Source organism: Phenylobacterium sp. (assembly GCF_004297125.1).
Classification (GTDB): domain Bacteria; phylum Pseudomonadota; class Alphaproteobacteria; order Caulobacterales; family Caulobacteraceae; genus Phenylobacterium.
Window position 1 is genome coordinate 1 of record NZ_SCVD01000020.1, and the last position, 55,134, is coordinate 55,134.

Consider the following 55,134-nt stretch of genomic DNA (forward strand, 5'->3'; position numbering starts at 1 on the left):
CCAGGTTGCTGAAGGTCAGCCCCGAGCAGTTCGACAGCTCGACACCCGCCACCGTCGCCGGATTGGCCGCGTCAGCCGAGGTGATCGTCACGCCCGAGCCAGAAAAGCTCACGCCCTGCAAGCCGATCGTCGAGTACGACCCTGGCGACAACAGGATGGTGTCTCCGCTCTGCGCTGTCCGCAGCGCTGAGATCAGGGATCCCGTGCTCGAAACTATGATTTCCACTTAAAGCCACCTGCGATTACGACGTCCGCAAGGTACGCGCGGTGAGTTAAGGAAACCCCAGCTACACTATAGCAAACAAGCGACGACGGATGCGTGGAAGTACGTTTTCGTCGCTCATCCGGATGTCAGCGGCCAGCTTTTGCCCCTTCGGCGAGCGCCCGCAGGTATTTGCCATACTCGCTCTTTCCCTGGAACTCAGCCGATTTCATCAGTTCTGAGGGATCGATCCAGCCGTTCTCGAACGCAATCTCTTCCAGGCAGCCGATGCGCAGGCCCTGGCGCTGCTCGAAGACGCGGATCAGCTCGCCCGCGCCGATCAAGCTGTCGTGGGTGCCCGCGTCTTCCCAGGCGAAGCCGCGGCCCAGCAGTTCCACATGCAGGGCGCCTTCCTGAAGATAGACATCGTTCAGGGCCGTGATCTCGAGCTCGCCACGCGCCGAGCGCGACAGGGTCTTGGCGATCTCACTGGCGCGGCCGTCATAGAAATAGAGGCCGGTCACGGCGTAGTTGGACTTCGGCTTCGTGGGCTTCTCTTCGATGGAAAGCGCCCGATTGTCGGCCGACAGTTCCACGACGCCATAGCGCTCTGGGTCATGCACCGGATAGCCGAACACGGTCGCGCCGTCCGTACGGGCGTCCGCCGTCTTCAGCATCTGCACGAAGTTCTGGCCGAAGAAGATGTTGTCGCCCAGGATCAAGGTGCTGGGCTCGCCGTTCACAAACTCCTCGCCGAGCAGATAGGCTTCCGCCAGGCCGCCCGGCGTGGGCTGGATGACATACTCGAACCTGACGCCGAAGCGCGAGCCGTCGCCCAGCAGGCGCTTGAAGCCGGCCTGGTCCTCGGCGGTGGTGATGATCAGGATCTCGCGGATGCCGGCCAGGAACAGCACCGACAGCGGATAGTAGATCATCGGCTTGTCGTAGACCGGCAGCAGCTGCTTGGAGACCGCGATGGTCAGCGGGTGCAGCCGGGTGCCGGCGCCGCCGGCCAGGACGATGCCGCGTCTCATGCCTTCACCAGGCCGAGGCGTTCGGAGTCGAACCCGCGCTGGCGGATGCCTTCCACCCAGGCGTAGTTGTCCACGTACCAGCGCACCGTATCCTCCAGCCCCGCGTCCAGCGGCATCCGCGCCGTCCAGCCCAGCTCGCGCTCCAGCTTGGAGGCGTCGATGGAATAGCGGAAGTCATGGCCCGGCCGGTCGGTGACGAAGGTGATCTTCTCGGCATGGCTGGTGTTGGCCGGCGCCATCTTGTCGAGATGGGCGCAGATGATCTTGATGACCTCTAGGTTCCGCTTCGTGGCGTCGCCGCCGATGCAGTAGGTCTCGCCCAGCTTTCCCTTCGACAGCACCAGAAGCAGCGCCTCGGCGTGGTCGTCCACGTGCAGCCAGTCGCGCACCTGGCGGCCGTCGCCGTAGACGGGGATGGTCTTGCCCTCGAGCGCCCGCGTGATCACCGTCGGGATCAGCTTCTCGGGGAATTGGTAGGGCCCGTAGTTGTTCGAGCAATTGGTGATCACCACCGGGAACTTGTAGGTGTGACCCCAGGCGCGGACCAGGTGGTCGGACGATGCCTTCGAGGCCGAGTAGGGCGAGCGGGGGTCGTAGGGCGTCTCCTCCGTGAAGTCGCCATCCTCGCCGAGCGCCCCGAACACCTCGTCGGTGGAGATGTGATGGAAGCGGAAGTCGTCCTTCTTGGCCCCCTCCAGCTTGAGCCAATAGGCGCGCGCGACCTCCAGGAGGATCGCCGTGCCCAGGATGTTGGACTTCACGAAGTCCAGCGGGCCTTCGATGGCGCGGTCGTTGTGGCTCTCGGCGGCCAAGTGCATCACCGCGTCGGGCTGGTGGGTCGCGAACACCCGCTCCACGGCGGCGCGGTCGCAGATGTCCACATGCTCGAACGCATAGCCCGGGTTCGACGCGACGCCCTCGACGTTCTCGAGATTGGCCGAGTAGGTCAGCGCATCCAGGTTCACCACCTGATGGCCGTCGGCGATGGCGCGGCGGACGACGGCGGATCCGATGAAGCCCGCTCCACCTGTGATCAGGATCTTCAAGTACGCCCCCAACGCTGAAAACGACGGGCCTCCCTTACTATGAAAGGAGACCCGTTCAAGACCATAGATTTTCGACGAGGAAGTTCTAACGCCCGGTGACCAAGCCCAGATCAAGCTTGGCCGGAGTCTCGTCGGCGGGCCGCCCATGCCGCCGTTCGATGTCCTTCTGCAGGGCGCGGGCGGCGAAGGCGTGGCCGGTGAACAGGGTGTCGACCGCCCAGCCGACCAGCGGCACGCCCGACGCCACGCTGTCCAAGCCCAGGTAGGCCGCCATCCGCAACAGGGTGGCGCGCGAGGCGCCGGACTGGACGGCTTCGGTCAGCAACACGGCCGCGGCGCCTACCGAATAGACAGTCCCAGCCACCGGAACCCAGGCCAGCACGCCGTCGACGCCGAGGCCCCACGGCCCGAAGCCGACCACCCGGTCGGACAGGAGCTTGATCCGCTCGGCCCGTCTCCAGGCCCGGTGCGCACGGTCGCGGTGGTCTTCCATGTCCATACGAACGCCGGACGCCTGCGGTACGGTTCCGCCGCTAGATCATGTCTCCGGCCGCCGCGTCGAGCAGCAGGAACACGCGGCCCGCCTCCGCGCCCAGCAGGCCCGCCAGCGCCATGCCGGAGGGATCGCGCGCCACGGCGTCGTCGACCAGCGTCTTGTAGCGGCGCACATAGACGCCGGTGCGGCGCTTGACATCGTCGTCGGTGAACAGCCGGCGGGCGATGCGCCGCGTGGCGGCCGGCGCCAGCTTGCGGACCACCTCGCGGCCGCCCTCCTGGTCACCGGTCTGCAGCGCGGCAGCGATCTCCTCGACCCGGCCCGAGGGCAGCAGCTTGGCGGGATCGACACCCATCCGCGCGAGTTCGGCGCCCAGGACGTCCTCCAGCCGTTCGCCCTCGCCGTCCGCGCCGTCCAGCGAGGCCAGCAGGTCCTTCCAGGTCCAGGTCTCGCCGCCCTCTTCAACTTCCTCGCCGTCGCCCGCAGGAGCGCTGGCGGCGGGCGCGCCGCCAGCGGCTTCGAACACCGCCGAGAACTCGCGGTCGGTCGCCGTGGGCGTCAGGCGTATGCGGTTGCGCAGCCCGATGCGGTCGGCGAGTTCCGCCCCCGCCGGCGGGGGGGCCGGCGTGGCCAGTTCCAGGGTCTCGGCGTCCTCGTCGTCGGGTTCGTCGAGAACCTCGGGCGGCGGCGCGGCCTTGGCCTTGCGGGCCGGAAGCGGCGGCTGGGGCGGCGGCGGGGTCGCGGCGGACACGGGCGAGGCCACCGCGGCGACGCCCATCAGCTTCACGGCCTCGGACAGCATCTCGAAGTTGCGGCGCACCCGGTCTTGGAAGGCGGCGTCGATGGCCTGGGCCTCCTCGGCCGTACGGCGAGCCTGCGCCATCAGCTCGTCCATGCCGTCGGCGACGGCGGCGCGCACACGGTCGGCCTGACTGGCGGCCGCGGCCGGCAGCTTGGCGGCGCGCTGCTCAAGCTCGTCCATCATCGCGGCCAGCTCGTCCAGCGTGGCCCGGGCGGCCCTGGCGCCATCCTCCAGCTTGCGCGCCGTCGCCTGGCCGGCGTCGTCGACCATCTTCGAGGACTGTTCGACCAGGGCCTTGGCCTCCTCCAGCCGGGCCTCGAACACCTGATTGGCCTTCTGGCCGGCGCTGAAGGCGGCCTCCGAAAGCTGGTCCACCTGCTCGCGGGCGGTGGAGGCGTGACGGGCGGCGGCGGCGCGGGTCTCCTCCGCGGCCTTCGCCAGGGCCTCGATGGCGGCGCGGGTCTGGGCTTCGAGCTGCGCCCGCTGATCGGCGGCGGCCGACGAGACGGCCTCCAGCGAATGCAGGGTCGACTGGCCGAACTCCTCGCGCTCGGCCTTGGCGGTCTCGGCGATGTCGCGGAACTGCAGGGCTGCGTCCGACATCAGCCGGCGAAGCTGCTCTCCGCCGGTCATGGCCCTCTCGCTCATCTCCGCGGCCGACTCCCGCGCCTCGGCGATGAATTCTCCCAGCGTCGCGGCATGGGCCTCGGCGTTGGCGGCGAAGGCCTCGTGATCGCCCTTCAGGGTCTGGCTCAGCGCCACCAGGGCGGCGCGCTGCTCGGTCAGGCCGGACTCCACCGCGCGGACTTGCTCGGCGACCCCCACCCCGGCGGTTTCGAGCCGGGCGATGTGGCGCGTCAGGTCCTCGCCGGCCGTCCGGGCGGCCCCGCTCGCCTCGCCGGCGGCGGCGGCCAGATCGGCCGCGCGGGCCGACAGCGCGCCCTCCGCCTCCCGGATCTGGGTCTCGGCGACGGTGGTCGCCTCGGTGATCATCCGCGCCTGCTGGGCGATGGCGTCCGTCACACGCGTCGCCTGGGCGTCCAGAGTCTGGGCCAGCCCCCCCATTTCCGTGCGTTCGCGGCCGAGCGTGGTGGCCAGCTCCTGGGCCGTGCGCACGGACTGGGCCGTGGCGCCGGTCAGCTTGTCGGTCTCAAAGGCCAGGGCATCGCGCATGGCGATCAGGGTTTCGCGGGCTTCCTCGGCGGCGGCGGCGGCGCGGCCGATCTCCTCGCGCACGGCCACGGTCACGTCCCCTGCCCGCGCGGCGGCCGCCAGCGCCGGCGACAGCATGTCTTCCGCCATGGCCTTGGCCCGGCGGGTCTCGAAGGCCAGCTTCTGGCCCTGGCGGATCAGATAGGCCGCGCCCAGGACGAAGAAGGCCGGGCCGATGGCCAGCAGGGCGAACACCGTCAGCGCGAAGGGGTCGCTCTGCAGCGGGGCCACGTTGTTGCGATAGCCCACGGCGAAGGCGATCGGCGCCAGCGCCCACAGCGCCGCCACGGCGACGGCGATCAGCCAGGTCGGCCAGCCGGACGGCGCCTCCTCGTCGGTGACGAAGGTCGGGGCGGGATCAACGCCGTGTTCCAGCGCCATGGCGCGGCGACGAGCGAGCACCGCCGGATGGCCGGAGCCAGCGATATCCGCCGCGTGAAGAGCCGTCGGGCGAGCGTCGTCGATATCTAGAGCCTCGGCCGCGTGGGGGTCCTCGGCCGGGCTCCCGAAATCCACCGGCTTCGGCCGCTTCGAGAACCTCATCGACGCCTGTTCCTTCCCGTTTCCGCGGCCAGCGCACGCTTGCTGGCCCCGCTTGGGTTTCAGGCGCTCACGATTACCCTTGGCGCGGGCCGACGCAAACAGGCGGAAGGACGATTCGGCCGCCGAATGGCGGAATGTCGCGGGACGTCAGGCCTTGAGCAGGCGGGCGCGCTGCGTCTCGGGGCAGACGGAGGCCTTCTCGACCTTCTCCGCGGGCTGGGCCTGGCGTGGCGAGCGGGCGACCGTGCGCTGGTCGGCGGCGACGCTCGCGCCGCGAGGCGCCTCGACCCGCGGCGTGTCGATGGTGACGCCGAAATGCGAGAAGGCGGCGGCGGACGAATGCACGACCACCGCGGCAACCATTTCCGTCAATGTCGCCATGGGAGCCTCCCAGCGATTCCGCCTACCGTTGCTATACGGCAGCCCCCGCCGGGTTGCAGCGGGGTCTCGAGCTTAAATTTTCGCAATGTTGCGGTGAGGCCGACGGAACCGCCAGCCTGCCGTGTCAGGCCGCAATCCGCTCCCGGAAGGTCGCGCCTTCATGCTCCAGCAGCCAGCGCTTGCGGTGCAGCCCGCCGCCGTAGCCGGTGAGCGAACCGTTGGACCCGATCACGCGATGACAGGGCACGACCAGGGCGACGGGGTTCGAGCCATTGGCGAGGCCGACGGCGCGGACGGCGGTGGGCCGGCCGATGTGGGCCGCGAGCTTGGCGTAGGTCCAGGTCTCGCCGGCCGGGATGGCGCACAGCGTCTCCCAGACCTGCTTCTGGAAAGCCGTGCCCGCGCCTTCCCAGGCGATGTCGTCGAAGGCGTCGGTCTGGCCCGCGAAATAGGCGTCGAACTTGGCGCGCAGCGGCCCTTGCCCTTCGACCAGCCTGGCCTTGGGATAGCGGCGGCCGATCCATTTCAGCATGGCCGGCTCGTAGTCGGTCCAGTTGAAGGCGCGAAGCACCCCGGCCTCGTCGGTGACCACGAGGGCCGTCCCGATCGGCGTCGGGACGCGGTCCAGGGTCAGGGTTTCAGGCAGCTTGGCGGTCATGGGTCTTGGTCCTTTTGGCCAAAGTCTTCTGGGGCTGGGCGAACGCCGGATCGGCGGCCCAGAGGTGTTGGGCGGCATAGGCGCGCCACGGCTTCCAGCCTTCGCTGCGGGCGAGGAGTTGGTCGGCGGTGGGACGGACCCCCGCCTCGTCGGCCATGGCCCGCATCAGGCCGATGTCGGCCTGCGGGAAGGCGTCCGGTTCCCGGAGTTCGCGAAGCGCGATGTACTGCGCCGTCCACTCGCCCACGCCGGGGAGGGCCTTGAGCGCGGCGATGGCGCTGTCCAGGTCGGCGCGCGGCGTGAAGATCGCAGGATCGGCGGCGACCGTGCGGGCCAGGCCCTCCAGCGCCGCACCTCGGGCCCGGGGCATGCCGAGGGCGGCGATATCCTCGCCGATCAGCCGCTCGGGCGTCGGGAAGACGCGGGTGAGGCCCAGGGCGGCCGCGGCGGGATCCTCCACCGGTTCGCCGTATTTCTCGACCAGCTTCGCCGCGAGGCCGCGGGCGGCGCCGACCGTGATCTGCTGGCCCAGGATGGCGCGGACCGCCAGCTCGAAGCCGTCCCAGGCGCCGGGCGCACGCAGGCCGGGGCGCGCCGCCACCAGCGGCGCCAGCGCCGGATCCTGGCTCAGGTGGGCGCCGATCAGGGTCGGGTCGGCCGAAAGGTCGAAGACCCGGCGGACCCGGGCGATCACCGCCGGCAGCGCCTGCAGCTTCGAGAAATGGATCTCCGCCTGCAGCGCGCCATCGTTGCGCGGGGTCACGATCACGACGCCGCACGCGCCGTCGACCTGCAGGGTGCGCGCATAGCGCCTGGCCTCCACCCGCTCCACCCCCGGGATCGCCCGGTCGGTGAGAAAGCGGACGATGGCGTCCCAGTCATAGGGCGGCTTGTACGGCAGGCGGACGATGATGCCGTCGGCGGCCGGGGTCTCGGCCTTGTGCGAGCGGCGCAGCTCGCCCGGCGGACGGCCGAACAACTGCTGGAAGGTCTCGTTGAAGCGACGCACGCTGCCGAAGCCGCTGGCCAGGGCCACCTCGCTCATCGGCAGGCGGGTTTCCTGGATAAGCTGCTTGGCCAGCAGGACCCGGCGGGTCTGGGCCACCGACACCGGCGAGGCGCCGAGGTGCTGGCGGAACAGGCGGCGGAGCTGGCGCTCGCCGACGCCCAGCCGGCCGGCCAGGGTGTCCACGTCGCCGTTGTCCATCGCCCCGCCCTCGATCAGGGCCAGGGCGCGCGAGACGGTGTTGGACGTGCCGCGCCAGGCTCCGAGGTCGGGCGAGGCTTCCGGCCGGCAGCGCAGGCAGGGGCGGTAGCCCGCCTCCTGCGCCGCCGCGGCGGTCGGATAGAACGTCATGTTCTGCGGCTTGGGCGTGCGCGCGGGGCAGATCGGCCGGCAGTAGATGCCGGTCGTCTTCACGGCGCCGAAGATGCGCCCGTCGAACCGCGCATCGCGGGTCTGGAAGGCGCGCCGGCAGGCTTCGAAATCCATGTCCATGCCCCGGAAGATGGGCGCTCAGCCGCGTGAAGTCTCGCGGTTTTCGGACACAGATGAATCGGGAATGGCGGCTTTCGGACGACCTAGCCCAGCGCCGCCGCCAACCGCTTGTCGCGGGCGATGGAGTAGGAGGCGGCGAGGTGCGCCACCACCGTCAGGACCACGAAGGGGATCACCGCGGCGTAGCCGTAGGCCAGGGCCTGGTCGCCGTGCGCCGGCTCCATCTTGTCGGCGATCCAGCCGACATAGACCGGCCCGACGCCCAGGCCGACCAGGTTCAGCACGAACAGCAGGATGGCGCCGGTCATGGTCCGCTGAGCGGGCGCCACGGCGTTCTGGGCGACCGTCAGGGCCGGCGCCAGGTAGGCCTGGTTCATCAGCATGGGACCCAGCAGGAACAGCATGGCGATCTGCCAGGTGGGCGCCCAGAGGATGCCGAACCAGAACGGTATCGACAGGGCGAAGGCGATGGCCGGGATCCAGGCGAACCAGCGGCGATCCTTCTGGCTCAATTTGTCCGCCAGCCAGCCCGAGACCACGGTGCCGACGATACCCGTCGCGCCCAGCGCCAGGGCGTAGTAGGTCGCCACGTCCGCCGCGGCCATGCCCTTCACGCCCTCGAGGAACTGCGGGTTCCAGACCAGGCCTGCGTAGCCGACGAAGGCCGACATGGCGCTGGAGACCGCCGTCAGCACCAGGGTGCGGTTGCCGAAGAAGCCGGCGAGGGCCGCGAACAGAGGGGGCGCCGGCGGATGCTCGTCCGAGCCGTCAAGGACGACGTCCAGGCCCCCGCGCTTGGGCTCGCGCACGAGCAGCAGCATGAGGATCGCCAGGATCACCCCCGGCGCGCCGACCACGAAGAAGGCGGTGCGCCAGCCGTAGGCCAGGGCCAGCTTGCCGCCCATGAACGCGCCCAGCATCGAGCCGACAGGCACGCCCAGCGAATAGATCGCCAGCGCCATGCCGCGGCGCTCGGCCGGGAAATAGTCGGAGATCAGCGAATAGGACGGCGGCGAACCGCCCGCTTCCCCGAAGCCCACGCCCATCCGGTAAAGCAGGATCTGCGTGAAGTTCTGCGCCGTGCCGCAGAGCGCGGTGAACAGGCTCCAGATCGCGCAGGCGAGCCCGATGATCCATTTGCGGCTGACCCGGTCGGCCAGATAGGCCACGCCGATGCCGCAGGTGGTGTAGAGCAACGCGAACGACGTCCCGCCCAGCAGGCCGAACTGCGTCTTCGTCAGGTGGAGTTCGGCGGAGATGTCCTTGCCCAGGATCGACACGATCTGCCGGTCCAGGAAGTTCAGGGTGTAGACGATCGCCAGGAACCAGACGACGAAATAGCTATAGCCGGCGGACGCCTTCGCCGGCGTCGAAGTCGCTACGCTCATTGGAAAACAGCCCCCAGACCTGCCCGCCGCGGCCGGTGTTCCGGCTCGAAAAACGGGTACGCGCTTCCGTTGGGTCCGCTTTTGGCACGAGCCAGCGGGACCCGCCAGCGGCATTGCATTTCAGACCTGCAAGCCGCCGGCCGCGCCCACTTCCGCTGTCGTCGCCCCAAGAATTCCTGCGGGCTCCTCGCCTTGCCTCGCCCCGACCCCGCCGCTAACTCAACGGCCGGGGCCGCCCCGCCCGCCTTTGCGCGCGGGTTTCATTCGCTTTGTTGTAAGGTCCGCCCATGGACGCCAGCGTCCTTCACCGCCCAGAAAACCTGGAAGGCGCCTTGTCCTCCAAGACCCTGACCCACCTGCAGCGGCTGGAAGCCGAGAGCATCCACATCATGCGCGAGGTGGTCGCCGAAGCCGAACGCCCGGTGATGCTCTATTCCATCGGCAAGGACTCAGCCGTGATGCTGCACCTGGCGGCCAAGGCCTTCTACCCGTCCAAGCCGCCCTTCCCGCTGCTGCACGTCGACACGACCTGGAAGTTCCGGGCGATGTACGAGATGCGCGAGCGCATGGCCAAGGAACTGGGCTTCGAGCTGCTGGTCCACAAGAACCCGGACGCGGTCGCCCAGGATATCAATCCCTTCACCCACGGCTCGGCCACCCACACCGACGTCTGGAAGACCGAGGGGCTGAAGCAGGCGCTGGACAAGTACGGCTTCGACGCCGCCTTCGGCGGAGCTCGCCGCGACGAGGAGAAGTCCCGCGCCAAGGAGCGCATCTTCTCGTTCCGCTCCGCCCAGCACCGCTGGGATCCCAAGAACCAGCGGCCGGAACTCTGGCGGCTCTACAACGCCCGCAAGAACCCCGGCGAGAGCATCCGGGTGTTCCCGATCTCCAACTGGACCGAGCTGGACATCTGGCAATACATCCACCTGGAGCAGATCCCGATCGTGCCGCTCTACTTCTCGGACGTTCGGCCGGTGGTCGAGCGTGACGGCACGCTGATCATGGTGGACGACGAGCGCATGCCGCTGCGCGAGGGCGAGACGCCGATGATGAAGTCGGTCCGCTTCCGCACCCTGGGCTGCTACCCATTGACCGGCGCCGTCGAGAGCACCGCGGCCACCCTGCCCGAGATCATCCAGGAGATGCTGCTGACCACCACCAGCGAGCGCCAGGGCCGGATGATCGACCACGACCAGGCCGCCTCGATGGAGAAGAAGAAGCAGGAAGGCTATTTCTGATGAGCCACCAGAGCGCGCTCATCGCCGAGGACATCGGCGCCTACCTGCACCAGCACGAGCACAAGAGCCTGCTGCGGTTCCTGACCTGCGGCTCGGTGGACGACGGCAAGTCCACCCTGATCGGCCGGCTGCTCTATGACTCCAAGATGATCTTCGAGGACCAGCTCGCGGCCCTCGAAGCCGACTCGAAGCGGGTCGGCACGCAAGGGGGCGACATCGACTTCGCCCTGCTGGTGGACGGCCTCGCCGCGGAGCGTGAGCAGGGCATCACCATCGACGTCGCCTACCGGTTCTTCTCGACCGACAAGCGCAAGTTCATCGTCGCCGACACTCCCGGCCACGAGCAGTACACCCGCAACATGGTCACCGGCGCCTCGACGGCGGACGCGGCCATCATCCTGATCGACGCGCGCAAGGGCGTGCTGACCCAGACGCGCCGGCACAGCTATCTGGTCAGCCTGCTGGGCATCCGCCACGTCGTGCTGGCGATCAACAAGATGGACCTGGTGGGCTGGTCCAAGGACGTGTTCGACCAGATCCTCGCCGACTATCACGACTTCGCCGCCCAGATCGGCATCAAGGACTTCACCGCCATCCCGATGTCGGCGCTGAAGGGCGACAACATCACCGAGCCGTCGGACAAGACGCCCTGGTACGACGGCCCACCGCTGATGCGCTGGCTGGAAGACGCGCCCATCGAGGACGATCTGCAGGCCAAGCCGTTCCGGATGCCCGTGCAGTGGGTGAACCGCCCCAACCTCGACTTCCGCGGCTTCTCGGGCCTGGTGGCCTCGGGCGTGATCCGCCCGGGCGACAAGGTGAAGGCCCTGCCGTCCGGGCGCGAGAGCACGGTCGATCGGATCGTGACGCTCCGCGGCGACCTGCCCGAGGCGGTGGCCGGCCAGTCGGTGACCGTCACACTCAAGGACGAGATCGACGTCAGCCGCGGCGACGTCCTGTCGGCCGCGGGCCATCCGCCCGAAGTGGCCGACCAGTTCGAGAGCACCGTCGTCTGGTTCGACGACGAGCCGCTGCTGCCCGGCCGTCCCTATCTGCTGAAGCTGGGCACGCGGACCGTCACGGCCCAGGTCGCCGAGCCCAAGTACAAGGTCAACGTCAACACACTGGAGCATCTGGCCGCGACGCGGCTCGAGCTGAACGAGATCGGGGTCTGCAACCTGTCGCTCTCGGCCCCGATCGCCTTCGATCCCTATGCGGACAACAAGGACCTCGGCGGTTTCATCCTGATCGACCGGCTGTCCAACCGGACCGTCGGCGCGGGCATGCTGCACTTCGCGCTCCGCCGCAGCCAGAACATCCACTGGCAGGCCACCGACGTCTCCAAAGCCGCCCGCTCGGCCGCCAAGGGCCAGAAGGCGCGAGTGGTCTGGTTCACCGGGCTGTCAGGCTCGGGCAAGTCGACGATCGCCAATCTGCTGGAAAAGCGCCTCGCCGCCGAGGGCCGCCATACCTACCTGCTGGACGGCGACAACGTCCGCCATGGCCTGAACCGGGACCTGGGGTTCACCGACGAGGACCGGGTCGAGAACATCCGCCGGGTGGCCGAGGTCTCCAAGCTGATGGTCGACGCCGGCCTGATCGTGCTGGTCTCGTTCATCTCGCCGTTCCGCGCGGAGCGGCAGATGGCGCGCGAACTGCTGGGCGAGCGCGAGTTCGTCGAGGTGTTCGTCGACACTCCGCTGGCGGAAGCCGAGAAGCGCGACGTGAAGGGGCTCTACAAGAAGGCCCGCGCCGGCGAGCTCAAGAACTTCACCGGCATCGACAGTCCCTACGAAGCCCCCGAGAACGCCGAGATCCGCATCGACACGACGGCGCTCGACCCCGAGAAGGCGGCCGAACTGATCTTCGCCTGGCTGGAAGGCGCCTTCGACCCGGGGATTTAGAATTCCAGCACGATCTTGCCGAAGTGCTCGCCGGCCCCCATCGCGGCGATGGCGGCCTTGGCCTCGGTCCAGGGGTAGACCTTGTCGACCACCGGGCGGATCTGGTGCAACTCGATGGCCCGGCACATGGCCTCGAACATGTCGCGGGAGCCGACGGACAGGCCCTGAAGCTTGGCCGAGTTGCCGATCAGGGACGCGGGATTGAACGGCTCGCCGGCGCCCGCCACGATCCCGATGACGGCGATGTGGCCGCCGATCTTGATGGCCTTCATGCTCTCCTGGATCGTTCCGCCGCCGCCGACCTCCATGATGAACTCGGCGCCCTTGCCACCGGTCGCTTCGCGCACGGCTTTCGACCACTCGGGCGTGGTCTTGTAGTTCACCACATGATCGGCCCCGAGCGCCTTCGCCCGCTCCAGCTTCGCGTCGGATGACGAGGTGATGATCGTCCGATAGCCCGCCGCCTTGGCGAACTGCAGACCGAAGATCGAGACCCCGCCGGTCCCTTGCAGCACCACCGTGTCCGCGGGCTCCAGCCGCGCATCCTCGAAGACGCCCCGCCACGCCGTCAGCGCGGCGCACGGCAGCGTGGCGACCTCGCGGTCGGTGAGGAAGTCCGGGACCTTCGACAGGCCCTCCTCACTGAAGACCTGCAGTTCCGCGCCCGCCCCGGGGATCGGAAAGCCCAGCGCGCTCATCAGTTTCTCCAGGTTCGGCGGGCCGGACACCCAGTTCTGGAAGAACAGCGTCGAGACCCGGTCGCCCACCTGGAAGCGCGTCACGCCAGGCCCGATCGCCTCCACATGGCCGCAGCCGTCCGAGAAGGGGGTGATGACATCCGTCGCCCTGGCCGCGGCCCGTCCGTACATGCCGTTGATCATCAGGAAGTCGCGATAGTTCAGGGAGCAGGCCTTCATCCGCACCAGCACCTGGCCGTGGCCGGGCGTGGGATCAGGCAGGTCCACGACCTGGATCGCGTCCGGCCCCCAAGGGGCGGTGATGTTCAGCGCGCGCATCTCGTTTCCTCCGATTGGAGGCATCATTGTGAGGCGGTCGGGGCGTCGGCAACCGTGTCGTCACGTCAGCCGCCCTTACGTCACGCCGCGGGGTGCTCGGCGCGGAAGACCCACAGGCGCATCAGGATGAAGAACGCGATGCTATAGCTGGCCATGGCGACGAGTTGGGCCAGCGCCCTTTGCCACTCAAGGTCCCCGATGACTCGGAGCGCGACCGCGAGCACGCCCTGATTGATCAGGAAGGCCAAGCCCGCGGCGATCGCATAGCTGACGACCGTCTGCCGATGGCCCCGCTGGCTGGCGAAGACGAACGAGCGCTGCAGGAAGTAGCTGAACACGATGCCGACCACGTAGCCCACCGCGTTGGCGAGGTGCGAGTCGACCCCGAGGCCCAGGTCGAGGCCCGCGATGACGGAATAGCCGACGATCGTGTTGAGGACGCCAACGATCCCGAAGCGAATGAGGAGCGCGATGCTGTGGCGCCATTTCTCCGCGCGCGACGTCGGCGGAAGCGGCGCGGAGGCCTCGCGGCTCATCAGGCGCGGCCCCGCGGCCCCGACGCCTTTGCGGCCGTCGCGGAAGGACGCGCCTGCTCCAGTTCCGCAAGCGAAGCACCGCCCACCACTTCGGAGATCAGGTAGGCCGGGCGCTGCTTGGTCTCCATGTAGAGACGCCCGATGTACTCGCCGATAAAGCCAAGCGAGAGAAGCTGCAGGCCGCCCAGCACCAGGACGGCGACCATCAGCGAGGCATAACCGGGCACGTCCACCCCGCCCACAACGGTGCGGAAGATCAGGAAGGCGGCGTAGGCGCACCCCAGGACCGCGACCCCCAGGCCGAGGTAGCTCCAGACCTTGAGCGGCGTCGCCGAAAAGCTGGTGATGCCCTCGATGGCGAAGTTCCAGAGGCGCCAGTAGTTCCACTTGGTGGACCCTGCCGCGCGCGCTTCGCGGACGAAGGGAATCCCGATCGAGCGGCCGCCCACCCAGGCGAATATCCCCTTCATGAAGCGATTGCGCTCATGCAGCAGCTTGATGTTCTCGACCACCTTGCGGTCCATCAGGCGATAGTCGCCGACGTTCGGCGGGATCTTCACGTCGGAGAGCTTGTTGAAGAGCTCGTAGAACGCACCGGCCGTCGTGCGCTTGCCTAGCGTGTCGGCATTCCGCTCTCCACGGATTCCGTAGACCACGTCGTAGCCTTCGCGCCATTTTGCGATGAATTGCGGAATGAGCTCGGGCGGATCCTGCAGATCGGCGTCGATCGGGATCACCGCATGTCCGTTCGCCTGATCCAGGGCCGCCGTCATCGCGGCTTCCTTGCCGAAGTTCCGCGTGAAGTTGACCACGATGACCCGAGGGTCGCGAGCCGCCCGGTCGAGCAGCATTTCCAGGGTCCGGTCCCGACTACCGTCGTTCACGCAGATGAACTCGATGCGGACGTCGAGGCCTTGCAGGACCTTGTCGACGCGATCAAAGAACAGGTCGATGACCTGCTCCTCGTTGTACATCGGCGCGAGGATGGAGATGAGCTCGCCGCTGCGGCCGGACGCAGGCGCTGCGGTCGCATCGTCCGGAACATGTAGATCGCTCATGTATGCTGGCCTGCCGACTAGGTTGCCTGGGGTCAGCGGCAGACCTCTGGCCCGCTCGCCGCACGACGTTTCATAACCTGGAAACGACCGTATTGCGCGACAGGTGTGAATACGTTCTTGATCATGCCCTCGAAGCGTTGAGCCGCAGAGAAGTCCGCGCCGGCGATCTCGGGGAAGGGCGTCTCCAGAAACTTCGGATCGGCCCACTGGGTGTCGTAAACGACCCAGTTCGCACGGCCTGCGACTTGGCGGCAAACGTCCAGGAACTGTTCGGTCGACGTATATCCCGGCGTCATCACGTCGAGATTGGCGACGTTCTCGCGCTGGGCCAACAGGGGCATCAGCGGCATGTAGGGATAGTAGAAGACCCCATCCTTCGCGGGGAGGGCGTGGACCGCGGTGGCGACCGCCGCGACATCGTCCTCCAAGAACATGCCAGCGCCCGCTGGGGTCTCTTCGACCGTCTCGTTCGCCATCAGCCGGACCATGCCAGTATAGCCCACGCTGCTCGGCAGCAGGATTACGACGCCGAGCACCGCCGTCGCCATGCGTAGGCGACCGCCGAGCCGCGACCAGAAGGCCGACAAGCCGTAGGCCAGCAGCGGAATGGCCAAGGGGGCGGCGAATACGATGTGCCAGACGTCGGGTCGGGGATACGCGCCCAGTAGGCCCGCCACGGCAAACGAGAAGCACACCCGCAACCGGTAGTCCCCACGCGCCTCGCGGCTCGTCAGGGCCAGCGCCACGCCCAGGGCCAGCGCGAGCGGAATGGACGCCACGATCGGGAAAGTGCGCAGCTTGACGGCCGCTCCATAGGGCACGCTTTGGATTCCGGCGTACTGTGTAAGCGTCCAGACGATGACATGGTCCCACGCCGCGATAAGCGTTCCCGTCGCCGCCAAATAGACCAGGCAGAGGACAGGGATCGCCGCGCAGCCCACCACGAAGAACCAAGTCCGGCGGTGAAGGCCGAGCGCGGCTATCGAGGCCAGGGCGGCCAGAGCGCCGCGGGTTTGCGTGACCATGCCGGCCGCGCCCGACGCCAAGCCAGCGATCAACGCGCCGCGGGCATCACCCCTGAGCGCCCCCACGAGCGCCAGCATGGAAAAGGCCGTCGCCAGATAGTGGTGGTTCACCTGGGTCACATGTCCCTGGGACATCTCCACCCAGGCCAGAGCCAGCACGGCGCTCAACAGTGGCCGGCGGGACGCCTGGCAACAGGCGACATAGGTCAGCGTCGTCACGGCCGCGATGATGACGATCGAAAACAGCCGGAAGGACAGAATGGATGCGCCGAAAGCCTTGAGCCACGCGGCCGTTACGATGAACCCCAGCGGCGGATAGAACTCGAAGAAGTCCGCGTAGAGGAACTTGCCATCCAGCATCTGGGCCGCGCCATGCAGCAGGATGCCCTCGTCGCCAATCCATTGGACGTAGATCGCGAACGGCGCGCACAGCAGCATGGACGCCACGAATACGCCGATCCCGATCATGAATTCCGGGGTCAGCCGCCGCATCGAAACGCCCACCTAGGTTCAACCCGCACTACGCCTCGCACCTTTTGATATCCCCCTCAAGTTTCCGGCCGCTCGCCTGCAAGAGCGGCGCCGCGCCGCCGTCGCGACAGGCGCTTAGGACGATCTGCGCGCGCCAGGCAGCACGGGCGCCGCCCCCCACTGCGCGGGATCATGGCCGAACACCATCACCGTCTCCGGCGCACGCAGCGCCAGCAACGCGTCCAGGGCTTGGTTCATCGCGATGTGGTCGGAATAGTCCGGGAACTGCCGGCTCTCGACCACGCCACAATGATAGCAGGCGTCGCCGACCAGAAGATGATCCCCCTGCCCGCTACGCACCCGCAGCGACTGGTGGCCCGGCGTGTGGCCATAGCTGGGAATGCACGTCACCGAGCCGTCGCCGAACAGGTCGTACTCGCCATCGACCAGTTTCACCGCATGGCCGAGATCGAAGTAGCGCTTGCGAAGGCCATAGTGGTTGGAGAGCTCGCGCTCGAACCCTGCCTCCCACTCGCGCCGCTGGGCCACCACCGTCGCGTTCGGAAGCTCGCGCAGGCCGCCCGCGTGGTCGAAGTGCAGGTGGGAGATCACGGCGTAGCGCACGCAGGCCGGATCGATGTCCAGACGCTCCAGGTGGGCGGTCAGCGTCTCCTCGGGCGTCAGGCTGACGTCCAGGTCCTGGGTCTGCAGCGCCTTGAGGTAGCTCTCTTCCCGGTCGCACATGGCGGCCGGAAGCCCGCAGTCGAACAGGGCCACGCCGTCCGGATGCTCGATCACATAGAACGGGATCGGCACGGTCACGCGGTCCCCAGCCATGCCCATGCCGGCGCCAGGGCTATGGAACTGGCCGCAGACGCAGCCGAACAGACGAAGAGTCATGGGTGCTCCTAGACAGGATCCAGCTTGCGCACGCCATAGAGCCGGAAAGCCCCGATCAAGCCCAGGGCGCACATCGCGGTCATCAGGAAATAGCCCTGCGCGCCGACCCGGTCGAACAGCGGCCCCGAGGCCATGGTGGCCACGCCCATGAGCAGGCCGCTGGACAAGGCGGAGTTCAGCGCCTGGGCGGCAGAGGCGGTGCGAGGCGTCGACAGCCGCTCGATGAGCTGCAGCGAGGCCAGGAAGGTCGCCGCGTAGCTGAGCACATGCAGCGCCTGCAAAGGGAACAGCAGCCAGAGCGGCGGCGCGAAGGCCAGGGCCGTCCAGCGCGCCATCGCCGCCACGCCGCCCAGCACCAGCAGGTTGCGCGGCCCCACCCGTCGCCGCCAAGGCTCCATGAACCACATGAAGGCGACCTCGGCGGCCACGCCCACGGCCCAGAGGATGCCCGTCATGCTCTCAGGCACCCCCTGCTGCTTCCAGACCAGGGTCGAGAAGCCGTAGTAGAAGGCGTGCGCCGACTGGATCAGCCCGGCCGCGATGGCCGCGGTCATGAAGGCTGGGTCGCGCAACAGGCCATTGACGCCGGCGAACCGGTCAGCCGCCTTGGCGACGTGGCCTTCCTCGTGCACCGGGTCGGGGGGCAGCAGGAAACCGGCCGCCAGGGCGGTCAGCGCCACGGCCGCCGTGATCCACACCAGCACCAGATCCGGCGAGCCCCAGGTGAGGATCGCGCCCATCACCACGTTGGTGATCATGAAGGCCACCGACCCGATGCCGCGCGGCCAGCCGTAGTTGAAGCCGTCCCGCCGGGCGCGGTTCAGCACGATCACGTCGGTGAGCGGCGAGATGGTCGAGAATGCCGAGGAGGCCGCGAACCAGACCACCGTCCAGCCCGCGAAGCCGAGCGGCAGGGCCATCAGGGCGTAGGCGACCGCCACGCCAAGGCTGAGGAAGCTGAGCGCCGTGCGACGGAGCTTGAAGCTGTCGGCCCAGACCGCCAACAGCGGCGCCGTGAAGGCCCGCGCCAGCATCGGCAGCGACAGGATCAGCCCGATCTGCGCGCCAGAGAGGCCATGATGGGCGAACCACACCGGCATGTAGGGCGAAGCCGCGCCGGTCCCGACGAAGATCGCCGAGTAGAACAGGCCGAGGCGAACGGGGAGCGACATGAGGCCGGCTTATACGGAGTCGGCGCAAGGCCGGTCGACAGCGGGCGTGGGCCGCGTAATGTCCTCCTGAACAACGATAAGGGAGGCCGCGATGGATCGGACGAACAGCCGTGACCGCGAACTGCGGGAGCGCGCCGCCGTCGTGATCCCGGGCGGGATGTACGGCCACCAGTCGGTGGGGCTGCTGCCCGACGACTATCCGCAGTTCTTCGAGCGTGGAGAAGGCGCCCATATCTGGGACGCCGACGGCCGGCGCTACCTGGACTACATGTGCGCCTACGGCCCCAACCTGTTCGGCTATGCGAACCCGGAGATCGACGCGGCCTATGTGCGCCAGCTTGGCCTGGGGGATACGCTGACGGGCCCCACCGGCCTGATGGTCGAGCTGGCCGAGACGCTGACCGGCATGGTCAGCCACGCCGACTGGGCGATCTTCTGCAAGAACGGCACGGACGCCACGACGATGGCGCTGACCACCGCGCGCGCCCACACCAGGCGGCGCGTGGTGATCCGGGCGAAGGGCGCCTATCACGGGGCGATCCCGTGGTGTACGCCCCGGCCGGCGGGCGTGATCGAGAGCGACCGGGCCCACCAGGTCTTCTGCGACTACAACGACGTGGCCAGCCTGGAGGCCGCCGTGGCTCAGGCCGGCGACGACCTGGCCGCGATCTTCGCCGCGCCCTTCAAGCACGACGCCTTCATCGACCAGGCCGAACCGGACCCCGCCTATGCGCGGCGCGCGCGCGAGCTCTGCGATCGGACCGGCGCCCTGCTGATCGTCGATGAGGTCCGCGCGGGCTTCCGCCTCTCCCGCGACTGCTCCTGGAGCCGGATCGGCGTGGAGCCGGACCTCTCCACCTGGGGCAAGTGCCTGGCCAACGGCCATCCATTGTCGGTGATGCTGGGCGCCGACAAGGCGCGCGCCGCCGCCGCCTCGATCTATGTGACGGGCTCGTTCTGGTTCCAGGCGGCGACCATGGCCGCGGCCCTGGAGACCCTGCGGCTGATCCGCGACACCGACTACCTGGAGCGCATCTCGGCCCTCGGCGACACCTTGCGCACGGGCCTGGCGGAGCGGGCCAAGGCGGCCGGCTTCGGCTTCCGTCAGACCGGCCCGAGCGTCATGCCGCTGTTCCTGTTCGACGACGATCCGGACTTGCGGAAGGGCTTCTGCTTCTCCTCCGAGATGCTGAGCCGGGGGGTCTACGTGCATCCCTGGCACAACATGTTCCTCTGCGCGGCCATGACCCCGGCGGACATCGCCCAGACCCTCGACGCCGCCGAGGGCGCGTTCGGCGCCTTGAAGCGCCAGGTGCGTGACCTGACGCCGGTCGAAAAGCTCGCCTTCCTTTCCGCCGGAGCCCGCTGATGGACGACTATTCCGAGTATGACGGGCTGGGCCTCGCGGACCTGGTGGCGAAGAAGCAGGTCACGCCTGCTGAACTGGTCGAGGCCGCGATCGCGCGCATCGAGAAGCACAACCCCGCCCTCAACGCCGTGGTCTACAAGGGCTATGACGACGCCCGCGCCTGGGCCGCCGGCGACCTGCCTGACGGGCCATTCAAGGGCGTTCCGTTCCTGATCAAGGACCTGGGCGCCCAGGTCAAAGGCTGGCCCCGCACCTCCGGCAGCCATTTCGCGCAGGTCGCCGCCGACGCCGACGACAGCGAGCTGGTGAAACGCTACCGCGCCGCCGGCGTCGTCATGCTGGGCAAGAGCAACACGCCGGAGTTCGGCATCCCCGGCGTCACCAATTCCGAGCGGCTGGGGTTCTGCCGCAACCCGTGGAACACCGACCACATCTCCGGCGGCTCCTCCGGCGGGGCGGCCTCGGCGACCGCCGCGGGCATCGTGCCTCTCGCCCACGCCAGCGACGGCCTGGGTTCGATAAGGATTCCGGCCGCCTGCTGCGGCCTGGTGGGCATGAAGATCACCCGCGACCGCACTCCGATCTGCGAGGTCCCCGACGGCGCCCTGGGCTTTTCCGTACATCACGTGGTCAGCCGCACGGTCCGCGACAGCGCCGCCATGCTGGACGCGACGGGCTACGCCCAGCCCGGCGACCCGTTCCAGGCGCCGGCCAAGGACGGGCCCTATCTGGCGGAGATCGAGAAACGGCCGGGCAAGCTGCGCATCGCCTGGTCGGCGGAGACCCCCAGCGGCCGGCCGATCCCCGATGAGATGCGCGAGGCCCTGGAACGCACCGCCCAGCTGCTGAAAGGCCTCGGCCACGAGGTCTTCGAACGAGGCCTCGGCATCGACTATCGCCTGCTCTACCGCGCCCAGGGGCTGGCCAGCGCCTCCAACTTCTCGGCCAACGTCCAACGCTGGGTCGAGGCGCTGGGCCGCGAGCCTGGCCCTGAGGAGTTGGGCCCCCTCGCCCGCCGCGGCTACGAGGCCGGCAAGCGGATCAACGGGCAGCAGGCCTTCTGGGGCTTCCAACAGCTTCGCCTGCTGAACCGCCAGATCCTCGCGGCTTTCGAGCACTTCGACGTTTATCTGACGCCGGTGATGGCCACGCCTGCACCGCGCTGCGACTGGCTCAATCCCCTGACCGACGACCTGAAGGAGTTCGACCGCCGGCAGAGCGCGACCTACGGCACGACCCCGCCCGCCAACTTCACCGGCCAGCCCTCGATGTCCTTGCCGCTGTGGCAATCCGCGGACGGCCTGCCGATCGGCATGATGTTCACCGGCCGCTTCGCCGACGAGGCGACGCTCTACCGCCTGGCCGGCCAGCTGGAGAAGGAAGCCCCCTGGAAGGATCGCCGACCTGCTGTATGGGGATGATCCTCAAGCAGCGGGGCAAAGGCCGATGGGTTTCTGGACACGGCGCAACTGGATGACCCTGGCCGCCATCGGCGGATTCGTCTCGGTGGCGGCGGGCGCCTTCGCGGCCCACGGCGTCCACGATCCCAAGGCGCAGGAGTGGCTGCGGACCGGGTCCACCTACGGCTTCCTGCACACCCTGGCGACCTTCGCCTGCGCCACGTTCATGACCATCGGCGCCCGCCGCGCGCGGCTCGCGCCGGCGTTCTTCCTGTCCGGAACGGTGCTGTTCTCCGGAAGCCTCTACGCCATGGCCCTGGGCGCGCCGCGCTGGTTCGGGGCCATCACGCCGATCGGGGGTCTGCTGTTCCTGATCGGATGGGGGATGCTGGCCTGGGCTGCGCGGGGGATTGATCCTCCCGCCTGATATCTGTGCGTCCGGCCGCCGGGCCGCATTTACGCTCTCTTGGCGCCTTGCCCCTAGGCTCGCAACCTGCGTTTGAGGCGTTCGGCCAAAGACCTGTCACAAAAGCCGTTGAACTTGGACGCCGTGATACCGCACCGACTGCCCCAGACTTCGGACGGCCCCGCCGATCCCCCGCGCATCGCCGTTGTGATGGTCAACTGGAACGGCTGGCAGGACACGCTCACCGGCTACGAGAGCCTGGCGAAATCCACTTATCCGGCCTGGGAACTGATCGTGGTCGAGAACGGATCGACCGACGATTCCGTCACTCGGCTGCGCGGCGACCGACCCCGGTTCCATCTGGTGGAGAGCCCCACGAACCTGGGCTTCGCCGGCGCCTGCAATGTCGCCGTACAGGCCGCCCGGGAACGGGGCGCCGACTACGTCTATTTCCTGAACAACGACGCTGCGGCCGAGGCCGGGACCCTCGACACCCTGGCCGCCACCTCGAAGTCGCTCGACGACGCGGCCGTGCTGGGCAGCGTCATCCGGTTTTCCGACGACCGCAGCCTGCAGTTCTGGGGCAGCCGCCAATCCAAGGACGGGCTGCCCATCTGGACCCCACCCTCCGAGGAACGGTTCGCGGAAGCCCCTGCCCTGATCGAAAGCGATTTCATCATGGGGGCTAGCCTGTTCGTCCCGATGCCGATCCTGGATAGCGTCGGCCCCTTCGATGATCGATTCTTCCTGAACTACGAAGAAACGGATTGGTGTTATCGCGCACGCGCGGCGGGCCACCGCTGCCTGGTCGTCAAGGACGCCCTCGTCGTCCACCAAGGCGGCGCGACAATCGGACCGCCGCAAGGCCCGATGCAAATCTACTTCATGCGCCGCAACGTGCTCCTGCTCGCCGAGAAGCACTGCACGCCGCGTCAGTACGCCCGGCTATATGTCCGTCAGGTCCTGAGCATATTTTCGCGCCTGCTGCGCTCAATGATCGGGCCGGGAAACGATCCGCGATACTCCAGGACGGCGAGCTGGGCGAACGCGGTCGCGACCCGCGATTACATGTTCCGCCGCTTCGGCGACTGTCCGCCGATCATCCGCGCGAGGGCCGCCAAGCACCGGGCGTCAATCTAGGTAGACGTCTCCGCCCGGCGCGGAAAGGCCAGCAGCCGCAGGGCCGCCACCGAGCCGAGCATCGCCGCCAGCATCACCAGCGCGACCGGCCGGGGCGTGCCGTCATGGAGCAGGGCCGCCAGGCTGGAGGCCAGCGCGCCCGCCCCGAACGACGCGGCGCCTAGAAGCGCCGAGGTGGCCCCCGCCCGCAGGGGGTCGACGCTGAGCGCGCCGGCGGTCGTGTTGCCGCCCATGAAGCCGTAGACGCCGAGCAACAGGAACAGCAGCGGCAGAACCGTCCAGGGGCCGCCGACGCCGGTCACCGCGGCCAACACCAACAGGAAGCCGATCACCAGCGAAACATTGCTGGCGCGCGACAGCACCTGGTCGGTCGTCAGGGTCCTCAGCGCGAAGCGGTTGAGCTGGCTGGACCCGATGATGGCCACCGCGTTCAGGCTGAACAGGAACGGGAACACGGCCACCGAGATGCCGTAGGTTCCCATCATCAGGTCCGGCGAAGACGAGACGTAGGTAAACAAGGTCGCGCCATTCAGCGCGCCGGCCACGACATAGCCGACCAGGCGTCTCTTCCTCAGAACCGCCAGGTAGGATTGCAGCGGGTTTTCCTGGCTGGCCTGGATCGCCGTGGCTTCCGACCGCGACTCCTTCAGGCGCAGGATGGCCGCCACGCCCAGGACGATCCCCGCCGCTGCCATGAACCAGAAGTTCCAGGACCAATCCCCCAGCGCCAGCAGCACGCCACCCAGCATGGGCGCGAGGATCGGCGCCAGCCCCATGATCAGCATCATCAGGCTGAGCATGCGGGCGGTGTCGGTATGGCTGAACTGATCGCGCACCACGGCGCGCACGACCACGCCGCCGGCGCAGGCGCCCAACGCCTGGACGAAGCGGCCGATCAGCAGCTGGTCGATGGTCTGGGCCAGGGCGCAGCCCACCGAGGCGAGGACGAAGACGGCCACGCCGAACAGGATCGGCCCGCGCCGTCCCAGCCGGTCGGATGCCGGGCCGTAGAACATCTGCCCCAGCGCCATGCCGGCCAGGAAGGTGGCCAGGGTCGCCTGGGTCTGGGAGGCGTCCGTCTTCAGCGCCGCGCCGATGGCCGGCAGGCTGGGCAGGTACATGTCGATCGCCAGCGGCCCGAGGGCCGTCAGGGATCCCAGCAGGATCACGAGGCCCCAAGGCGTGGGTGCGGGTGTGGGAGACGGGTTGGCGGACGTCACGGCGCCCATGCCCTAGTGGCCAAAGGGGTTCAGGGAAACCCGAAATGCGGCATGCTCGCCGCCAACGAACCGGGAGGACGATATGTCGGCGCTTGAGACCATGATGCCGCCGGTGAAACGCGCGGCGGTGAACGGCGTCGAGATCGCCTACTACGAGGCCGGCCCGCGCGAGGGGGTCCCCATCGTCCTGTGCCACGGATTCCCGGAACTGGCCTTCTCGTGGCGCCACCAGATCAAGGCGCTGGCCGACTCCGGCCGCTGGGTGATCGCACCGGACCAGCGGGGCTATGGCCTGTCGTCCAAGCCGGCGAACGTCACCGACTACGACCTCGAGCACCTGACCGGCGACCTGGTCGGCCTGCTGGATCACCTGGGCGTGGAAAAGGCGATCTTCTGCGGCCACGACTGGGGCGGCATCGTCACCTGGCAGATGCCGCTGATGCACCCCGAACGCGTCGCCGGCGTCATCGGCCTCAACACGCCCTTCCTGCCCCGCGCGCCCGCCGACCCGATCGCGATCATGCGCAACCGCTTCGGGCCGGACATGTACATCGTCTGGTTCCAGAACCCAGGCGAGCCCGAAGCCGTGCTCGGCGCCGACACCGCCAAGACGATGCGCTTCTTCATGCGCAAGCCGGCCGGCCCGGCGGCCGGCGCCGGCCTGTCGGGCGAGGGCGGCGGCTCGACCTTCGCCTTCCGCGACATGCTGCGCGGCTGGGACGGCCAGACCGGCCCGGAACAGCTGCTGACGCCCGAGGAGTTGGCGGTCTTCGCCGACTCCTTCCGCGACGGCGGCTTCTTCGGTCCGGTGAGCTGGTACCGGAACTTCACGCGCAACTGGGAACGGTCGGAAGACCTTGCGACCCGGATCGACAATCTGCCCTGCCTGATGATCACCGCAGAGCTCGACGCCGTGCTGTCGCCCGCGATGGCCGAGCCGATGCCCGCCTTCATCGGCGACCTCGAGACCCACATGGTGCGCGGATCGGGCCACTGGACACAGCAGGAGAAGCCGGCAGAAGTGAACGGCCTCATGCTGGACTGGCTGGACAGGCGCTTCCCGAAGTAGAAGGGCGCATGGAAAGAAATACCCCGGCCCCCGCGGTCGCCGCGAACGATCACCGCCGCGGCCTGTTCCCGGACAACGAGCCCTTCTCCAGCGGCTGGCTGTCGACCGGCGGCCCGCACGAGATCTTCTACGAGGAATGCGGCAATCCGAACGGCAAGCCGTGCGTGATCCTGCATGGGGGGCCCGGCGGGGCGATCAATCCGACCATGCGGAGGTTCTTCGACCCGGCGAAGTGGCGGATGGCGCTGTTCGACCAGCGCGGCTGCGGCAAGAGCCGTCCCAACGCCAGCCTGGACGACAACACCACCTGGTCGCTGATCGAGGACATCGAACGCCTGCGCGAGCACCTGGGCGTCGAGAAGTGGTGCGTGTTCGGCGGGTCCTGGGGCTCCACCCTGGCGCTGGCCTACGCGATCAAGCACCCCGAACGGGTGGGGAGCCTGGTCCTGCGCGGCATCTTCCTGCTGACCGAGCGCGAGCTGCGCTGGTTCTACCAAGACGGCGCCTCGATGATGTTCCCGGACGCCTGGGCCCGGTTCTGCGCGCCGATCCCCGAGGCCGAGCGCGGCGACATGATGGCCGCCTACCACAAGCGGCTGATCCACCCCGACCGCCGCGTGCAGGCCGAGGCCGCGGCCGCCTGGAGCCAATGGGAGGGCGACACCATCTCCATCCGCGGGCCCGAGGCCCGGCCGTCGAAGTTCAACGAGATCGACTTCGCCATCGCCTTCGCCCGGATCGAATGCCACTTCTTCGTCAACGGAGGCTTCTTCGACAGCCCCGACTGGCTGATCAAGAACGCCGGACGGCTGAAGGACATCCCCGGCTGGATCGTCCAGGGGCGCTTCGACGTGGTGACGCCGATGGAGAGCGCCTGGCGCCTCAGGACCGCCTGGCCGAACGCCCGGTTCGAGGTGGTCTGGGACGCCGGCCACGCCTCCACCGAGCCCGGCATCGTCGACGCCCTGGTCCGGGCCACGGACCAGGCCCTGAGGCTCTAGGCAGGCCGCGCGATGAGCCGCGCCGACATCGTCCGCGCCTATCTGAAGGCCATCGAGGATCACGGCGACTCGCTGGCCTTCTTCACCGAGGATGCGGTGCAGGAGGAATTCCCGAACGCCCTGGTCCCCACCGGGGCGCGGCGCACCATGGCCGAGCTGCGCGAGGCCAATGCGCGTGGGCGCAACGTGCTGACCTCGGAGACCTATGAGATCACCAACCTGATCGAGGCCGGCGACCGGGTGGCCTGCGAGGTGTTGTGGCGCGGCGTGCTGGCGGTCCCGCTGCGCTCGCTGAAGCCGGGGGACACCATGAAGGCGCGCTTCGGCGTGTTCTTCGAATTCCAGGGCGACCGCATCCGCCGCCAGCACAACTACGACTGCTTCGAACCGTTCTGAGCTAGGCTGTCGGCTCGGATCCCGAAGCCACCTCGGGCGGCACGATGGGCGCCACCCGCCGCCCGTACCCCGGCAGGCGCGACTTCAGCGCCATGGCCGGCTTTTCGATCGCGAACCAGCTTGCCGCCCCGCACAGCGCCGAACCGGCGATTGTCAGGAGGATCAGGGCCGGCAGCGGGACGTCGCGCCAGAACCAGATCAGCAGGAGCGAGATCGGCCAAGCGTAGAGATAGACGCCGTACGAGATGTCGTCCTTGGCGTTGATCGTCAGCAGCGGCTTCCACTTCACGGTCATCGCCAGCCAGAAGAGCGCATAGGCCCCCAGCGTCATGAGGGCCGGCTGGGCCAGCGCGGGCACGAACATGGCCGCGAACAACCCCAGCGCACATCCCGCCGCGATCCGGCCGTCGTAACGGACGCGGAACAGGCGGAAGCAGGCCCCGCACGCGAAGGTCGCGGTCAGGATCACGGTCTCGGGAAGCTGTCCGATAACCGCGTCGAGCGGCCGCGTCGCGCGGGCGAGCTGCTCGCCGAGAGGAACTTCGAACAGGAAGGTCGCCGCCACCAGCAGCGCCGTCATCGCCAGGTAGATCCGCGGGCGGGCATAGAGCCCCAGCCACCCCAGCGCCATCGCCAGGAGGTAGCAGCGGAACTCGTAGACGATGGTCCACATCGAGCCGTTCAGGGTCGAAAAGTGCAGGCCGGCGAACCCGCCATCCACCTCGGGCGGCTTCAGGAAGACCAGCCGCGCTAGGGCCGCAAGCCAGTCGCCGGCGCCCAGCGCGCCGAGAGCTACGCCGCCCAGCGGCGCCACGACGAACAGGCAGAGCAGGGAACAGACGACGAAGGCCGGATAGATCCTCAGCATCCGCTTGCCCAGATAGCCGCGCGGATCGGATATGTAGCTGCCGGTGATCAGGTAGCCGCTGATCAGGAAGAAGCCGAGTACGGAGAACCGGCCGAAGTCGATCGCGCCGCCGAACAGCTGCATCATCGGCTCACGGCCGGTGTCGCCGTCCAGCATCTGCGGCGCATGCGACAGGATCACGCCCGTCGCGAACAGTAGGCGCAGCGCCCCGAAGCCATTCCTGCGATCCGCCTGTCCCGACATGAACCCCGATCGCACTCCGGTCTCTTGGTCTCGCCTGCCCCTGCAAGCGCGAGGCCGCGCCGTCCGCCCGACTAGCACGAATACGCGCCGGGCGGGCCTGGGGACGCCGTCAGACGAACGAGCCCTTGCCGCTGGTGACTTCCGCGTAGCGGTGGACGCGCACGGACTGCACAAGCCCGAAGCCGATCATCACCGTCAGCATCACCGTGCCGCCATAGCTCAGCATCGGCATGGGCACGCCCACCACCGGCGCGAGGCCCATGACCATGGCGCCGTTGATCAAGACGTAGAGGGTGAAGGTGGCCGTGACGCCCGCCGCCGCCAGCCGGCCGAAGTGGCTGTGGCTGAGATAGGACGTCCGGAGCGCCATGAAGATGGCCGCCGCGTAGAGGACCAGCAGCGAGACGCAGCCGACGAACCCGAACTCCTCGGCCAGGGTGGCGAAGATGAAGTCGGTCTGCTTCTCGGGCAGGAAGTTGAGCTGGCTCTGCGAGCCCAGGCCGTAGCCCTTGCCCAGCAGCCCGCCGGAGCCCAGGGCGATCATCGACTGCAGGATGTGGTAGCCCGAGCCGGACGGATCGCTCTCGGGGTCCAGGAAGGTCAGCACCCGCTGGCGCTGGTACTCGTGCATGCCGAACATCACGAAGGGTGGGATCACCGCCAGCGCGCCCGCCAGCGCCGCGCCGATGACCTTCCACGACAGGCCCGCCAGCATGACGATGGCCCCGCCGGTGAGCGCGATCAGCATGGCCGTGCCTAGGTCCGGCTGGTGCGCCACCAGCAGCACCGGCACGCCGATCATCAGGGCCGGAACCAGCAGCCACCAGGAGAGCCTGGCGCGCTCGGCCGAGACCCCGTGGTAGAGCCGCGCCAGCGCCAGCACGATCCCCAGCTTCATCACCTCGGATGGCTGGAAGCTGAAGCTGCCGATCGAGAGCCAGCGCTGGGCGCCCAGGCGCACGTCGCCCACCGCCTCCACCGCCACCAGCAACAGGAGGCCCAGGCCATAGACCGGATAGGCCAGGGCGAACCACACCCGGATGTCGATCATGGCGAGCGCGATCATCAGCAGCAGGCAGATACCGAAGCGCGCCACATGAGCCGCTGCCCAGGGTGTCCAGGACGATCCGGCGATCGAGAACAGCATTAGGGCGCCGGCCCCTGCGATCAGGCTCAGCACCAGAACGAAGACCCAGTCCAGCTCGGCCAGCTTGACGATCAGCCGGTCGCGTTCGCCGGGACGGGTCAGGGCGGAGACGGTCATACTTTGGCTCCGGGGTCGGTGGGCGTGGCGGCGGGAGCCTCGTCAGGCGCGGGCGGCATGGGCGTGACGGTCTCCACGCGCTTCATCACCTCGGGGTCCTTCAGCAGGACCGTACGCATGATCTCGCGCGCCCGCGGGGCGGCGGCGCTGGCCCCGAACCCGCCGTGCTCGACCAGGACGCTGATCGCATAGCGCGGGTCGTCATAGGGGGCGAAGGCCACGAACCAGGCGTGGTCGCGCAGCTTCCAGGCTCCCGCGGTGCCATGCACGCCACGGCCGGCGCCGTAGGAATAGGCCTGCGCCGTCCCGGTCTTGCCGGCCATCTTGATCGGCCCCAGACCCAGATCGGAGACCCGCGCCGCGGTGCCGATGCCGGTGGTCACGGCCGCCATGGCCTCGCGCACGAAGTGCAGGTGCCCCTTGTCGACCGGCAAGTCGCCCCAGGCCGCGCCCGACTTCTGCTCCACGCCGCCGATCGAGCGGATCAGGCGCGGGTGCAACGCCTTTTCGCCGTTGGCGATACGGGACGTCATCACGCAGAGCTGCAGCGGGTTCAGGTTGGTGTAGCCCTGGCCAATGCCCATGCTGGGCGTCTCGCCGGGATGCCACTTGGGGTCCTTGGGGAACCGGCGAGCCTTGTAGGCAGTGTCGGGCACCAGGCCTTTCTTCTGGCCGGGGATGCCGATGTCGAAGATCTCGCCCAGGCCGAACTTGCGCGCCGTGTCGGCGATCTTGTCCGGGCCGATCGCCAGCGCGGTCTGGTAGAAATAGATGTCGCACGAGGTGGCGATGGCGTTGTGCATGTCCTGCGCGCCATGCACCTGGTCGCACTTCCAGGTGCGGCCGAAGAACCAGTGGCCGGTGCAGACGTGCACGGTCTTGGGGTCGTAGCCGTTCTCGAGCGCCGAGAGCGCCACCATGGTCTTGAAGGTCGAGCCCGGCGGATAGGTCGCGGTCAGCGCCTTGTTGAACAGCGGCTTGTGGTCGTAGCCGGACAGCGCCCGGTACTCGGCGCCCGTCAGGCCGCGCACGAATTTATTGGCATCGAAACTGGGCCCTGAGAACAGGCAGAGCAGGTCTCCGTTGCGAACGTCCATGACCACGGCCGCGCCGCTCTCGGCCCCGAACACCTCCTCGGCGCGGAGCTGCACGTCGATGTCGAGCGTAAGCTCGATCGTCTTGCCGGGCGTGGCGGGAATGTCGCCCTGGGGGTCCTCGCGCACCTGCCGGCCGTTGGCGTCCACCTCGACCTTTTGCGCGCCCGCCTTCCCGCGCAGTTCCGCATCGAACGCCTTTTCCACGCCCTGCTTCCCGATCCGGAAGCTGGGGTGGAGCATGATCGGATCGGGAGACGGGCCCGCATTGTCCACGTCCTCGCGGTTCACCTTGGCCACGTAGCCGATCACGTGGGCGAAGGCGCCGCCGTAGGGATAGACCCGCACCTCGCCCATGTCGGCGGTGACGCCGGGCAGCTCGGGCTCGCGGACGCTGATGGCGCTGAACTGCTCCCAGCTCATGTCCTCCATGACCTGGACCGGCGCGCGCTTCGGGGCGGAGTTTATATCCTTGAGCAGGCGGCGCTGGCGCGCCTCGTCCAGCGGCACGAACTCGGCCAGGGTGTGCAGCGTGGCCTCGGGATCCACGCCCTTGTCGCGGGCAACCATCAGCCGGAAGTTCGGCCGATTGGCCGCCAGCACAGCCCCGTTCCGGTCGACGATCATGCCGCGCGGCGCCGGCAGGAGCTTGAAGTTGAACTGGTTCGAGCTCGCCATCTTCTCGTAGCGCTGGGTCTCGAAGAGCTGGAGGTAGGCCAGCCGCGCGCAGAGCGCGCCGACGCCCAGGCCCGCGAACGCGCCCAGGATGACCGTCCGGCGGTGGAACGTCCCCTGCCGCTCGTTGACCTCTTCGAAGAAGATGGCGGGCTGCGTCATGGCGCGGCTCAGATCGTCCGTTCGACGTTCGAGACGGCGGGCACCGTGTCGAGCTCGGTATCCGGGATGATCTCCGGCATCGGCAGCGGCTTCTGGATGCCCGAGATCAGCTCGGGGTCCTTCAGCAGGGCGGTGCGCATGATCTCTCGCGCCCGCGGCGCCGCCGCCGTCGATCCGCCCATGCCATGCTGCACGATCACCGCGATGGCATAGCGCGGCTGGTCGATGGGGGCGAATGCGACAAAGAGGCCATGGTCGCGCAGGCCCCAGGTGCCGCCCTTCCCGCGCGAACCGCCGCTGTCGTAGTTGCGCACCTGGGCCGTGCCGGTCTTGCCCGCCATCAGGATGTTTCCCAGGCCGAGCTGGCTGGCCCGCCAGGCGGTGCCGCCCTGGCTCTGGTCGGTCACCGCGGCCATGCCGGCCCGCACCCGGTCGATGTGCTCCCGGGGGAACGGAAGGTCCGGTGCGTCCGAACCGCGCGGCCGCTCCTTTCCGCCGACCGACTTGATGAGCCGTGGATTCAGCGCCTTGTACTCACGGTTGGCCAGCCGGGCGGTCATCACGGCCAGCTGCAGGCAGTTCACCTGCAGATAGCCCTGGCCGATGGCGTAGGAGAGGTTCTCGCCCGGCCACCAGGGTTGTTGGGCCTCGTTCTTGGAGAAGTAGCGCTTCTTCCAGGCCGGATCCGGGACAATGCCCTTCTTCTGGCCGGGGATGCCGATGTCGAAGGTCTGCCCCAAGCCGAACGCCCGCGCCGCCTGGGCGATCCGGTCCGGACCGACCCTGAGCGACATCGAATAGAAATAGGTGTCGCAGGAGTTCTTGATCGCGTCGTGCAGGTTCTGCGAGCCGTGGCCGCCGCGCTTGTGGCAGTGGAAGTAGCGACCGCCGAAGTTCATCCCGCCGCCGCAGGAGACCCGCGCCTCGGGGTCGATGCCGGCCATCAGCACCGCCAGCGCGGTCATGGTCTTGAAGGTTGAGCCCGGCGGGTAGAGGCCGGTCAGGCACTTGTCCAGCAGTGGCTTGCGCTCGTAGCCGGACAGGGCCCGATACTCCGCCCCGGTCAGGCCGCGGACGAAGCGGTTGGCGTCGAAGCTGGGCGCGGAGCTCATGCAGAGGATGTCGCCGGTGCGACAGTCCATCATCACCGCCCCGCCGCTCTCCTCGCCGAACACCTCCAGCGCGCGGTTCTGGATATCGACGTCGAGGGTCAGTTGAACCTCGTCGCCGGGCACGGCGGGAATGTCGCCGTCCACGTCGTGGCCGACCTCGCGGCCATTGGCGTCGACCTCGACCTTGTGTGCGCCGGGACGGCCGCGCAGCTCGGCGTCCAGCGCCTTCTCGACCCCCTGCTTGCCGATCCGGAAGCCCGGATGGAGCATGATCGGGTCGGGGACGCCTCCCGCCTTGCCGATGGCGTCGATGTCGTCCTTGTTCACCTTGGCCACGTAGCCGATCACGTGGGCGAAGGCGCCGCCGTGGGGATAGACCCGCACCTCGCCCACGTCGGCGGTGACGCCGGGCAGCTCGGGCGCGCGGACGTTGATGGCCGAGAACTGCTCCCAGCTCATGTCCTCCATCACCGGGACCGGCGCGCGCTTGGGGGCGTTGTGGATGTCCTTCAGCAGGCGCCGCTGCCGGGCGTCGTCCAGCGGCACGAAGCTGGCGAGCGTCTTGAGCGTCGCCTCGGTGTCCATGCCCTTGTCGCGGGCCACCATCAGCCGGAAGTTCGGCCGGTTCGCCGCCAGGACCGCGCCGTTGCGGTCGACGATCACGCCGCGCGGCGCCGGGGCCAGCTTGAAGTTGAACTGGTTGGAGGTCGCCAGCTTCTCGTAGCGCTGGGTCTCGAAGAGCTGGAGATAGGCCAGTCGGGCGCCCAGGGCGGAGATGCCGATCCCGGCGAAGGCGCCCAGCAGGATCGCCCGGCGATGGAACAGGCCCTGCCGCTCGTTGACCTCCGCGAAGAAGATGGCCGGTTGCGTCATGGCCTTAGCGGAACCTCACATCGGCGTCTTCGAAGCGATCGATGAGCCGGTCGGCGAAGGGATAGAGAACGACCGTCGCGAGGAATTGCCAACCCACTGACGCCGGATAGGGCGCGTTCTGGGTGTCCAGCATGGTGAAAAGATAGCCCGCGCCGATCGCCAGCGCCGTCGACAGTCCGTACCAGACCCACATCATCACCTGGTTCTGGCCCGCCAGGATGCTGCGCGCGCCCAGAACGATGCCGTAGGGCAGCAGCAGGCACACCGCCCAGAAGCCGATCGGGCTGCCCCAGATCAGGTCCAGGAAGAAGCCCATGGTCATGACGCCCACCGGCGCCAGCATCGAGGGCCGGATCACCGCCCAGGCGAAAACCACGGGAAGGGCGAACACCGGCTCGGGCAGGCCCAGGCCCCAGAACCGCATCGGCACGGCGAAGACCATGGTCGCGGCGATCACGTACAGCATCGGCACGCCCAGCCAGCGCCAGGGCGCGAGGGGACGGGCCCCGCCGCTGCTCACGGCGGTCCTCCGGACGGTTGGGTGGTCTTGGGCGCGGGCGCTTTCGGCGCGGGCGTCGCCGTAGGCCTCGCTGGCGGGGTCGCTGTCTTCGCCGGGGGAACCGAAGCCTTCGCCGCAGGCTGGGCCGGCGTCGCAGCCTTCGGCGTAGGCGTGGTCGTCTTCGCTGCGGGCGTCGTCGCCCTGGCCACAGGCTGGGCCGGCGGCGTCGTTCTCGGCGCCGGGCTCGCGCCGCCAGCTGTCGCGCCGGCCGGCGCGGGCGTGGCGGGGATCGACGCCCCAGCCGCGGGCACGGTTGCGGGCACGGGCGGCGGCAGGGTCGTGGCGCCCGGGGTGGGCGGCGGCGGCGCCGTGTGCTGCAGCTTCCTGGTGTCGGCGACCTGGGTGAAATCCTCGAACAACAGGATGCGCACGAAGTCCACGGCCGCCTTGTCGGAGGCCAGCACCACCCGCCAGCGGCCATCCAGGCCCTTGACCGCCACGCCCACCGGGAGGCCGCGCGGGAAGACGCCGCCATCACCGGAAGTCAGAATGCGGTCGCCGCTCTTCACCGGGTCCTGGCCGCGCAGGTACTCCAGCTTCGGATTCGGCCCGCCGTCGCCGGTCAGGATGGCGCGGGAATTGGTCCGGTCGATCATCACCGGCGTGCGCGAGGCCGCATCGGTCAGCAGCAGCACGCGGCTGACCCCCTCGGTCACGCCGACGATCCGGCCCACCAGGCCGTTCTCGCTCATCACCGGATTGCCCGGCTTGATCCCCTTCTCCGAGCCGGCGTTGGCCAGGCGGGAGTTGGCGAAGGGCCCGCGGGAGTCGGTGACGATCCGCGCCGTCGCCATCGGGATCGGGGGGTCGGTCTTCAGGCCCAGCACCGTGCGGTAGCGCTCGTTCGTGTCGCGCAGTGCAATGGCCACGTCGCGCCACTGCCGCATGTTCTCGAGCTCGACGCGCAGGCGGCGGTTCTCCGAGACCGCGAAGAAGTAGCCGCGGATGCCATCGACGCCCTGCCCGGTCAGCCGGCCGGGGGTGGACAGCGCATCGCCCACCGGCGCCATGACCCTGTCCGCCATTGTGCGGGGATTGCCATAGGCGTCGGTGTCGAACGCCTCGCGGCGGTCGGACAGCAGGATCGCGACGGACGCGATCAGCACAACGATGAAGACGATGCCCGCCGTCCAGGTCAGCGGGACCTTCAGTTCGCCGAGCGGGTTGTCCCTCAAGGACATCTAGGCCTAGCCCCTACCCCCTCCGCCTGGTCGTCAGGCCAGCGTCGATTCCAGGACGCCCTTCATCCACTTGGGATGTTCGAGCACCTTGCCGCAGCCCAGGGCCACGCACGACAGCGGGTCGTCGGCCACGGTCACCGGCAGGCCGGTGTGGTCGCGGATCTCGGCGTCCAGGCCGCGGAGCAGCGCGCCGCCGCCGGTCAGCATGATGCCCTTGTCGGCGATGTCGGAGGCCAGTTCCGGAGGCGTGGCTTCCAGCGCCATCTTCACCGCATCGACGATCTGGCCGACCGGCTCGGAGAGGGCGTCGGACGCCTGCTTTTCCGAAATGCGCACTTCGCGCGGCACGCCCTGCATCAGGTCGCGACCCTTGACCTCGATGGAGAGGCCCTCGCCGTCGGCGGGCGCGCGAGCGGTGCCGATCTCCTTCTTGATCCGCTCGGCGGTGGTCTCGCCGATCAGGAGGTTATGGTTGCGGCGCATGTAGCTGATGATCGCCTCGTCCATCTTGTCGCCGCCGACGCGGACCGAGCGGGAATAGACGATGCCCGAGAGCGACAGCACGGCCACCTCGGTGGTGCCGCCGCCGATGTCGACCACCATCGAGCCGGTGGGTTCGTGGATGGGCAGGCCGGCCCCGATCGCAGCCGCCATGGGCTCGTCGATCAGGCCCACGCGACGGCCACCCGCATTGAGGCACGAGTCATTGATGGCGCGGCGTTCCACGGCGGTGGCGCCCGACGGCACGCACACGATCACCTTGGGGTTCACGAAGCCCTTGCGGTTGTGAACCTTGCGGATGAAGTATTTGATCATCTCCTCGGCGACTTCGAAGTCGGCGATCACGCCGTCGCGCATCGGACGGATGGCTTCCATGTGGCCCGGTGTGCGGCCCAGCATCTGCTTGGCCTCTATGCCCACCGCATGGACCACCTTGCGGCCGCCGACGTTGCGCAGCGCCACGACGGAGGGCTCGTTGAGCACGATGCCCTTGCCCTTCATGTAGATCAGCGTGTTGGCGGTGCCGAGGTCGATGGCGATGTCGTTCGAGATGGCGCCGAAGAGCGAAGAGATCATGCAGAGCCCTGAGGGATAGGGGCGAAAGTGACGAACCGGCCGAGGGTCCCAAAGGCGGCGCGGCTGACACATGAGGATGCGTCGAGTCGCTACGCTTTGTCTGGCGGGCTTTCACCCCCCTCTGCCCTGATGAATAGGGCATTTCAAGGCTTAATGAGCCGTATGCGCTTTCGCGTCGCGCGCGAAATGCTTCGCGACCCTTCGCCGCGGAATCGCCCGATTCCCGACGCAGGCCGCCGAACGGCGGTCTACCGCTCGTTGAGCGGGGGCGCCGCGACACGCCGCTCGAGCCTCAGCAGGGTCAGCACCACCGCAAAGCCGAACACCGCCAGGAGCGCCGCCATGGCGTGCGCCCGCCCCCATTCCAGCGCCTCCACCGACTTGTAGATCTCGATGGAGAGCACGTTGGTGGTCCCCGGAATGCCGCCGCCGATCATCAGCACCACGCCGAACTCGCCGATGGTGTGGGCGAAGGTGAGAATGGCGGCCACCACGTACCCCGGGACCGACAGCGGCGCCGCCACCCGCCAGAAGGTCTGCCAGCCCGAGGCGCCCAGCGTGGCGGCGGCGTCTAGGTTGTCCTCGCCGACGGCGCGGAAGGCGTTGCGCAGGGGCTGGACCGCGAAGGGCAGCGAATAGAGCACCGAGCCGATCACCAAGCCCTCGAACGTGAAGGCCAGCGTGCGAACCCCCAGCGCCTGGAACGGGATCATCAGCGGGCTGTTCGGCCCCAGCGCGATCAGCAGGTAGAAGCCCAGCACCGTGGGCGGCAACACGATGGGCAAGGCGACCAGGGCGCCGACGATCTCGGTGCGCCAGCCGCGGCCTCGCGCCAGCCACCAGGCGAGCGGCGTGGCCAGCACCAGCAGGATCGCGGTGGTGACGCCCGCCAGCCTGAGCGTCAGCCAGAGGACGTCGGCGAAGGCGTTCAAGGAACCTCGTAGCCGTATTTTCGGATGATCGCCCTGACCTCGGCGCTTCGCAGGAAGCTCATGAAAGCCCTGGCCGCGGGATCGCCCGCGGCGGTCTTCAACAGGACCGCCTGCTGGTCGATCGGTGTGTGGTTCGCCGCAGGCACGGTCCAGCGAGAGCCGCCCTTGACCGCGACGACCTGGGACAGGGCCACGAAGCCCAGCTCGGCGGCGCCCGTGTCGATGAACTGGTAAGCCTGGGTGATCGAGGTCCCCTGCACCAGCTTGGGCGAAAGCGCGTCGTAAACGCCCAGCTTCCGCATCGTCTCGACCGCCGCGACGCCGTAAGGCGCGGTCTTGGGGTCGGCGATCGCGATCTTGTTGAACTTCCCCGTCTTCAGGATCGCCCCCCTGCCGTCGACCAGCCCGGGCGTCTTCGAATAGAGCACCAGCCGGCCGACGGCGTAGGTGAACCGGCTGCCGGGCACGCCCAGTCCCTCGGCCTCGGCCTTCTCCGGCCGCTCCCGGTCGGCCGAGAGGAACACCCCGAACGGCGCCCCGTTGGCGATCTGAGCGTAGAACTGGCCCGACGAGCCGACGCTGAGGACGGCGTCATGGCCGGTGCGGGCCTTGAACCGTGCGGCGATCTCCCTGGCGGGCTCGGCGAAGTTGGCGGCGACCGCGACCTTCACCTCGGCGGCGAGCGCGGGACTCGCGAAGACGAGAGCCAGGACGACGGAAAGCAGTGCCGTGATGCGCATGGTGCGTTATGTAGCCGGACTACATAACGGAGTGAAGGGATGCTGAGCGCCACGGTGACCCTGGAGCGCGCGGGCCTGCCCCGGGTGGCCCTGGCGCGGATGGCGCTGGTCGAAGCCGTGGGCGAGCTGGGGTCAATCAGCGCAGCCGCCCGCAAGGTTGGCCTCTCCTACAAGGCCGCCTGGGACGCGGTTCAGGCTCTCAACAACCTGTTCGACGCGCCGCTGATCAGCGCTGCGCCCGGTGGCAAGGCCGGCGGAGCGGCCCAGGTCACGCCCCGTGGCCAGGCGGCGCTTGCTGCGTTCCGGCGTGTCCAGGCCGAGATGGACGCGGCTCTGGCCAAGCTGGACCAGGGTCTCGGCGCGGATGTTTTCTGGAGCCTCGGCATGAAGACCAGCGCCCGCAACGCCCTTCGGGGCCGCATCGTCCGCGTCACGACCGGCACGGTGAACACCGAGGTGACCCTCAGGCTGGCCGACGGCCTCGATATCGTCGCCATCGTCACCGCCCACAGCGTCGAAGAACTGGGGTTGGCGGAAGGCGCGCCCGCCATCGCGCTCATCAAGTCCAGCTTCGTGATCCTGGCCAAGGGCGAAGGCCTGCGCACCTCGGCCCGCAACCAGATCGCCGGGACCGTGGCGGCCCGCGAGGACGGCGCCGTCAACAGCGAGGTCCGGCTCGATATCGGCGCCGGCAAGACGCTGGTGGCGACGATCACGCTGGACAGCGCGCAGGCGCTGGACCTGGCGGTCGGCGATGCAGTCACCGCCTTGGTGAAGGCGCCGCACGTCATCCTGGCCATCGAGTAGGAACTACCCTTGAAGCACCCGATCTTCGCCATGGTCCTTGCGGCTCTCGCCGCCCCTGCCTCAGCCCAAAGCCTCGCTCTCAAGGGCCCCTCCGGCCAGGCCGTGACCGTAACCGCCGCAGAGGTCGCGAAGCTCCCGCGAGTAAGCTTCGTGTTCGATGCGCACGGGCAGAAGCATACCTACGAGGGCCCGTTGCTGATCGAGGTGCTGGCCAAGGCCGGCGTCCCGACGGGCAAGGCGCTGCGCGGGCCAGCGCTGGCCCATGCCGTCGTGGTGCGAGCCTCTGACGGCTATGCGGTGGTCTATGGCCTGGCCGAGCTCGATCCGGGCACCCGGCCGAACCGCATCATCCTGGCGGACAAGGCCGACGGCGCGGCGCTGGACGCCAAGGACGGGCCGTTCAAGGTGGTGGCCGAGGGCGACCTGCGGCCGGCGCGCGGGGCGCGGCTGATCACGTCGATCGAAGTCGTGAACCTGGGCGGCGGCGGCGCGCCGCTTTCGCACGACTAGAGCTTTGCTGGCGCCCACCCGCCGAACCCTCTAAGGCCTGCCCCACACCAGGGAGGACGGCATGAGCGAGGACGGCGACTTCGTCTACGACGAGGCCACGGGCGAGTGGATCAGCGCGGCCGATGCGGCCGAGCGCGCCAGGGCGGCCGGGACAGTCGAGGTCCGCGACGCGGTGGGCAACCTGCTGGCCGACGGGGACGCCGTCACCCTGATCAAGGACCTCAAGGTCAAGGGCGCGGGGGGGCAGACGCTGAAGCGCGGCACGGTGATCCGCTCGATCCGCTTGACGGGCGACGCCCAGGAGATCGACTGCCGGCACGAGAGCATCAAGGGCCTCGTCCTGCGGGCCGAATTCGTGAAGAAGAACTAGCCGAGGGCGCAGAGCAGCAGGCCCACCGCCGTCAGCCCGCCGCCGATCCACTGGCGTGGCCGCAGCTTCTCGCGGAACAGCTTGCGGCCCACGGCGGCGGCGATCGGCCCTTCGATCAGGCCCACCGCCCGCACCGGCGCGGCCGGCGCCAGCGCGAGCGCGCCGAACCAGCAGGCCGACGCCGCGGAGCCGAAGAACCCCGCCGCCAAGGAGGACTTCCAGCTCCCGGTCACCGACCTGAGCGCCTGCGGCCGCGTGATCGCCAGGATGGAGGTCAGCACCAGCGACTGCATAGCCTGGGCGACCACGAGGGCCGCGCTCGAGGAGAACAGCGGGTGTTGGGGATCGAGGGATTGCCCGGCCTCGCGGAAGCCGTTGAAGGCGACGGCGAACGCCGCGCCGGACGCGAGGCCCAGCAGCCCGCCGACCAGGTCGGCGCGGCCGTGCCCCCGCCGGGGCCAGGACAACACCAGCAGTCCCAGCGTCGCCACCGCCACGCCCGCCCAAACGCCGCCGCTCAGTCGGTCGCCCAGCACCAGCCAGCCCATGATCGCCGCCAGCGGGAGGGACGACTGCTGCAGCATGGTCGCCACGGCGAATCCCGACCGGCTCATGGCCATCAGCAGGATCGCAGTGGCTGTCACCTGGCTGATCGCGCCGATGATCGCGCCCGACCAGAACGGAGCGCCCCAGTGCGGTGTGGCGCCGGAGTTCAGCAGGGCGGCGACGGCGAAGATCGCGATCGAGAAGGGCAGGCCGAACAGGAAGCGCACCAGGGTGGCGCCCCAGGGGCCGGCGTCTTCCACCAGCCCGCGCTGCATGGCGTTGCGCGCCACCTGGAGCGGCGCGGCCACCAGGGTCAGGAGTATCCAGAGCATTCCGGTGTCATCCCGGTTTTCGCGCAGCGAAAGACCGGGACACACACGCACCTGACGGTACGCGCGAACCCACGACGATCGGGCGCTTATGGGTCCCGGACAAGCCGCCTATGCGGCTTTCCGGGATGACAAATTTTGTGAGTGGTTCGGGTTCTAGAACCCGCTGGCGACCTTGCCCGGCGCGCTCTTTTCCTTCCTCGCGAAGAGGTTGTTGAGCGCGTTGACATAGGCCTTGGCCGAGGCGGTGAGCGTGTCCGTGTCCGCCGCCGAGCCGGTGGCGATGCGGCCGTCGTCCTCGAGCCGGACCGAGACCTGGGCCTGGGCGTCGGTGCCCTCGGTCACCGCGTGCACCTGGAAGAGGCGCAGGATGGCGTCGTGCGGCACCACCGCGTGGATGGCGTTGAACACCGCGTCCACGGGGCCGTCGCCGGTGGCGTTGGCCGACTTCTCGACACCGTCGATGGTCACCGTCAGGAAGGCCTCCTGCGGCCCCTCGGTGCCGGCGATCACCCGCAGGTGCTTCACCTGGACCTTGTCGGCGCTGGAGGCCAGGGCGTCGTCCACCAGGGCGATGATGTCGTCGTCGAAGACGTGCTTCTTCTTGTCGGCCAGGTCCTTGAAGCGCTGGAACGCCTCGTTGAGCGCGTTCTGGCCCAGTTCGTAGCCCAGGTCCTTCAGCTTCTCGCGGAAGGCGTGGCGGCCCGAGTGCTTGCCCATGACCAGGTTCGAGGAGCCCTGCCCCACGTCCTCGGGCTGCATGATCTCGTAGGTGCCGCGGTCCTTCAGCATCCCGTCCTGGTGGATGCCGCTCTCGTGGGCGAAGGCGTTCTTGCCGACGATCGCCTTGTTGAACTGGACCGGGAAGCCGGTGATCGCCGAGACGTAGCGGCTGGCCCGGGTGATGTGCTGGGTCTCGATGCCGGTGAAGAACGGCAGGGTGTCGCCGCGGACCCGCAGGGCCATGACGATCTCTTCCAGCGCCGCGTTGCCGGCCCGCTCGCCGATGCCGTTGACCGCCACCTCGACCTGGCGCGCGCCGCCCTGGACCCCGGCCAGGCTGTTGGCGACCGCCAGGCCCAGGTCGTTGTGGCAGTGAGTGGAGAAGATGACGGTGTCGGCGCGGTCCACGTTGGCGATGATGTCGCGGAACATCTCGGCATACTCGGACGGATAGCTGTAGCCCACCGTGTCCGGCAGGTTGATGGTGGTGGCGCCGGCGCGGATCGCGGCATCGACGCAGCGGCGCAGGAAGTCCTGCTCCGTGCGCGTGGCGTCCTGGGCCGACCACTCCACGTCGCCGCACAGGTTGCGGGCATGGGTCACCGACTTGGTGATCATCTCCAGGATGTCTTCCTGGCTGGCGTGCAGGATGTGGTCGCGGTGGCTGGGGCTGGTGGACAGGAAGGTGTGGATCCGGCCACGCTTGGCCTTCCTTACCGCCTCGGCGCAGCGTTCGATATCGGCCATGCCGGCGCGGGCCAGGCCACATACGATGCTTTCCGTCACGATCTCGGAGATGGCGCGGACGGCCTCGAAGTCGCCGTTCGAGGCGATCGGGAAGCCGGCCTCGATCACGTCGACCTTCATGTCCTCGAGGATCTTCGCGAGTTCCAGCTTCTCGTCGTGCGACATGGAGGCGCCGGGCGACTGTTCGCCGTCGCGCATGGTGGTGTCGAAGACGATGACGCGGTCGCGCTCGGACGCGGTGGACGGGGCCGAAGCGGAATCGGTTACGGGAGCGGTCATTTCTCTGGGTCTCTTCGCGATGTTCAGTTCTGGGGACGGAGGTGTCAGACCCCTGGTCGCCCGGCCGCGAAGATGCGCGTGCCTAGAGAGGCGCCCAGGGGCGGCTAAGCCCCAGCGAGAGAAGAAGCAGGCTGTCGAGCCGCGTGCGCATGGCGCTGCATCTACAGAAACGACGACGCCGCCGCAAGCATCTTGCGCCCGACGCGGCTTTAAGCCGCCTCTTCGGCAAGAACCTTGCCGACCGCGGGCCGAGCCCGGATCCGCTCCCGGTGTTCGTAGACCTTGGGGAATTTCCGCGGATCGACCCCGTCGCCCTCGAGCCAGTCGGCCACGGTGAAGAGATAGCCGTCGCAGATCGAGAACGCCTCGCCCAGCACGTAGGGGCCCTTGAGGAACTCGTCCTCGATGAGCTGGAAGCAGGCGCCCACGGTCTGCGGGACCTTGCGGCGCATGTCCTCGAACGAGCTCTCCTCGTCGGCCCAGCGGTAGCCCCGGTGGCGGTGGGCGTGGGCCACGTGGACGGTGGAGGCGAGATAGCTGTTGAACGCCTGGGCCTGGGCGAAGGCCCACGGATCGGTCGGCGCCAGCTTCGCTTGCGGAAATGTCTGGGCGATCCAGGCCAGGATCGCGACGTTCTCGGTCAGCACGCCCTGCTCCGTGACCAGCGCCGGAACGCGCCCCTTGGGATTGATGGCCAGGTACTCGGGCTTGAGCTGCTCGCCTGCCCGGACGTTGGTGCGCACGGCCTCGTAGTCGGCGCCCGCCTCCTCCAGCGCAATGTGCGAGGCCAGCGAACACGAGCCCAGCGAATAGAACAGACGGATCATTCCTCTCCCTTTCCCCGTCGCTGCAGCCAGCGCCGTGCGAACCACCCAATGGCCAGCCATATGGCGGCGACGGCGACCAGTTCCACCCAGTGGCCGGCGATCTCGCCCTTCATCAGCTGGACGATCGACGCGCCCGCGGAAGCCGTGAGCGCGATCTTCGGGACGATGCCGATGCCCGTCCCGGCGATGAAATGCAGCGCCCGCATGGGGGTCACCCCGGCCGCCATGTTGACGACGATGAACGGCGCCGAGGGCACCAGCCGCACGATCAGGCTGGCCAGGAACCCGTTCTGGCCGACCAGCCGCATGAACCGCCGCACGCCGTCGCCCGAGAACCGCTCCAGCACTCGCGCGCCGGCGCTGCGCCCCAGGTAGAAGCCGACCAGCGCCGAGACCATGGTGCCGATCCAGCTGTAGGCCGCGCCGAGTTGCGGTCCGAAGGCCACCACCGCGGCGGCGATCAGCACGATCTGTGGCGTGCCGACGAAGGCCAGGGCGGCGAAGGCCGCGACGGCCACCGGCAACGACCACGGCCCCCGCGCCGCGCCGAGCCAGCCCTCCAGCGTCCGCTCGCCGTCAAAGCCCAGGAACTGGGCCCCGAAGAAGAAGACTACCCCCACCCCGCCGAACAGCACGAACGAGACCAGCAGCGAGCGCCACGCCTGGGCGTCGAGGTTCGACAGGAAGGCGAATATCCGGCGCATTCGGCCGGAGGGGTCGCGTGTTCGCGGGGCGCGGTCAAGAATGCTACGCTCCTGGGGCGAATTTGCATGTTGCGTTTTTACGCAACATGAACCAACAAAGCGGATAAGCCTGGAGCCGTCGCTTGCTCGAATACGCCTTCGATACGATCACCCCCGAACAGGCGCTGGCCATCCGGTCCGGCGACACCCTGACCTTCAACGGCGGGCCGGCGCGCACGGTCAGCGTCGCCTACCAGTCGTACGATCCACTAGCCCTGACGCCGGAGCTCCCGCGGATCTTCGTGACCTACGAGGGCCGGACGGTGGCGTTTTCGACCGAGCTGGTCCAGCTCTCCAAGACCGGCGGTCTGGTGATGGCCGACGGTTCGCAGCTCTACATCGGCGACACCGGCGACAACCGCTTCACGGCCGGCGTGGGCGACGACGGTCTCTACGGCGGTCCGGGTCATGACAGCCTGGCCGGCGAAGGGGGGCGCGACTTCCTGCAGGGCAACGGCGGCGACGACCTGCTGGCCGGGGGCGAAGGCGCGGATTCCATCCACGGCGGCCAGGGCGACGACGTGATCTACGCCAGCCGCGACGCCAGCGGCGTGGCCGGCGAGGCCGGCGATTGGGCCAACGGCAATCTCGGCGCGGACGAGATCATCGGCGGCGCGGGCAACGACACCCTGCTGGGCGGCCAGGGCGACGATTTCGTCGGCGGAGGCGACGGCGCGGATTACCTATCGGGCGACCTCGGCGACGACGAGGTCATCGGCGGGCTTGGCAATGACACCCTGATCGGCGGTCTCGGGAACGACAACTTGAGCGGCGGCTTCGGGGCGGACAGCCTGAGCGGCGGCGACGGGGCCGACCAGCTGGTCAGCCGGGGGCCGGAGGCCACGACGCTCGACGGCGGCGCCGGCGCCGACACCATCGTCTCCGGCGGCGCGGGCCGCGACATCATCTTCGGCGGCGAAGGCCGCGACGAGTTCGACTTCGTCGCCAGGACCGAACCGTCGGCCGGCGTGGAAGCCGAGATCCGCGACTGGGAAAGCGGCGACAGCCTGCACTTCGACGCCGTCAGCATCCTGAGCTCGAGCTCCATCCTGCCGCTCTCCTATTCCGAGTTCGTGGCGGACAGCTACGCGACGGCGTTTTCGATCGCCAACCAGCACATCTCGGGCTCTGGCGTGGTCTATGTCGTCGCCCAGGTCGGCGGCGACCTCTACGTCTTCGCCGACGTCGGAGATCCGGCCGACGGCGCGGACACCTCGATCCTGCTGACGGGCCGCACCCTTGCGGACATCGGCCTGACCAACTTCGTCTGAGGCGCCGCTTCCGACACACTGGCTCTGGAGAGAGTGGCTCCCGGCGGGTTTGAATGCGGCGCAGCATGGGTTACACCCGCGCCCGTCCGAACCTCAGCCGGGAGTCTACTCCATCATGTCCTTCCTGGAATCCGCTGCGCTCGCCCGCGTGAAGCCGTCCGCCACCCTGGCGGCCGACGCGAAGGCCCGCGAGTTGAAGGCCCAGGGCAAGGACGTGATCGGGCTGGCCGCCGGCGAGCCGGATTTCGACACCCCGGACAACATCAAGGAAGCCGCCATCAGGGCGATCCGCGATGGCAAGACCAAGTACACCAACGTCGACGGCATTCCCGAGCTGAAGGAAGCCATCGTCGCCAAGTTCCAGCGCGAGAACGGGCTCACCTACAAGACCTCGCAGGTGAATGTGTCGCCTGGCGGCAAGCCGGTGATCTGGAACGCCATGATCGCCACCCTGAACCCCGGCGACGAGGTGATCGTCCCCACGCCCTACTGGGTCAGCTACTGGGACATCGTGCTGCTGGCCGGCGGCAAGCCGGTCGCCGTGCCGACCACCGCCGAGCGCGGCTTCAAGCTGCAGGCGGCGGAGTTGGAGGCGGCGATCACGCCCAAGACCAAGTGGATCCTGCTGAACTCGCCCTCGAACCCGTCCGGCGCGGCCTACACGCGCGCCGAACTGAAGGCGATCGCCGAGGTGCTGCTACGCCATCCGCAGGTCTGGATCCTGACCGACGACATGTACGAGCACCTGGTGTTCGGGGACTTCGAGTTCACCACCATCGCCCAGGTTGAGCCGGCGCTCTACGACCGCACCCTGACCATGAACGGGGTCAGCAAGGCCTACGCCATGACCGGCTGGCGGATCGGCTACGCCGCCGGCCCCGAACCGCTGATCAAGGCCATGGCCAAGGTCATGAGCCAGACGACGTCGAACCCCTCGTCGATCTCGCAGTGGGCGGCGGTGGAGGCGTTGAACGGCACGCAGGACTTCATCAAGCCGAACGCCAAGCTGTTCGAACAGCGCCGCGACCTGGTGGTCTCGATGCTGAACCAGGCGCGCGGCATCCAATGCCCGACGCCGGAGGGCGCCTTCTACGTCTACCCCTCCTGCGAGGAGTTGATCGGCAGGACGGCGCCTTCGGGCAAGGTCATCACGTCGGACGCCGATTTCGCGGTCGAGTTGCTGGAGACCGAGGGCGTGGCGGTGGTGTTCGGCGCGGCCTTCGGCCTCTCGCCCTTCTTCCGGATCAGCTACGCCACGGCCAACAGCGTGCTGGAAGACGCCTGTCAGCGCATCCAGCGCTTCTGCGCCAACGTGAAATAGCCAGGATCCGTCCGACCGGTCATTTCGAACTCGAGCAACTTCCCCGGGATTCCGCGTCTCAACACCGACCTGCCGCCGTTCCCGCCCCGTCCACGGGCGTTGCCCTCAGCCTGATTGGAGCGCGGCGACGAGCGGGCCATGGTGTCCAGAGCGCCGGAGCCCGAGCTTGAACGAAAACCCCGACGACGTTCTCGACCGAGTTCCGGTGCTCGATTCCCACATGGCCTATCGCGAGGTGGGACGCGAGGGGGCGCCGGCCGTCGTGTTCCTGCATGGCAACCCGACCTCGTCGTTCATCTGGCGGGGAATCATGCCCCACGTCGCAAGCGTGGCCCATGTCGTCGCACCGGACCTGATCGGCTTCGGCCAATCGGGCAAGCCCGACATCGCCTACCGTTTCGGCGACCATGTGGGTTACCTGGACGCCTTCCTCGACGCGCTGGAAATCCGCTCGGCCTACCTCGTCGCCCAGGATTGGGGCACGGCGCTGGCCTTCCACCTGGCGTCCCGCCGGCCGGATTTCGTGAAGGGCCTGGCGTTCATGGAGTTCATCCGGCCGTTCGCGGACTGGGACGACTTCCACCAAGTCCAGGCGGCCCGCGACACCTTCCGAAAATTCCGGACGCCGGGTGAGGGTGAGGCCCTGATCCTGGACGGCAACGCCTTCGTCGAACGGGTGCTGCCTGGGTCGATCCGGCGCACCCTCAGCGAGCACGAGATGGCGGTCTATCGCGCGCCCTTCCCCACGCGCGAGTCCAGGCTCCCCACGTGGCGGTTTCCCAACGAGCTGCCCATCGCCGGCGAGCCGGCCGATGTCCATGCTATGCTCGTGGAGGCACATCGGGCGCTGGCCGCCTCGACCTATCCGAAACTGCTCTTCACGGGAGAGCCGGGCGCGCTGGTCTCACCCGACTTCGCGCGCACCTTCGCCGCCGGCCTCGACGGCTGCGAACTCGTCAGCCTGGGCCCAGGCGCGCACTATCTGCAGGAGGATTACCCCGACGCCATCGGCGCCGCGGTGGCGCGATGGGTCTCGTCCTGCGAGGCACGGTCGGCCGCCGGCTCGTGCCGGGCGCCGACCGTCCTCGAGGGTGGCTAGTGCTTCTCGCGCCAGCCGGCCTTGGCGGCCTCCTTGGTCAGGTTGAGGCGCACCTTGTCGTCCTGGATCGTCTCCACCCAGGTGAGCGGGATCAGGTGGTGCTTGAAGCCGGAGCCGAGGTCCAGCTTGGACAGCTCGATCTCGTCACCCATCACGTGGTCCACCTTGCCCACATGGCCGCCGTCGGACCCGACAACTTCCATGTGCTCGCGGATTTGGGAGGCCTGGATCATAATCATCTCCTCGTCGCTAGGGACGGGGTAACGGGCGTCGGGCGTCAGGGTTCATGGCCGAGCTGATCAACCTCAATAAGGCCCGCAAGGCCAAGGCGCGCGCCGCGGGCAAGACGCAGGCCGCCGAGAACCGCGTACGGTTCGGCCAGACCAAGGGCGGGAAGGCCGTCGCCCGGCTCGACGCCGAGCGCGCCCGGCGCGATCTCGAGGGCAAGAAGCGCGAGGATTAGGGCTGGACGACCGGCGCCAGGGTCACGACCAGCGGATAATGATCGGAGCCCAGCCAGGGACCCCGCTCCACCTTGACCGTCGACCACCCGCGCCCGGCGTAGATGTGGTCGATCGGCAGGATCGGAACGCGCCAGGCGCGACCGGACAGTTGCGCGGGCCAGGTCGCCACGGCGCGATCGCGGCGGACGAGCCCCAACGTCGTGTCCAGGCGGCGCAACTCCGCCGACCAGGGGGCCGCATTGAAGTCGCCCGTCAGGATCATCCGCTCGCGCGGCAGCCGGCCGACCACGTCCTCAAGGTCCCGGACCTGTCCCGCGACCAGAGGGCTGGTGGGCCAATCCAGGTGGGTGGTCACGATCTCGATCGGGCCGCGCGGGGTCGCATAGGTGGCGTTGACAAAGCTCAGGTCGCCGCCGGCGCGAAGCCTCGGGCGGTCCATCTTCACATACGGCTCGCGCGTGAAGATCATCAGCGAGCCGTGTGCGCCGGCGGTGCTCCAGCCCGCCCGCCTGACGAGCAGGTCGCGCAGGTCGTGGCGCGCCTCACTGACGGTCACCACGTCTGGATCCTGGGCGATCAGCCAGTCGGCGACGCGGCCGATGTCTGCGTTGGTGCGCAGGGCGTTGATCTGGATGACCTTGATCTGACCCTCACGGTCGAAAGGCGCTTCCGATCCGTTCGACCGGGAGACCTCCGGGCCGACCAGCACGCCGCCGGCGACAATGGCCACGGCCGAGGCGACCAGGATGACGCCCCGTCCCGGCAGGCGGGTCAGGATCGCGATCACCATGCAGCCCAGCGCCACCGCCATGTAGACCGGCGCGAAATGGGCGATCAGATCCAGCCAAGGATAGAAGCCGGCTCCGTGCGACAGGACGCCGGCCAGTGCGGCGACCACAGCGCCGACCATGAGGACCGATCCGAGGCCTTGCGCCACAACGCTTCGCAAAGACACGCCCTACCCCCAAGCGCGGCCCGGATGGCCCCCTGGGCCCCCTCCCGCTCGAGCGTCCTGACTAGCGGTCCTAGGCGGCGGTGGGCAAGGCCCGGTCGCGCACGCCGGCCGGGATCGAGTCGTAGATGGTGGGCGGGGTGATGCCGAGGCGCCTGCGGGCGGCCTCCAGCGGTTCGGCCATCAGGCGTTCGTAGTCCTCGCCCAGCAGCCACTTGGCGGCCTTGCCGCGCTTGTAGCCCTGCCAGATCGCCTTCACGTACGGCTGCGTCTTGTCCTTGCGGGCCCGCGAGGCCGCGCCAAACGCGATCAGCGCCCAGCCCAGCCCCTTGGTCTGGGCGTAGGAAAAGGCGACGAGACAGGCCTCGCCCAGGGCGTCGCGGTGATAGCCTGACAGGATGTGCCAGATGTCGTGCACGTCGCGGGTGCGGCGGCCGAACCAGGCATAGGGGTGCGGCTCGTCGATGTCGTTGCGGCCTTCACGACTGATCTCGGCCAGGCCGTCGGCGGAAAGTCGCTCGGAGCGGATGAACGTCCGATAGGCCGCGCCGACGCTGCCCTCGGGCAGGCTGTCGAGCCAGGCGTCATCCATCAGCTTGTCGGCGAACTCCTGCCGCTCGAAGGCGATGCGGCCGCCTTCCGGCGTGGTCAGCAGGCGCTGGTAGCCGTTGGCGGTCGAAGCTCCGTTCAGGGCGCGCATGATCTCGAAGACCTGGCGGGTGTCTTCCTTGTCGGCCAGCAGGCGCTGCAGCGAGCGCCAGGCATGTCCCCAGTCGAGCTTGGTCGATATGGGCCGCGGTTCGGGACGGAAATCGGTGGTGTCGGCGGTCATGGCCATAGGAAGGGCAGATCCTGCGTGAGCCTATTGGGCCCAAAGATGACGCCCCCGTCATTTTTTTGCAAGGGCTGGCGCAATCTAGCCGGAAGTTCGTAAACAGAGGGCGCATGGCCACCCTTAAAAAGCGCTCCGTCCTGCTGTCCGGCCACGCGACCTCGATCGCGCTGGAGCCGGAGTTCTGGGCGGTGCTGGACGAGATGGCGGTGTGCCGCGGCTCCAGCCTCGCCGCCCTGATCGTCAGCATCGACCGCGGCCGGGCCGGACGCCCCCTCGCCTCGGCCTGCCGCGTGGCGGCCCTAGGGTTCGCGCGCGGGGGGTAGGACACTCCGCAGCCACGGCTCGATGTCCACGAGGCGGGCCTCGCCCTTCAGCCCGGCGCGGAAGGCCTCCAGGTTGCGGTAGCTGGCCAGCACCAGGATCCGCTTGCCGGGATTGGCGGCGATCGCCTCGCGGGCTCGGGCCACCATGTAGCCGTCCCACTCCGCCTGGCTGGTCGCGAACTCCGGCCCGCCGAGTTGGGCCTGGGCCAGCCCCTGGGCGCGGACGAGGTCGAGGGTGATGGCGTCGTGGGCGTCGGCCGGATGGCGCCAATGGTCCTGCAGCACGGTCGACAGCGCGCGCGCCAGGCGGGTCATGTAGGCGTCGGCGTCGGGCTTCGCCTTCCCGAACGCCTCGAAGCGGCGGCCGGCCGCGCCGGTCATCGCCTCGAACACGTCGCCGCCGGGTTCCATAGGCAGCGCCGCGGTGGGATGCCCGGAGAGCCAGGGCCAGACCACTGCTGGATACTCCGGCCGGCCCGGCGTCTCCTTGCGGGCGGCCAGTTCGTCGGGGCGGACTTCCAGCACCATCACGTCCGGACGCACGGCCTCGATGATCCGGCGCAGGTGGTCGAACGAGAACGAGGGCTCGCTGGCGTGCAGGCGCTGGATTGCGCCCACCACATAGACGCCATCGGGTGGCGCGGTCGCGGCATGGAGCTGGCCGGTGAAGCCGGCGGCGAAGGCCAGGGCGAGGCAGGGCAGTCGGAGGTTTCGCATGACCTGCGGATGGCGGCGGACCGCACGCGGCGGAAGCCGCCGGTCCGCGAGCGGGACCGCCGCGGTGACGAGCGGGTCAGCGCCCGTTCAGCAGGGCCGAGAGGGCGTCTCGGTAGCGCCGGCTGAGCCTCAGGGCCGGCCCCGAGCTCAACACGACATCCGCGTCGCCGCGGCCCAGGCTGCGGACCTCGACGATCCGGTCCAGCCGCACGATGGCCCGCCGATGGATACGCGCGAACCGGTCGGCGGGCAGCCGCGCGGCCAGCGAGGCCAGCGACTCATCCAGCAGCACCGCGCCGGCCGTTGTGTGCGCCTCGGCGTAGTTGCCGGCGGCCTCGATCCAGTCGACCTGATCCAGCGGCACGATCCGCACCGCGCCCCGGCTGCGGGCCCGCAGGACGTCCGGCGCGACGGGTGCGAGGCGACGCTCGCGGCGCGTCAGGAACAGCCCCGCCCCGACGACGCCGGCATAGAAGATGACATTGGTCCCGAGGTTGCGGACGAACATCCGCTCTCCCATCGCCCAGCGCGTCGGGATGCGCCCGCCGTCGTTGTAGATCGGCCAGTAGACCAGGGCGAACAGGCCCACGTGCAGCGCGCCGACCACCAGCACCCCCGCCGCATAGGCCGCCAGCCGCTGCGTGAAGCTCCAGCGCGAAGCCTCGATCCGGCGGACCGCCATCAGGATCGGCGCCGTCAGCACCGCCCAGACCGAGAAGATCGCGAACGAATAGCCCAGCGACCGCCACCAGGGCTGGGCGCCGCCGCTGGTGAGGTAGCCTTGGGTCGCGAGCAACAGCGCCACGGCGGACCAAGCGAGCACGATCACCGCGGCGACGCGGAGGATGCGGATGTTGGAGCCTGGCGCGGGGACGGCCGGAGACGTCATGCCGCTCTTGTAGCCGCCAACCCGCCCCCCGTCATGGCTGGCTTGGGTGGGCTACTTCGGAACCGGGATCGGCGCGTCGGGAATACGGGGCGCGTCCGGCAGCCGGGGCGGTTCTATCGCCGGAATTCCGTCCGCCGCCCGGATCGCCGTCTCGGCCGCGCTGCCCACGTCGTCGCGCCCTTGCCAGGCGTACCAGATGAGCGCGAGCGCCAGCATCGCCACTGCGCCGGCGACGAAGGCGATCCACGGGCTGGTGCGACGTTCGGTCATGGCTCTTGCCAAACGGATCGCCGACGCGGGCCGTTCCGCCCCTTAAGTCGGCAAGGCTTCGTGCTACATATGTTCCGATGTCCTCTTCCGAATCTTCCGACCTGCCTGCCCCCCGCATCAGCGACCTTGCCCGCGTCGACGCGCGGCCGGCCGACTATCTCGAAGGCCTGAACCCAGAGCAGCGGGCGGCGGTGGAGGCGGTCGACGGGCCGGTTCTGGTGCTGGCCGGCGCCGGCACCGGCAAGACCAAGGTGCTGACCACCCGGCTGGCGCACATCCTGGCCACCGGACGGGCGCGGCCCTGGGAGTTGCTGGCCGTCACCTTCACCAACAAGGCCGCCCGCGAGATGCGCGAGCGGATCGCCCACATCATCGGCCCGTCCGCGGAGGGCCTGCGCTGGCTGGGCACCTTCCACTCGGTGGCGGCCCAGATCCTTCGCAAGCACGCCGAACTGGTGGGGCTGAAGTCGAACTACACCATCCTCGACACCGACGATCAGGAGCGGCTGATCAAGCAGGTGCTGGAGGCCGAGAACATCGACACCAAGCGCTGGACGCCCAAGGCGCTGGCGGGGCTGATCGACCACTGGAAGAACCGCGGCTGGCGGCCCGACCAGCTGCCGCCCGCCGAGGCCCAGGCCTTCGCCAACGGCAAGGGCCAGGCGATGTACCGGCTGTACCAGGAGCGGATGCGCATCCTGAACGCCTGCGACTTCGGCGACCTGCTGCTGCACAACCTGACCATCTTCGTCAGCCGGCCGGACGTGCTGGCCGAGTACCACGACCGCTTCAAATACCTGCTGGTGGACGAGTACCAGGACACCAACGTGGCCCAGTACCTCTGGCTGCGCCTGCTGGCCCAGAAGAGCCAGAACCTGTGTTGCGTGGGCGATGACGACCAATCGATCTACGGCTGGCGGGGCGCCGAGGTGGACAACATCCTGCGCTTCGAGCGGGATTTCCCGGGCGCCAAGGTGGTGCGGCTGGAACGGAACTACCGCTCGACCAGCCACATCCTGGCCGCCGCCTCGGGCCTCATCGCCACCAACAAGGGCCGGCTGGGCAAGACCCTGTGGACCGACAGCCAGGACGGCCAGAAGGTGGTCGTCCGCGGCATCTGGGACGGCGACGCCGAGAGCCGGCTGATCGCCGACGAGATCGAGAAAGCCAAGCGCACGGGCCGGAAGTACCGCGACATGGCGATCCTGGTCCGCGCCTCGTTCCAGATGCGGGCGTTCGAGGAGCGATTCGTCCTGCTGCAGATTCCCTATGTGGTGATCGGCGGGCCGAGGTTCTTCGAGCGCGCCGAGATCCGGGACGCCATCGCCTACCTGCGGCTGATCCAGTCGCCGGACGATGACCTGGCGTTCGAGCGGATCGTCAATGTTCCCAAGCGCGGGATCGGCGACACGACGGTCCAGCGCCTGCACGTCCTGGCGGCGCAACGGCCGACCCGCCTGCACGACGACAGCCCGCTGTTCGACGGGCGGACGGGCGAGATCGTCGAGGCCGGCGAGGCCTCCGGCGCGACGCGCTACCGCACCCTGACCCAGGCGGCCGAAGAGATCGTCCGCACCGATGAACTGGCCGCGCGCACCCGCACCTCGCTCTCCAACTTCCTGCGCGACCTCGACCGCTGGCGCGGCCAGGCGGGGCAGATCCACCATGCGCGGCTCATGGAAGCCGTGCTGGAGGAGAGCGGCTACACTGACGCGCTGAAGCTCGACAAATCGCCCCAGGCCCAGGGCCGGCTGGAGAACCTCAAGGAGCTGGTCCAGTCGATGGCCGGCTACGAGACGCTGGAAGCCTATCTGGAGCACGTCTCGCTGGTGATGGACCTGGACCGCGGCTCGGCCGCCGACAGCGTCCAGGTGATGACCCTGCACCAGGCCAAGGGGCTGGAGTTCCCGCTGGTCTTCCTGCCCGGCTGGGAGGAAGGCGTCTTCCCGTCCCAGCGCAGCATGGACGAGAAGGGCGAGAAGGGGCTCGAGGAGGAGCGCCGCCTGGCCTACGTCGGCATCACCCGCGCCCGCGAGGAGGCGCGCATCTCCTTCGCCGCCAATCGCCAGGTCTACGGCCGCTGGACCAGCCAGCTCCCCAGCCGCTTCGTGGACGAGCTGCCGCCGGCCAATGTCGAGGCCAGCTCCGAGACCGGATACTACGGCGGCGGCCCCGGCATGCAGCAGCACGGCTCGCGCTGGGACGAGGACCCTACCTTCGGCGCCGGCTATTCCTCGCCCGGCTGGCGCAGGGCCCAGGCCAACCAGTACCGCGGCAGCCACCCCGGCCGGCAGCAGACGATCGAAGGCGACGGCCGCCTGGTCGCCGTCTCCGAAAGCTCCGCCGCCAGCGCCTACAAGCGCGGCGACCGCGTCTTCCACATCAAGTTCGGCTACGGCGCCGTGAAGGGCGTGGAGGGCAACAAGCTGACGGTGACCTTCGACAAGGCCGGCGAGAAGAAGGTGATCGACAGCTTCGTGGAGAAGGCGGACGGTTGAAGGCGACGGGCCCCAACGCGGTCTACATCCTGGCCAGCGGGGGTGCTGGCCGCGGTGACCGCGGTCTGCCTCGGCCTATTCTTCGCCTTCCGCCGTGCGAAGTGGTTCTAGGCCGAAACCATTCCGCGCCCTGCGCGTATCTCCTGGCATGCGGAGCCTGATCCAGAACCGGGACGTGAAGACCCTCTTCGGCGGCGTGGCCGTCGCCGCGGTCGCGGGGCTGTTGATGGGTTCGGCCATGTATCCCGATCTGGACGAGGACGAGATCGGAGGCCCGCAGATCCAGGCCGCCGGCGGCGGGCCTCGGAGCGAAGTCGCCCAGTCCGGCGGCAGCGTCGCCGCCTACGGCCCCCGGGTTCCGGACTACGTCATCGGCACCGACGCCCTGAAGCCGCCGCAGTACCTGGCCCTGGCCTACGAGGAACGCGCGGAGCCTGAGGCGGCGGCGTCCGAGGCCACCGACGTCATGGCCTATGAAGCTCCGGAGGCGCGGCCCGTAAGCTGGCAGGAAGAGCCGCGAGGGCCCACGTCCTATCCGTCGGAGCACGGCAACGTGGTCCATGCGAGCGATCTTCCCGCCCCGCCGGCGCCTCCCGCTGACGGCGAGGATTATCCGGCCGGGGACTGAACGCCCTCGCCTTTCGCCTTCCCGACCTTTAGAGCCTCCCGCCCATGAGCGAAGAGGCCTACCAGATCATCGCACGCGGCCCGCGCGCCGACGCCGAAGCCGCCGCGGAGGCGCTCGAGTCCGCGCCTGCGACCGAGGCCCTGACCTTCTCCATCCTCGAGGAGGACGAAGATCGCGACGTCTGGCGCATCGACGCCTTCCCCAACGAGCCCGACGAACAGGCCGCCATCGGCGAGATCCTGGCGAAGTTCCCAACGCTCCGCGTCGTCACCGAGAAGCTCGCGGACGCCGACTGGCTGGCCATGGCGCTATCGGGCCTGCCGCCGGTGCGCGCAGGCCGCTTCTTCGTCTATGGGGCGCACGACAAGGGCCTGGCGCCGGCCAGCACCATCAACCTGCGGATCGAGGCTGGCGCGGCCTTCGGCACGGGCCACCACGGCACCACCGTCGGCTGCCTGCAGGCCTTCCACGACCTGCTGAAGGCCCAGAAATTCAACCGCGTGTTGGACGTGGGCTGCGGCACCGGCGTGCTGGCCATCGCCGCGGCGCGCACGGGCTCGCCCATCGCCGTCGGCACCGACATCGACGCGCCGTCGGTGCGGATCGCCAACGAGAACGCGGC

Annotated in this window: 54 protein-coding genes and 1 pseudogene (1 of these 55 only partly in view); 21 read left to right on the plus strand and 34 right to left on the minus strand. The window is 68.8% G+C overall.

What is annotated here, in order from left to right; genetic code table 11:
* Positions 1 to 230, plus strand: a 230-nt coding sequence (locus EPO51_RS10835) for a hypothetical protein (protein ID WP_293349977.1), incomplete at its 5' end; no start/stop codon positions are given.
* Positions 231 to 351: 121 nt separating this feature from the next.
* On the opposite strand, the gene rfbA is transcribed toward EPO51_RS10835, so the two are convergent.
* The 8 genes from rfbA to EPO51_RS10875 all read right to left on the minus strand — a co-directional run bounded on the left by rfbA (position 352) and on the right by EPO51_RS10875 (position 9,260).
* On the minus strand, positions 352 to 1,236 hold the full coding sequence (gene rfbA, locus EPO51_RS10840) for a glucose-1-phosphate thymidylyltransferase RfbA (protein ID WP_293349980.1): 885 nt from the start codon (positions 1,234 to 1,236) through the stop codon (positions 352 to 354).
* Positions 1,233 to 2,282, minus strand: a complete 1,050-nt coding sequence (gene rfbB / locus EPO51_RS10845; protein WP_293349982.1) for a dTDP-glucose 4,6-dehydratase — start codon at positions 2,280 to 2,282, stop codon at positions 1,233 to 1,235. Before rfbB ends, rfbA begins: the two co-directional genes overlap by 4 nt.
* An 85-nt stretch (positions 2,283 to 2,367) precedes the next feature.
* The gene (locus EPO51_RS10850) at positions 2,368 to 2,781 is read right to left on the minus strand and encodes a DUF4112 domain-containing protein (RefSeq protein WP_293349984.1); all 414 of its coding nucleotides are present in this window, start codon (positions 2,779 to 2,781) and stop codon (positions 2,368 to 2,370) included.
* 34 nt (positions 2,782 to 2,815) lie between these two features.
* The gene (locus EPO51_RS10855) at positions 2,816 to 5,335 is read right to left on the minus strand and encodes a coiled-coil domain-containing protein (RefSeq protein ID WP_293349986.1); all 2,520 of its coding nucleotides are present in this window, start codon (positions 5,333 to 5,335) and stop codon (positions 2,816 to 2,818) included.
* A 147-nt stretch (positions 5,336 to 5,482) separates the two neighbouring features.
* Positions 5,483 to 5,716, minus strand: coding sequence for a hypothetical protein (locus tag EPO51_RS10860; protein WP_293349988.1), 234 nt, complete (start codon positions 5,714 to 5,716; stop codon positions 5,483 to 5,485).
* Positions 5,717 to 5,840: 124 nt separating this feature from the next.
* Complete coding sequence (locus EPO51_RS10865; RefSeq protein WP_293349990.1) at positions 5,841 to 6,374, minus strand: methylated-DNA--[protein]-cysteine S-methyltransferase; 534 nt, start codon at positions 6,372 to 6,374, stop codon at positions 5,841 to 5,843.
* Positions 6,355 to 7,866 carry an AlkA N-terminal domain-containing protein gene (locus tag EPO51_RS10870; protein ID WP_293349992.1) on the minus strand — a complete coding sequence of 504 codons (1,512 nt, stop codon included), beginning with the start codon at positions 7,864 to 7,866 and terminating at the stop codon, positions 6,355 to 6,357. Before EPO51_RS10870 ends, EPO51_RS10865 begins: the two co-directional genes overlap by 20 nt.
* Positions 7,867 to 7,955: 89 nt before the next feature.
* On the minus strand, positions 7,956 to 9,260 hold the full coding sequence (locus tag EPO51_RS10875; protein ID WP_293349994.1) for a spinster family MFS transporter: 1,305 nt from the start codon (positions 9,258 to 9,260) through the stop codon (positions 7,956 to 7,958).
* A gap of 287 nt (positions 9,261 to 9,547) precedes the next feature.
* Here EPO51_RS10875 and cysD point away from each other — a divergent pair, with 287 nt between their 5' ends.
* Positions 9,548 to 10,501: a sulfate adenylyltransferase subunit CysD gene (cysD, locus tag EPO51_RS10880; protein WP_293349996.1), complete on the plus strand. Its 954-nt coding sequence runs from the start codon at positions 9,548 to 9,550 to the stop codon at positions 10,499 to 10,501.
* Positions 10,501 to 12,405, plus strand: coding sequence for a sulfate adenylyltransferase subunit CysN (cysN, locus tag EPO51_RS10885; protein WP_293349998.1), 1,905 nt, complete (start codon positions 10,501 to 10,503; stop codon positions 12,403 to 12,405). Before cysD ends, cysN begins: the two co-directional genes overlap by 1 nt.
* Here cysN and EPO51_RS10890 read toward each other — a convergent pair.
* The 6 genes from EPO51_RS10890 to EPO51_RS10915 all read right to left on the minus strand — a co-directional run bounded on the left by EPO51_RS10890 (position 12,402) and on the right by EPO51_RS10915 (position 18,583).
* Positions 12,402 to 13,421 (minus strand): zinc-dependent alcohol dehydrogenase family protein, encoded by a 1,020-nt coding sequence (locus tag EPO51_RS10890; protein ID WP_293350000.1) that lies wholly within the window; start codon positions 13,419 to 13,421, stop codon positions 12,402 to 12,404. The genes cysN and EPO51_RS10890 overlap by 4 nt on opposite strands.
* 80 nt (positions 13,422 to 13,501) lie before the next feature.
* The gene (locus EPO51_RS10895; RefSeq protein ID WP_293350003.1) at positions 13,502 to 13,957 is read right to left on the minus strand and encodes a GtrA family protein; all 456 of its coding nucleotides are present in this window, start codon (positions 13,955 to 13,957) and stop codon (positions 13,502 to 13,504) included.
* Entirely contained in the window at positions 13,957 to 15,015 is a 1,059-nt protein-coding gene (locus EPO51_RS10900) for a glycosyltransferase family 2 protein (protein ID WP_293350006.1), read from the minus strand. Before EPO51_RS10900 ends, EPO51_RS10895 begins: the two co-directional genes overlap by 1 nt.
* Before the next feature lie 32 nt (positions 15,016 to 15,047).
* The gene (locus tag EPO51_RS10905) at positions 15,048 to 16,532 is read right to left on the minus strand and encodes a hypothetical protein (protein ID WP_293350009.1); all 1,485 of its coding nucleotides are present in this window, start codon (positions 16,530 to 16,532) and stop codon (positions 15,048 to 15,050) included.
* 114 nt (positions 16,533 to 16,646) lie between these two features.
* Positions 16,647 to 17,411, minus strand: coding sequence for an N-acyl homoserine lactonase family protein (locus tag EPO51_RS10910; RefSeq protein ID WP_293350012.1), 765 nt, complete (start codon positions 17,409 to 17,411; stop codon positions 16,647 to 16,649).
* A gap of 8 nt (positions 17,412 to 17,419) precedes the next feature.
* Complete coding sequence (locus tag EPO51_RS10915; RefSeq protein ID WP_293350015.1) at positions 17,420 to 18,583, minus strand: MFS transporter; 1,164 nt, start codon at positions 18,581 to 18,583, stop codon at positions 17,420 to 17,422.
* A gap of 91 nt (positions 18,584 to 18,674) precedes the next feature.
* On the opposite strand from EPO51_RS10915, the gene EPO51_RS10920 reads away from it, so the two are divergent.
* The 4 genes from EPO51_RS10920 to EPO51_RS10935 all read left to right on the plus strand — a co-directional run bounded on the left by EPO51_RS10920 (position 18,675) and on the right by EPO51_RS10935 (position 22,898).
* A complete protein-coding gene (locus EPO51_RS10920) occupies positions 18,675 to 19,952 on the plus strand; it encodes an aminotransferase class III-fold pyridoxal phosphate-dependent enzyme (RefSeq protein WP_293350018.1) in 1,278 nt (425 codons plus the stop codon).
* Positions 19,952 to 21,373 carry an amidase gene (locus tag EPO51_RS10925; RefSeq protein ID WP_293350021.1) on the plus strand — a complete coding sequence of 474 codons (1,422 nt, stop codon included), beginning with the start codon at positions 19,952 to 19,954 and terminating at the stop codon, positions 21,371 to 21,373. Before EPO51_RS10920 ends, EPO51_RS10925 begins: the two co-directional genes overlap by 1 nt.
* 25 nt (positions 21,374 to 21,398) lie before the next feature.
* Positions 21,399 to 21,779 carry a DUF423 domain-containing protein gene (locus EPO51_RS10930; protein ID WP_293350024.1) on the plus strand — a complete coding sequence of 127 codons (381 nt, stop codon included), beginning with the start codon at positions 21,399 to 21,401 and terminating at the stop codon, positions 21,777 to 21,779.
* Positions 21,780 to 21,902: 123 nt separating this feature from the next.
* On the plus strand, positions 21,903 to 22,898 hold the full coding sequence (locus EPO51_RS10935; protein WP_293351127.1) for a glycosyltransferase family 2 protein: 996 nt from the start codon (positions 21,903 to 21,905) through the stop codon (positions 22,896 to 22,898).
* Here EPO51_RS10935 and EPO51_RS10940 read toward each other — a convergent pair.
* Entirely contained in the window at positions 22,895 to 24,127 is a 1,233-nt protein-coding gene (locus tag EPO51_RS10940; RefSeq protein ID WP_293350027.1) for a multidrug effflux MFS transporter, read from the minus strand. The genes EPO51_RS10935 and EPO51_RS10940 overlap by 4 nt on opposite strands.
* A gap of 73 nt (positions 24,128 to 24,200) precedes the next feature.
* Here EPO51_RS10940 and EPO51_RS10945 point away from each other — a divergent pair, with 73 nt between their 5' ends.
* The 3 genes from EPO51_RS10945 to EPO51_RS10955 are packed head-to-tail and all read left to right on the plus strand — an operon-like array spanning position 24,201 to position 26,584.
* Complete coding sequence (locus tag EPO51_RS10945; RefSeq protein ID WP_293350030.1) at positions 24,201 to 25,187, plus strand: alpha/beta fold hydrolase; 987 nt, start codon at positions 24,201 to 24,203, stop codon at positions 25,185 to 25,187.
* Between the two features lie 8 nt (positions 25,188 to 25,195).
* The gene (gene pip / locus EPO51_RS10950) at positions 25,196 to 26,188 is read left to right on the plus strand and encodes a prolyl aminopeptidase (RefSeq protein ID WP_293350033.1); all 993 of its coding nucleotides are present in this window, start codon (positions 25,196 to 25,198) and stop codon (positions 26,186 to 26,188) included.
* Between the two features lie 12 nt (positions 26,189 to 26,200).
* Complete coding sequence (locus tag EPO51_RS10955) at positions 26,201 to 26,584, plus strand: nuclear transport factor 2 family protein (RefSeq protein ID WP_293350036.1); 384 nt, start codon at positions 26,201 to 26,203, stop codon at positions 26,582 to 26,584.
* A gap of 1 nt (position 26,585) precedes the next feature.
* Here EPO51_RS10955 and EPO51_RS10960 read toward each other — a convergent pair whose 3' ends face one another.
* The 9 genes and pseudogenes from EPO51_RS10960 to modA form a co-directional block, all read right to left on the minus strand.
* Positions 26,586 to 27,695 carry an acyltransferase family protein gene (locus EPO51_RS10960; RefSeq protein ID WP_293350039.1) on the minus strand — a complete coding sequence of 370 codons (1,110 nt, stop codon included), beginning with the start codon at positions 27,693 to 27,695 and terminating at the stop codon, positions 26,586 to 26,588.
* A 109-nt stretch (positions 27,696 to 27,804) separates the two neighbouring features.
* Positions 27,805 to 28,959, minus strand: a complete 1,155-nt coding sequence (gene rodA / locus EPO51_RS10965) for a rod shape-determining protein RodA (RefSeq protein ID WP_293350042.1) — start codon at positions 28,957 to 28,959, stop codon at positions 27,805 to 27,807.
* Positions 28,956 to 30,890 (minus strand): penicillin-binding protein 2, encoded by a 1,935-nt coding sequence (gene mrdA, locus EPO51_RS10970; protein ID WP_293350045.1) that lies wholly within the window; start codon positions 30,888 to 30,890, stop codon positions 28,956 to 28,958. The genes rodA and mrdA (EPO51_RS10970) overlap by 4 nt, the downstream gene beginning before the upstream one ends.
* Before the next feature lie 8 nt (positions 30,891 to 30,898).
* Positions 30,899 to 32,875 carry a penicillin-binding protein 2 gene (gene mrdA / locus EPO51_RS10975; protein WP_293350048.1) on the minus strand — a complete coding sequence of 659 codons (1,977 nt, stop codon included), beginning with the start codon at positions 32,873 to 32,875 and terminating at the stop codon, positions 30,899 to 30,901.
* A gap of 4 nt (positions 32,876 to 32,879) precedes the next feature.
* A complete protein-coding gene (locus EPO51_RS10980; RefSeq protein ID WP_293350051.1) occupies positions 32,880 to 33,395 on the minus strand; it encodes a hypothetical protein in 516 nt (171 codons plus the stop codon).
* A gap of 179 nt (positions 33,396 to 33,574) precedes the next feature.
* Positions 33,575 to 34,615 (minus strand): annotated as a pseudogene (gene mreC, locus EPO51_RS10985) (rod shape-determining protein MreC); the annotation flags it as partial.
* 33 nt (positions 34,616 to 34,648) lie between these two features.
* A complete protein-coding gene (locus tag EPO51_RS10990; RefSeq protein ID WP_012522835.1) occupies positions 34,649 to 35,692 on the minus strand; it encodes a rod shape-determining protein in 1,044 nt (347 codons plus the stop codon).
* 248 nt (positions 35,693 to 35,940) lie between these two features.
* Entirely contained in the window at positions 35,941 to 36,624 is a 684-nt protein-coding gene (modB, locus tag EPO51_RS10995) for a molybdate ABC transporter permease subunit (protein ID WP_293350077.1), read from the minus strand.
* The gene (modA, locus tag EPO51_RS11000) at positions 36,621 to 37,364 is read right to left on the minus strand and encodes a molybdate ABC transporter substrate-binding protein (protein ID WP_293350080.1); all 744 of its coding nucleotides are present in this window, start codon (positions 37,362 to 37,364) and stop codon (positions 36,621 to 36,623) included. Before modA ends, modB begins: the two co-directional genes overlap by 4 nt.
* Before the next feature lie 39 nt (positions 37,365 to 37,403).
* On the opposite strand from modA, the gene EPO51_RS11005 reads away from it, so the two are divergent.
* The 3 genes from EPO51_RS11005 (at position 37,404) to EPO51_RS11015 (ending at position 39,051) form a co-directional block, all read left to right on the plus strand.
* The gene (locus EPO51_RS11005) at positions 37,404 to 38,171 is read left to right on the plus strand and encodes a TOBE domain-containing protein (protein WP_293350083.1); all 768 of its coding nucleotides are present in this window, start codon (positions 37,404 to 37,406) and stop codon (positions 38,169 to 38,171) included.
* A 9-nt stretch (positions 38,172 to 38,180) separates the two neighbouring features.
* Positions 38,181 to 38,681, plus strand: coding sequence for a molybdopterin-binding oxidoreductase (locus EPO51_RS11010; protein WP_293350086.1), 501 nt, complete (start codon positions 38,181 to 38,183; stop codon positions 38,679 to 38,681).
* A gap of 109 nt (positions 38,682 to 38,790) precedes the next feature.
* A complete protein-coding gene (locus tag EPO51_RS11015) occupies positions 38,791 to 39,051 on the plus strand; it encodes an alkylphosphonate utilization protein (protein ID WP_293351128.1) in 261 nt (86 codons plus the stop codon).
* On the opposite strand, the gene EPO51_RS11020 is transcribed toward EPO51_RS11015, so the two are convergent.
* The 4 genes from EPO51_RS11020 to EPO51_RS11035 all read right to left on the minus strand — a co-directional run bounded on the left by EPO51_RS11020 (position 39,048) and on the right by EPO51_RS11035 (position 43,206).
* Positions 39,048 to 39,929 (minus strand): DMT family transporter, encoded by an 882-nt coding sequence (locus EPO51_RS11020; RefSeq protein WP_293350089.1) that lies wholly within the window; start codon positions 39,927 to 39,929, stop codon positions 39,048 to 39,050. The two genes, EPO51_RS11015 and EPO51_RS11020, sit on opposite strands and share 4 nt — an antisense overlap.
* A gap of 153 nt (positions 39,930 to 40,082) precedes the next feature.
* The gene (locus EPO51_RS11025) at positions 40,083 to 41,675 is read right to left on the minus strand and encodes a 2-isopropylmalate synthase (protein ID WP_293350092.1); all 1,593 of its coding nucleotides are present in this window, start codon (positions 41,673 to 41,675) and stop codon (positions 40,083 to 40,085) included.
* Between the two features lie 209 nt (positions 41,676 to 41,884).
* Positions 41,885 to 42,502 carry a glutathione S-transferase family protein gene (locus EPO51_RS11030; RefSeq protein ID WP_293350095.1) on the minus strand — a complete coding sequence of 206 codons (618 nt, stop codon included), beginning with the start codon at positions 42,500 to 42,502 and terminating at the stop codon, positions 41,885 to 41,887.
* Positions 42,499 to 43,206, minus strand: coding sequence for a TVP38/TMEM64 family protein (locus EPO51_RS11035; protein ID WP_293350098.1), 708 nt, complete (start codon positions 43,204 to 43,206; stop codon positions 42,499 to 42,501). The genes EPO51_RS11030 and EPO51_RS11035 overlap by 4 nt, the downstream gene beginning before the upstream one ends.
* 122 nt (positions 43,207 to 43,328) lie before the next feature.
* Here EPO51_RS11035 and EPO51_RS11040 point away from each other — a divergent pair, with 122 nt between their 5' ends.
* The 3 genes from EPO51_RS11040 (at position 43,329) to EPO51_RS11050 (ending at position 46,936) form a co-directional block, all read left to right on the plus strand.
* Positions 43,329 to 44,516 carry a calcium-binding protein gene (locus EPO51_RS11040; protein ID WP_293350100.1) on the plus strand — a complete coding sequence of 396 codons (1,188 nt, stop codon included), beginning with the start codon at positions 43,329 to 43,331 and terminating at the stop codon, positions 44,514 to 44,516.
* Positions 44,517 to 44,631: 115 nt separating this feature from the next.
* Complete coding sequence (locus EPO51_RS11045) at positions 44,632 to 45,837, plus strand: pyridoxal phosphate-dependent aminotransferase (protein ID WP_293350103.1); 1,206 nt, start codon at positions 44,632 to 44,634, stop codon at positions 45,835 to 45,837.
* A gap of 166 nt (positions 45,838 to 46,003) precedes the next feature.
* A complete protein-coding gene (locus EPO51_RS11050) occupies positions 46,004 to 46,936 on the plus strand; it encodes a haloalkane dehalogenase (RefSeq protein ID WP_293350106.1) in 933 nt (310 codons plus the stop codon).
* Here EPO51_RS11050 and EPO51_RS11055 read toward each other — a convergent pair.
* Positions 46,933 to 47,169, minus strand: coding sequence for a DUF2171 domain-containing protein (locus tag EPO51_RS11055; RefSeq protein ID WP_293350109.1), 237 nt, complete (start codon positions 47,167 to 47,169; stop codon positions 46,933 to 46,935). The genes EPO51_RS11050 and EPO51_RS11055 overlap by 4 nt on opposite strands.
* 53 nt (positions 47,170 to 47,222) lie before the next feature.
* Between EPO51_RS11055 and EPO51_RS11060 the strand changes: the two genes are divergently transcribed.
* A complete protein-coding gene (locus tag EPO51_RS11060; protein WP_293350111.1) occupies positions 47,223 to 47,399 on the plus strand; it encodes a DUF4169 family protein in 177 nt (58 codons plus the stop codon).
* On the opposite strand, the gene EPO51_RS11065 is transcribed toward EPO51_RS11060, so the two are convergent.
* Positions 47,396 to 48,310: an endonuclease/exonuclease/phosphatase family protein gene (locus tag EPO51_RS11065; RefSeq protein WP_293350114.1), complete on the minus strand. Its 915-nt coding sequence runs from the start codon at positions 48,308 to 48,310 to the stop codon at positions 47,396 to 47,398. The genes EPO51_RS11060 and EPO51_RS11065 overlap by 4 nt on opposite strands.
* 115 nt (positions 48,311 to 48,425) lie before the next feature.
* A complete protein-coding gene (locus EPO51_RS11070; protein WP_293350117.1) occupies positions 48,426 to 49,190 on the minus strand; it encodes a Coq4 family protein in 765 nt (254 codons plus the stop codon).
* A gap of 107 nt (positions 49,191 to 49,297) precedes the next feature.
* Between EPO51_RS11070 and EPO51_RS11075 the strand changes: the two genes are divergently transcribed.
* The gene (locus EPO51_RS11075) at positions 49,298 to 49,510 is read left to right on the plus strand and encodes a ribbon-helix-helix domain-containing protein (RefSeq protein WP_293350121.1); all 213 of its coding nucleotides are present in this window, start codon (positions 49,298 to 49,300) and stop codon (positions 49,508 to 49,510) included.
* Here the strand turns inward: EPO51_RS11075 and EPO51_RS11080 are convergent.
* The 3 genes from EPO51_RS11080 to EPO51_RS11090 form a co-directional block, all read right to left on the minus strand.
* On the minus strand, positions 49,487 to 50,227 hold the full coding sequence (locus EPO51_RS11080; protein ID WP_293350124.1) for a hypothetical protein: 741 nt from the start codon (positions 50,225 to 50,227) through the stop codon (positions 49,487 to 49,489). The two genes, EPO51_RS11075 and EPO51_RS11080, sit on opposite strands and share 24 nt — an antisense overlap.
* Before the next feature lie 76 nt (positions 50,228 to 50,303).
* Positions 50,304 to 51,116 carry a LytTR family DNA-binding domain-containing protein gene (locus EPO51_RS11085; RefSeq protein WP_293350127.1) on the minus strand — a complete coding sequence of 271 codons (813 nt, stop codon included), beginning with the start codon at positions 51,114 to 51,116 and terminating at the stop codon, positions 50,304 to 50,306.
* A 51-nt stretch (positions 51,117 to 51,167) separates the two neighbouring features.
* Complete coding sequence (locus tag EPO51_RS11090) at positions 51,168 to 51,386, minus strand: hypothetical protein (protein ID WP_293350130.1); 219 nt, start codon at positions 51,384 to 51,386, stop codon at positions 51,168 to 51,170.
* Between the two features lie 77 nt (positions 51,387 to 51,463).
* Between EPO51_RS11090 and EPO51_RS11095 the strand changes: the two genes are divergently transcribed.
* From EPO51_RS11095 to EPO51_RS11105, 3 genes are all read left to right on the plus strand, one after another.
* Positions 51,464 to 53,884: an ATP-dependent helicase gene (locus EPO51_RS11095; RefSeq protein ID WP_293350133.1), complete on the plus strand. Its 2,421-nt coding sequence runs from the start codon at positions 51,464 to 51,466 to the stop codon at positions 53,882 to 53,884.
* 148 nt (positions 53,885 to 54,032) lie between these two features.
* A complete protein-coding gene (locus EPO51_RS11100; RefSeq protein WP_293350136.1) occupies positions 54,033 to 54,512 on the plus strand; it encodes a hypothetical protein in 480 nt (159 codons plus the stop codon).
* Positions 54,513 to 54,556: 44 nt separating this feature from the next.
* On the plus strand, positions 54,557 to 55,134 hold the 5' portion of the coding sequence (locus EPO51_RS11105) for a 50S ribosomal protein L11 methyltransferase (protein WP_293350139.1). Its footprint extends 289 nt past the window's final position; only the first 578 of its 867 coding nucleotides appear in the window; it begins with the start codon at positions 54,557 to 54,559; its stop codon lies beyond the right edge, outside the window.

Excerpts from the sequence above, each read along its gene's own strand:
- rfbA (WP_293349980.1), bottom strand. The coding sequence starts at position 1,236 with ATGAGACGCGGCATCGTCCTGGCCGGCGGCGCCGGCACCCGGCTGCAC.
- EPO51_RS10850 (WP_293349984.1), bottom strand. The coding sequence starts at position 2,781 with ATGGACATGGAAGACCACCGCGACCGTGCGCACCGGGCCTGGAGACGG.
- EPO51_RS10855 (WP_293349986.1), bottom strand. The coding sequence starts at position 5,335 with ATGAGGTTCTCGAAGCGGCCGAAGCCGGTGGATTTCGGGAGCCCGGCC.
- EPO51_RS10860 (WP_293349988.1), bottom strand. The coding sequence starts at position 5,716 with ATGGCGACATTGACGGAAATGGTTGCCGCGGTGGTCGTGCATTCGTCC.
- EPO51_RS10865 (WP_293349990.1), bottom strand. The coding sequence starts at position 6,374 with ATGACCGCCAAGCTGCCTGAAACCCTGACCCTGGACCGCGTCCCGACG.
- EPO51_RS10870 (WP_293349992.1), bottom strand. The coding sequence starts at position 7,866 with ATGGATTTCGAAGCCTGCCGGCGCGCCTTCCAGACCCGCGATGCGCGG.
- EPO51_RS10875 (WP_293349994.1), bottom strand. The coding sequence starts at position 9,260 with ATGAGCGTAGCGACTTCGACGCCGGCGAAGGCGTCCGCCGGCTATAGC.
- cysD (WP_293349996.1), top strand. The coding sequence starts at position 9,548 with ATGGACGCCAGCGTCCTTCACCGCCCAGAAAACCTGGAAGGCGCCTTG.
- cysN (WP_293349998.1), top strand. The coding sequence starts at position 10,501 with ATGAGCCACCAGAGCGCGCTCATCGCCGAGGACATCGGCGCCTACCTG.
- EPO51_RS10890 (WP_293350000.1), bottom strand. The coding sequence starts at position 13,421 with ATGCGCGCGCTGAACATCACCGCCCCTTGGGGGCCGGACGCGATCCAG.
- EPO51_RS10895 (WP_293350003.1), bottom strand. The coding sequence starts at position 13,957 with ATGAGCCGCGAGGCCTCCGCGCCGCTTCCGCCGACGTCGCGCGCGGAG.
- EPO51_RS10900 (WP_293350006.1), bottom strand. The coding sequence starts at position 15,015 with ATGAGCGATCTACATGTTCCGGACGATGCGACCGCAGCGCCTGCGTCC.
- EPO51_RS10905 (WP_293350009.1), bottom strand. The coding sequence starts at position 16,532 with ATGCGGCGGCTGACCCCGGAATTCATGATCGGGATCGGCGTATTCGTG.
- EPO51_RS10910 (WP_293350012.1), bottom strand. The coding sequence starts at position 17,411 with ATGACTCTTCGTCTGTTCGGCTGCGTCTGCGGCCAGTTCCATAGCCCT.
- EPO51_RS10915 (WP_293350015.1), bottom strand. The coding sequence starts at position 18,583 with ATGTCGCTCCCCGTTCGCCTCGGCCTGTTCTACTCGGCGATCTTCGTC.
- EPO51_RS10920 (WP_293350018.1), top strand. The coding sequence starts at position 18,675 with ATGGATCGGACGAACAGCCGTGACCGCGAACTGCGGGAGCGCGCCGCC.
- EPO51_RS10925 (WP_293350021.1), top strand. The coding sequence starts at position 19,952 with ATGGACGACTATTCCGAGTATGACGGGCTGGGCCTCGCGGACCTGGTG.
- EPO51_RS10930 (WP_293350024.1), top strand. The coding sequence starts at position 21,399 with ATGGGTTTCTGGACACGGCGCAACTGGATGACCCTGGCCGCCATCGGC.
- EPO51_RS10940 (WP_293350027.1), bottom strand. The coding sequence starts at position 24,127 with ATGGGCGCCGTGACGTCCGCCAACCCGTCTCCCACACCCGCACCCACG.
- EPO51_RS10945 (WP_293350030.1), top strand. The coding sequence starts at position 24,201 with ATGTCGGCGCTTGAGACCATGATGCCGCCGGTGAAACGCGCGGCGGTG.
- pip (WP_293350033.1), top strand. The coding sequence starts at position 25,196 with ATGGAAAGAAATACCCCGGCCCCCGCGGTCGCCGCGAACGATCACCGC.
- EPO51_RS10955 (WP_293350036.1), top strand. The coding sequence starts at position 26,201 with ATGAGCCGCGCCGACATCGTCCGCGCCTATCTGAAGGCCATCGAGGAT.
- EPO51_RS10960 (WP_293350039.1), bottom strand. The coding sequence starts at position 27,695 with ATGTCGGGACAGGCGGATCGCAGGAATGGCTTCGGGGCGCTGCGCCTA.
- rodA (WP_293350042.1), bottom strand. The coding sequence starts at position 28,959 with ATGACCGTCTCCGCCCTGACCCGTCCCGGCGAACGCGACCGGCTGATC.
- mrdA (WP_293350045.1), bottom strand. The coding sequence starts at position 30,890 with ATGACGCAGCCCGCCATCTTCTTCGAAGAGGTCAACGAGCGGCAGGGG.
- mrdA (WP_293350048.1), bottom strand. The coding sequence starts at position 32,875 with ATGACGCAACCGGCCATCTTCTTCGCGGAGGTCAACGAGCGGCAGGGC.
- EPO51_RS10990 (WP_012522835.1), bottom strand. The coding sequence starts at position 35,692 with ATGATCTCTTCGCTCTTCGGCGCCATCTCGAACGACATCGCCATCGAC.
- modA (WP_293350080.1), bottom strand. The coding sequence starts at position 37,364 with ATGCGCATCACGGCACTGCTTTCCGTCGTCCTGGCTCTCGTCTTCGCG.
- EPO51_RS11005 (WP_293350083.1), top strand. The coding sequence starts at position 37,404 with ATGCTGAGCGCCACGGTGACCCTGGAGCGCGCGGGCCTGCCCCGGGTG.
- EPO51_RS11020 (WP_293350089.1), bottom strand. The coding sequence starts at position 39,929 with ATGCTCTGGATACTCCTGACCCTGGTGGCCGCGCCGCTCCAGGTGGCG.
- EPO51_RS11025 (WP_293350092.1), bottom strand. The coding sequence starts at position 41,675 with ATGACCGCTCCCGTAACCGATTCCGCTTCGGCCCCGTCCACCGCGTCC.
- EPO51_RS11030 (WP_293350095.1), bottom strand. The coding sequence starts at position 42,502 with ATGATCCGTCTGTTCTATTCGCTGGGCTCGTGTTCGCTGGCCTCGCAC.
- EPO51_RS11035 (WP_293350098.1), bottom strand. The coding sequence starts at position 43,206 with ATGCGCCGGATATTCGCCTTCCTGTCGAACCTCGACGCCCAGGCGTGG.
- EPO51_RS11045 (WP_293350103.1), top strand. The coding sequence starts at position 44,632 with ATGTCCTTCCTGGAATCCGCTGCGCTCGCCCGCGTGAAGCCGTCCGCC.
- EPO51_RS11055 (WP_293350109.1), bottom strand. The coding sequence starts at position 47,169 with ATGATCCAGGCCTCCCAAATCCGCGAGCACATGGAAGTTGTCGGGTCC.
- EPO51_RS11060 (WP_293350111.1), top strand. The coding sequence starts at position 47,223 with ATGGCCGAGCTGATCAACCTCAATAAGGCCCGCAAGGCCAAGGCGCGC.
- EPO51_RS11065 (WP_293350114.1), bottom strand. The coding sequence starts at position 48,310 with ATGGTCGGCGCTGTGGTCGCCGCACTGGCCGGCGTCCTGTCGCACGGA.
- EPO51_RS11070 (WP_293350117.1), bottom strand. The coding sequence starts at position 49,190 with ATGGCCATGACCGCCGACACCACCGATTTCCGTCCCGAACCGCGGCCC.
- EPO51_RS11075 (WP_293350121.1), top strand. The coding sequence starts at position 49,298 with ATGGCCACCCTTAAAAAGCGCTCCGTCCTGCTGTCCGGCCACGCGACC.
- EPO51_RS11080 (WP_293350124.1), bottom strand. The coding sequence starts at position 50,227 with ATGCGAAACCTCCGACTGCCCTGCCTCGCCCTGGCCTTCGCCGCCGGC.
- EPO51_RS11085 (WP_293350127.1), bottom strand. The coding sequence starts at position 51,116 with ATGACGTCTCCGGCCGTCCCCGCGCCAGGCTCCAACATCCGCATCCTC.
- EPO51_RS11090 (WP_293350130.1), bottom strand. The coding sequence starts at position 51,386 with ATGACCGAACGTCGCACCAGCCCGTGGATCGCCTTCGTCGCCGGCGCA.
- EPO51_RS11095 (WP_293350133.1), top strand. The coding sequence starts at position 51,464 with ATGTCCTCTTCCGAATCTTCCGACCTGCCTGCCCCCCGCATCAGCGAC.
- EPO51_RS11100 (WP_293350136.1), top strand. The coding sequence starts at position 54,033 with ATGCGGAGCCTGATCCAGAACCGGGACGTGAAGACCCTCTTCGGCGGC.